The 44,969-nt window shown below is 57.3% G+C and carries 50 protein-coding genes; 23 read left to right on the forward strand and 27 right to left on the reverse strand.

What is annotated here, in order from left to right:
• The 5 genes from E1297_RS49260 to E1297_RS31280 all read right to left on the reverse strand — a co-directional run.
• A partial coding sequence (locus E1297_RS49260; RefSeq protein WP_209016106.1) for a hypothetical protein occupies positions 1–472 on the reverse strand: 472 nt, incomplete at its 3' end.
• Positions 473–549: 77 nt separating this feature from the next.
• Positions 550–3,228 (reverse strand): ATP-binding protein, encoded by a 2,679-nt coding sequence (locus E1297_RS31265; protein WP_155144915.1) that lies wholly within the window; start codon positions 3,226–3,228, stop codon positions 550–552.
• The gene (locus E1297_RS50860; protein ID WP_256372793.1) at positions 3,216–3,350 is read right to left on the reverse strand and encodes a hypothetical protein; all 135 of its coding nucleotides are present in this window, start codon (positions 3,348–3,350) and stop codon (positions 3,216–3,218) included. The genes E1297_RS31265 and E1297_RS50860 overlap by 13 nt, the downstream gene beginning before the upstream one ends.
• A gap of 173 nt (positions 3,351–3,523) precedes the next feature.
• Positions 3,524–3,904 carry a response regulator transcription factor gene (locus E1297_RS31275; protein WP_155144919.1) on the reverse strand — a complete coding sequence of 127 codons (381 nt, stop codon included), beginning with the start codon at positions 3,902–3,904 and terminating at the stop codon, positions 3,524–3,526.
• A 78-nt stretch (positions 3,905–3,982) separates the two neighbouring features.
• Positions 3,983–5,278 carry a helix-turn-helix domain-containing protein gene (locus E1297_RS31280; RefSeq protein ID WP_155144921.1) on the reverse strand — a complete coding sequence of 432 codons (1,296 nt, stop codon included), beginning with the start codon at positions 5,276–5,278 and terminating at the stop codon, positions 3,983–3,985.
• A gap of 221 nt (positions 5,279–5,499) precedes the next feature.
• On the opposite strand from E1297_RS31280, the gene E1297_RS31285 reads away from it, so the two are divergent.
• The 4 genes from E1297_RS31285 to aat all read left to right on the forward strand — a co-directional run bounded on the left by E1297_RS31285 (position 5,500) and on the right by aat (position 8,727).
• A complete protein-coding gene (locus E1297_RS31285; RefSeq protein ID WP_155144923.1) occupies positions 5,500–6,036 on the forward strand; it encodes a LuxR C-terminal-related transcriptional regulator in 537 nt (178 codons plus the stop codon).
• A 150-nt stretch (positions 6,037–6,186) separates the two neighbouring features.
• Positions 6,187–6,687, forward strand: coding sequence for an acetyl-CoA carboxylase biotin carboxyl carrier protein (gene accB / locus E1297_RS31290; RefSeq protein ID WP_155144926.1), 501 nt, complete (start codon positions 6,187–6,189; stop codon positions 6,685–6,687).
• 9 nt (positions 6,688–6,696) lie between these two features.
• Positions 6,697–8,046, forward strand: coding sequence for an acetyl-CoA carboxylase biotin carboxylase subunit (accC, locus tag E1297_RS31295; protein WP_155144928.1), 1,350 nt, complete (start codon positions 6,697–6,699; stop codon positions 8,044–8,046).
• 48 nt (positions 8,047–8,094) lie between these two features.
• Positions 8,095–8,727: a leucyl/phenylalanyl-tRNA--protein transferase gene (aat, locus tag E1297_RS31300; RefSeq protein WP_155144929.1), complete on the forward strand. Its 633-nt coding sequence runs from the start codon at positions 8,095–8,097 to the stop codon at positions 8,725–8,727.
• On the opposite strand, the gene E1297_RS31305 is transcribed toward aat, so the two are convergent.
• The 6 genes from E1297_RS31305 to E1297_RS31330 form a co-directional block, all read right to left on the reverse strand.
• The gene (locus E1297_RS31305; RefSeq protein ID WP_155144931.1) at positions 8,682–9,050 is read right to left on the reverse strand and encodes a DUF2155 domain-containing protein; all 369 of its coding nucleotides are present in this window, start codon (positions 9,048–9,050) and stop codon (positions 8,682–8,684) included. The two genes, aat and E1297_RS31305, sit on opposite strands and share 46 nt — an antisense overlap.
• Positions 9,047–9,499 carry an outer membrane lipid asymmetry maintenance protein MlaD gene (gene mlaD / locus E1297_RS31310; protein ID WP_155144933.1) on the reverse strand — a complete coding sequence of 151 codons (453 nt, stop codon included), beginning with the start codon at positions 9,497–9,499 and terminating at the stop codon, positions 9,047–9,049. The genes E1297_RS31305 and mlaD overlap by 4 nt, the downstream gene beginning before the upstream one ends.
• Positions 9,500–9,511: 12 nt before the next feature.
• On the reverse strand, positions 9,512–9,895 hold the full coding sequence (locus tag E1297_RS31315; protein WP_155144935.1) for an NADH:ubiquinone oxidoreductase subunit NDUFA12: 384 nt from the start codon (positions 9,893–9,895) through the stop codon (positions 9,512–9,514).
• 78 nt (positions 9,896–9,973) lie between these two features.
• Entirely contained in the window at positions 9,974–10,336 is a 363-nt protein-coding gene (locus E1297_RS31320) for a RidA family protein (RefSeq protein ID WP_155144937.1), read from the reverse strand.
• A gap of 64 nt (positions 10,337–10,400) precedes the next feature.
• Complete coding sequence (gene clpX, locus E1297_RS31325) at positions 10,401–11,669, reverse strand: ATP-dependent Clp protease ATP-binding subunit ClpX (protein WP_155144939.1); 1,269 nt, start codon at positions 11,667–11,669, stop codon at positions 10,401–10,403.
• 131 nt (positions 11,670–11,800) lie between these two features.
• Positions 11,801–12,433 carry an ATP-dependent Clp protease proteolytic subunit gene (locus E1297_RS31330; protein ID WP_155144941.1) on the reverse strand — a complete coding sequence of 211 codons (633 nt, stop codon included), beginning with the start codon at positions 12,431–12,433 and terminating at the stop codon, positions 11,801–11,803.
• Positions 12,434–12,806: 373 nt separating this feature from the next.
• Here E1297_RS31330 and E1297_RS31335 point away from each other — a divergent pair, with 373 nt between their 5' ends.
• The 3 genes from E1297_RS31335 to E1297_RS31345 all read left to right on the forward strand — a co-directional run bounded on the left by E1297_RS31335 (position 12,807) and on the right by E1297_RS31345 (position 14,866).
• Positions 12,807–13,148, forward strand: coding sequence for a helix-turn-helix transcriptional regulator (locus E1297_RS31335; protein WP_155144943.1), 342 nt, complete (start codon positions 12,807–12,809; stop codon positions 13,146–13,148).
• Positions 13,149–13,477: 329 nt separating this feature from the next.
• Positions 13,478–13,615, forward strand: coding sequence for an entericidin A/B family lipoprotein (locus E1297_RS31340; protein WP_155144945.1), 138 nt, complete (start codon positions 13,478–13,480; stop codon positions 13,613–13,615).
• 834 nt (positions 13,616–14,449) lie between these two features.
• Entirely contained in the window at positions 14,450–14,866 is a 417-nt protein-coding gene (locus E1297_RS31345; protein WP_170331337.1) for a type II toxin-antitoxin system Phd/YefM family antitoxin, read from the forward strand.
• Between the two features lie 100 nt (positions 14,867–14,966).
• Here the strand turns inward: E1297_RS31345 and E1297_RS31350 are convergent, their stop codons facing one another.
• From E1297_RS31350 to lepA, 4 genes are all read right to left on the reverse strand, one after another.
• Positions 14,967–15,416 (reverse strand): hypothetical protein, encoded by a 450-nt coding sequence (locus E1297_RS31350; protein ID WP_155144949.1) that lies wholly within the window; start codon positions 15,414–15,416, stop codon positions 14,967–14,969.
• A 171-nt stretch (positions 15,417–15,587) separates the two neighbouring features.
• Complete coding sequence (locus E1297_RS31355; RefSeq protein WP_155144951.1) at positions 15,588–15,809, reverse strand: hypothetical protein; 222 nt, start codon at positions 15,807–15,809, stop codon at positions 15,588–15,590.
• A gap of 392 nt (positions 15,810–16,201) precedes the next feature.
• A complete protein-coding gene (locus tag E1297_RS31360; RefSeq protein WP_155144952.1) occupies positions 16,202–17,101 on the reverse strand; it encodes a DUF2971 domain-containing protein in 900 nt (299 codons plus the stop codon).
• Positions 17,094–18,893 carry a translation elongation factor 4 gene (lepA, locus tag E1297_RS31365; RefSeq protein ID WP_155144955.1) on the reverse strand — a complete coding sequence of 600 codons (1,800 nt, stop codon included), beginning with the start codon at positions 18,891–18,893 and terminating at the stop codon, positions 17,094–17,096. The genes E1297_RS31360 and lepA overlap by 8 nt, the downstream gene beginning before the upstream one ends.
• A gap of 76 nt (positions 18,894–18,969) precedes the next feature.
• Here lepA and E1297_RS31370 point away from each other — a divergent pair, with 76 nt between their 5' ends.
• From E1297_RS31370 to E1297_RS31380, 3 genes are all read left to right on the forward strand, one after another.
• Positions 18,970–20,274, forward strand: coding sequence for a hypothetical protein (locus tag E1297_RS31370; RefSeq protein WP_155144957.1), 1,305 nt, complete (start codon positions 18,970–18,972; stop codon positions 20,272–20,274).
• A gap of 138 nt (positions 20,275–20,412) precedes the next feature.
• Positions 20,413–20,724, forward strand: coding sequence for a hypothetical protein (locus E1297_RS31375; RefSeq protein WP_155144959.1), 312 nt, complete (start codon positions 20,413–20,415; stop codon positions 20,722–20,724).
• A 73-nt stretch (positions 20,725–20,797) separates the two neighbouring features.
• Positions 20,798–21,751 (forward strand): LysR family transcriptional regulator, encoded by a 954-nt coding sequence (locus E1297_RS31380; protein WP_155144961.1) that lies wholly within the window; start codon positions 20,798–20,800, stop codon positions 21,749–21,751.
• Here E1297_RS31380 and E1297_RS31385 read toward each other — a convergent pair.
• The gene (locus tag E1297_RS31385) at positions 21,748–22,191 is read right to left on the reverse strand and encodes a low molecular weight protein-tyrosine-phosphatase (RefSeq protein WP_155144963.1); all 444 of its coding nucleotides are present in this window, start codon (positions 22,189–22,191) and stop codon (positions 21,748–21,750) included. The genes E1297_RS31380 and E1297_RS31385 overlap by 4 nt on opposite strands.
• A 27-nt stretch (positions 22,192–22,218) precedes the next feature.
• On the opposite strand from E1297_RS31385, the gene E1297_RS31390 reads away from it, so the two are divergent.
• Positions 22,219–22,914 carry an NAD-dependent deacylase gene (locus tag E1297_RS31390; protein WP_155144965.1) on the forward strand — a complete coding sequence of 232 codons (696 nt, stop codon included), beginning with the start codon at positions 22,219–22,221 and terminating at the stop codon, positions 22,912–22,914.
• Positions 22,915–22,993: 79 nt separating this feature from the next.
• Complete coding sequence (locus E1297_RS31395) at positions 22,994–23,602, forward strand: HdeD family acid-resistance protein (RefSeq protein ID WP_155144967.1); 609 nt, start codon at positions 22,994–22,996, stop codon at positions 23,600–23,602.
• 105 nt (positions 23,603–23,707) lie between these two features.
• Here the strand turns inward: E1297_RS31395 and E1297_RS31400 are convergent, their stop codons facing one another.
• Both E1297_RS31400 and E1297_RS31405 read right to left on the reverse strand, forming a co-directional pair.
• A complete protein-coding gene (locus E1297_RS31400; protein WP_155144969.1) occupies positions 23,708–24,181 on the reverse strand; it encodes a copper chaperone PCu(A)C in 474 nt (157 codons plus the stop codon).
• 41 nt (positions 24,182–24,222) lie between these two features.
• Positions 24,223–24,564, reverse strand: coding sequence for a hypothetical protein (locus tag E1297_RS31405; protein WP_209016108.1), 342 nt, complete (start codon positions 24,562–24,564; stop codon positions 24,223–24,225).
• Positions 24,565–25,091: 527 nt separating this feature from the next.
• Between E1297_RS31405 and E1297_RS31410 the strand changes: the two genes are divergently transcribed.
• A complete protein-coding gene (locus E1297_RS31410; protein WP_209016109.1) occupies positions 25,092–25,511 on the forward strand; it encodes a hypothetical protein in 420 nt (139 codons plus the stop codon).
• 72 nt (positions 25,512–25,583) lie between these two features.
• On the opposite strand, the gene rpmB is transcribed toward E1297_RS31410, so the two are convergent.
• The 3 genes from rpmB to meaB all read right to left on the reverse strand — a co-directional run bounded on the left by rpmB (position 25,584) and on the right by meaB (position 28,361).
• Positions 25,584–25,871, reverse strand: a complete 288-nt coding sequence (gene rpmB / locus E1297_RS31415) for a 50S ribosomal protein L28 (RefSeq protein ID WP_008756960.1) — start codon at positions 25,869–25,871, stop codon at positions 25,584–25,586.
• Between the two features lie 230 nt (positions 25,872–26,101).
• Positions 26,102–27,238: a Hint domain-containing protein gene (locus E1297_RS31420; protein WP_155144974.1), complete on the reverse strand. Its 1,137-nt coding sequence runs from the start codon at positions 27,236–27,238 to the stop codon at positions 26,102–26,104.
• 145 nt (positions 27,239–27,383) lie between these two features.
• The gene (gene meaB / locus E1297_RS31425) at positions 27,384–28,361 is read right to left on the reverse strand and encodes a methylmalonyl Co-A mutase-associated GTPase MeaB (protein WP_155144975.1); all 978 of its coding nucleotides are present in this window, start codon (positions 28,359–28,361) and stop codon (positions 27,384–27,386) included.
• 83 nt (positions 28,362–28,444) lie between these two features.
• Here meaB and E1297_RS31430 point away from each other — a divergent pair, with 83 nt between their 5' ends.
• The 4 genes from E1297_RS31430 to E1297_RS31445 all read left to right on the forward strand — a co-directional run bounded on the left by E1297_RS31430 (position 28,445) and on the right by E1297_RS31445 (position 33,860).
• Positions 28,445–29,158 carry a DUF3108 domain-containing protein gene (locus tag E1297_RS31430; protein ID WP_155144977.1) on the forward strand — a complete coding sequence of 238 codons (714 nt, stop codon included), beginning with the start codon at positions 28,445–28,447 and terminating at the stop codon, positions 29,156–29,158.
• Between the two features lie 21 nt (positions 29,159–29,179).
• Positions 29,180–31,654 carry an ATP-dependent helicase HrpB gene (gene hrpB, locus E1297_RS31435; protein WP_368669755.1) on the forward strand — a complete coding sequence of 825 codons (2,475 nt, stop codon included), beginning with the start codon at positions 29,180–29,182 and terminating at the stop codon, positions 31,652–31,654.
• Positions 31,655–31,832: 178 nt separating this feature from the next.
• Entirely contained in the window at positions 31,833–32,291 is a 459-nt protein-coding gene (locus E1297_RS31440; protein ID WP_155144979.1) for an NUDIX hydrolase, read from the forward strand.
• Positions 32,292–32,381: 90 nt separating this feature from the next.
• Entirely contained in the window at positions 32,382–33,860 is a 1,479-nt protein-coding gene (locus E1297_RS31445) for an inorganic phosphate transporter (protein WP_155144981.1), read from the forward strand.
• 14 nt (positions 33,861–33,874) lie between these two features.
• Here E1297_RS31445 and E1297_RS31450 read toward each other — a convergent pair whose 3' ends face one another.
• Together E1297_RS31450 and E1297_RS31455 are read right to left on the reverse strand one after the other, a co-directional pair.
• Complete coding sequence (locus E1297_RS31450; RefSeq protein WP_155144983.1) at positions 33,875–34,861, reverse strand: 2-dehydropantoate 2-reductase; 987 nt, start codon at positions 34,859–34,861, stop codon at positions 33,875–33,877.
• A 78-nt stretch (positions 34,862–34,939) separates the two neighbouring features.
• On the reverse strand, positions 34,940–35,881 hold the full coding sequence (locus E1297_RS31455) for a pirin family protein (protein WP_155144985.1): 942 nt from the start codon (positions 35,879–35,881) through the stop codon (positions 34,940–34,942).
• A 272-nt stretch (positions 35,882–36,153) separates the two neighbouring features.
• Here E1297_RS31455 and E1297_RS31460 point away from each other — a divergent pair, with 272 nt between their 5' ends.
• On the forward strand, positions 36,154–36,933 hold the full coding sequence (locus tag E1297_RS31460) for a DUF4239 domain-containing protein (RefSeq protein WP_155144987.1): 780 nt from the start codon (positions 36,154–36,156) through the stop codon (positions 36,931–36,933).
• 34 nt (positions 36,934–36,967) lie between these two features.
• Here the strand turns inward: E1297_RS31460 and E1297_RS31465 are convergent, their stop codons facing one another.
• The 3 genes from E1297_RS31465 to E1297_RS31475 all read right to left on the reverse strand — a co-directional run bounded on the left by E1297_RS31465 (position 36,968) and on the right by E1297_RS31475 (position 39,554).
• Positions 36,968–37,312, reverse strand: coding sequence for a 5-carboxymethyl-2-hydroxymuconate Delta-isomerase (locus E1297_RS31465; protein WP_155144990.1), 345 nt, complete (start codon positions 37,310–37,312; stop codon positions 36,968–36,970).
• A 52-nt stretch (positions 37,313–37,364) separates the two neighbouring features.
• Complete coding sequence (gene argF / locus E1297_RS31470; protein WP_155144992.1) at positions 37,365–38,291, reverse strand: ornithine carbamoyltransferase; 927 nt, start codon at positions 38,289–38,291, stop codon at positions 37,365–37,367.
• 75 nt (positions 38,292–38,366) lie between these two features.
• Positions 38,367–39,554: an aspartate aminotransferase family protein gene (locus E1297_RS31475; RefSeq protein ID WP_155144994.1), complete on the reverse strand. Its 1,188-nt coding sequence runs from the start codon at positions 39,552–39,554 to the stop codon at positions 38,367–38,369.
• Between the two features lie 291 nt (positions 39,555–39,845).
• Between E1297_RS31475 and E1297_RS31480 the strand changes: the two genes are divergently transcribed.
• Together E1297_RS31480 and E1297_RS31485 are read left to right on the forward strand one after the other, a co-directional pair.
• Complete coding sequence (locus E1297_RS31480; protein ID WP_155144996.1) at positions 39,846–40,730, forward strand: DMT family transporter; 885 nt, start codon at positions 39,846–39,848, stop codon at positions 40,728–40,730.
• A 107-nt stretch (positions 40,731–40,837) separates the two neighbouring features.
• On the forward strand, positions 40,838–42,073 hold the full coding sequence (locus E1297_RS31485) for an MFS transporter (RefSeq protein WP_155144998.1): 1,236 nt from the start codon (positions 40,838–40,840) through the stop codon (positions 42,071–42,073).
• Here E1297_RS31485 and E1297_RS31490 read toward each other — a convergent pair.
• Positions 42,070–42,873: an ABC transporter permease gene (locus tag E1297_RS31490; RefSeq protein ID WP_155145000.1), complete on the reverse strand. Its 804-nt coding sequence runs from the start codon at positions 42,871–42,873 to the stop codon at positions 42,070–42,072. The two genes, E1297_RS31485 and E1297_RS31490, sit on opposite strands and share 4 nt — an antisense overlap.
• Positions 42,874–43,000: 127 nt before the next feature.
• Here E1297_RS31490 and E1297_RS31495 point away from each other — a divergent pair, with 127 nt between their 5' ends.
• From E1297_RS31495 to E1297_RS49265, 3 genes are all read left to right on the forward strand, one after another.
• Complete coding sequence (locus tag E1297_RS31495) at positions 43,001–43,576, forward strand: GcrA family cell cycle regulator (RefSeq protein ID WP_155145002.1); 576 nt, start codon at positions 43,001–43,003, stop codon at positions 43,574–43,576.
• A gap of 26 nt (positions 43,577–43,602) precedes the next feature.
• Positions 43,603–44,226: an NUDIX hydrolase gene (locus E1297_RS31500; RefSeq protein ID WP_155145005.1), complete on the forward strand. Its 624-nt coding sequence runs from the start codon at positions 43,603–43,605 to the stop codon at positions 44,224–44,226.
• Between the two features lie 7 nt (positions 44,227–44,233).
• Positions 44,234–44,969, forward strand: a 736-nt coding sequence (locus E1297_RS49265; RefSeq protein WP_196223449.1) for a hypothetical protein, incomplete at its 3' end; no start/stop codon positions are given.

The following is a 44,969-nucleotide window of genomic DNA, read 5'->3' on the forward strand; positions in this document are numbered from 1 at the left end:
CATCTTCAGCTCGGGACAAGAATTCGTATCCGACGAAGCAGTCACTATCGGCCGGAGCGCCAATTAGATCCGGAACCCGGGTCAACACACTTTCAATGAGTGGCGCAACCATGGCCGCATCCGTATCGGTGAATACACGATCCGGGGGCGAGCCTGACAGTATTTCACCTATGGTCTGCATTTGCAGGATTGCTGAAACACAGCTGGCATCCAGACAGACCGCAGCTGTCCGCCCTTCTTTGTTGGTAAACGCGAGCAGCAACCAAGCATCGGTCAGAGTCTGGCTTAGCGCGTCCGAGGGTTTGATGGTCTGTTTGGCCCCGATGACGGACAGTGGTAGCTGAATGGTTTCATCTGCCGCCCGGGCCAATGCCAACCGCAGCGCTCGCAGGATGGGGCGGGGTTTATCCTCGGCATCAGCTTGCCCAACCACAAGTTTACGCGCCAAAGCTGCGCTGACATCATTTGCCATGGCACCGAACCGCTTTCTGTTTATCGCCTGATACCCGGTCTAACCCGGCGACGGTTACCAATACCTTTAAATCGCGATCACTGCGCGGCTTGCTTGTGCGCCAGTGGCAGGCTGACACGGAACGCGGCCCCCGCCTGCCCCGGCAAATAGCTGATTTCGCCGCCGAGGCGCTGCATGATCTCACGACAGATGGCCAAGCCCAGACCCGCGCCCCCGGCTTTGTCGAAGCCTACACGCGCGAATTTCTCGAACACCATCGATTGCGCCTCGGGTGGAATTCCACTGCCATTGTCGATGAAGTCGATCACGACCTGCCCCCCAACATCGTGCGCCGAAATGGTCAGGACAGGATCGGGCGCATCACAGTACTTCTGCGCGTTCGAAATCAGATTGATGAAGACCTGACCAAGGCGATCCAGATCAGTTTGCAGCGGTATGCGTTCAGAGGTCAGGCTGCGCCGTATCTCGAGCTTTCGATCTGTTCCGGCAAGCGCGGTAGAAATGGCGCGATCCAGAACAGACCGCAACGTACTGTCGCCCAAGTTCAAACTGACCTGCCCGCTTTCCAGAACACTGAGGTCCAGCAGATCATCCAGCAATCGGGTCAGACGCAAAGCCTCGTCATGGATGATCGCTGCATAACGCGTCTTTTCCTCGGCACTCAGCTCTTCGGTATCGCGCATGATTTCCGAAAATGCCCGGATTGAGGTCATCGGAGTGCGCAATTCGTGGCTCACCTGACCAAGAAAGGCATCCTTTTGCATCGAGATTTGCGTGAGTTTTTCGTTCGCCTCACGCAACTGACGTGCCGTGCGGCTAAGTTCGGCAGACTTTGCCTCCATCTGACCTGAATATTCCAGCAGCTGCGCCGATTCATCAGCCACCGCCAGCAGATCTTCGACCGAAACCGACGATCCCCCTACGATCTGCCCGACCATAGCATGAGCGGTAGCCGCTCCGACAGAACCGCTCAACTCACGTTCAAGACGCACCAGAAAACCCGGCGTAGGTTCGGGCAATCGCCCCCGACCGCCCTGTTTCAACGCCTCGGCCTGAAAGAACACCTGCGCGGGAATCGTGCCAAGAATTCGCTGTGTCATGATCATCAGATCTTCGCTTTGGCCAATGGACCCGGTCCATCCCTGAGGGGCAACCGAATGGTCAAAGACATTCACGAATTGAGCGCCTTGCAACCGCTCCAGCGGGCTGGGAAAGCTCAGCAGGGATGCCACGCAAAAGGCGATGGTGTTCAGGGACAGCGACCACATGATCGTATGTACCATCGGGTCAATCCCATCGATCCCGAACAGCGCTTGCGGTCTGAGCCATCCCCAGCCAAATGGACCGTTTTCAAGGACCGAGGCAGGCATCACCCCCCCGCCCATTCCGGGCAACAGCAGCGTATAAATCCAGAGGAAGAACCCGACACTTAATCCAATCAGAGCACCGGTTCGCGTCGCCCCACGCCAGAACAAACCACCTACAAGTGCTGGCAGAATCTGGGAAATCCCTGCAAATGCGACAAGCCCGATGGAGGCCAGCGCCGCACCCCCACCGGACAAATGGAAATAGAAGTAGCCCAATCCCATGATGACAGCGATCGATACCCGGCGCGCCATCAGAACGATGTTGCGAACGTCACCTGAAACCGAACCCGATCCTTCCTGAGTACTCAGCCAGATCGGCATGACAACATGGTTGGAGACCATGGTTGAAAGCGCCATAGCCGTCACAATGACCATCGATGTAGCCGATGAAAAACCCCCGATGAACGAGAGCATGGCGAGCCATTCATTGCCCTGAGACAGCGGCACCGTCAGAACAAACAGGTCCGGATTTGATCCTTCGGGCATCAGGTCCAGCCCGATGACAGCAATAGGTACAACAAACAGGCTCATCAGCAGCAGATACAGCGGAAAGGCCCAGGCCGCCGTTCTCAGGTGCCCCTCATCATCGTTTTCTACGACCATCACCTGAAACATGCGCGGCAGGCAGACAAAGGCCGCGGCAGACAGGAAGGTAATTGTGGTCCAGCGGCCCGCATCAACGTTCCACTGACCGATTTCAGAGGCATCAATACGGTCCATCATCGGACCAACGCCGCCTGCGATTCCCCAGACGACAAATATGCCGACTGCCAGCAACGCAAACAGCTTGACCACAGATTCCAGAGCAATGGCCGTCACAACGCCGTGGTGACGCTCATTTACGTCCAGATTTCGTGTACCGAACAGAATGGCAAAGACCGCCAGACCGGCAGCCACCCAGAAAACACTCGATCCTTCTCTATAGAGACCAGACGAATCCGCTTCGGCAAATATCGAGAAAGAGAGCGTAATCGATTGCAATTGCAGCGCGATGTAAGGCGTGCCGCCCAACACAGCCAGAATGGTCACACAAATCGCCAGAGTGTTCGACTTACCATAACGGGACGAAATCAGGTCGGCGATCGAAGTCACGCGTTGGCTGCGCCCTACGCGAACAAGTTTACGTAGCCCCCACCACCAGCTGATCATAACCAGCGTCGGTCCCAGATAGATGGTGACGAACTCCAGTCCCGAACGGGCGGCGTTGCCAACCGCGCCGTAAAATGTCCAAGCTGTGCAATAGATCGACAGGGACAGAGTGTAGATCAATGGCGATCGCAGCCATTTCCCACGTCCAGCAACCGCCATCCGGTCGGCGGCAAAGGCCACGCCGAACAACAGTACAACGTAGCCAAGGCAGACGAGTATCAGGACGTTTAATGTCGCCATTCGTCCGTCTCCGTATCCTCACGTGCTGCAAAACGCTTGGCCACGAAGCCGAAGAACATACTGATCAGGATGAGGGCACCCCAACAACCAAAGATGTACAGGATGGCGGAGGAAAGCGGCACTGCGTCCTCTCCTGCGCTGCCATCCGGCCAGAGCAAGGGGAGTCCGATCAGAGCGGCACCCAGAAATGGCAGCAATCTCGCCGCATCAGACAATCTGCGTCGACGATAACTCTGACGTTCTAGGAAGAGCGACGGTCTTGTCGCCGTTTTTTGACGTGCATTATCCTCCGACGTCATGACCGCGAGGCTTGTGCGTGCAGATCGCGCACAGCAGTCAGAACTTCGGTATTGGAAAATGGTTTGGTCATGAACCGGCTGACACCAGCCTGCTCCGCCATTTCCCGATCTCGGGATTGCCCCCTTGCCGTAAGCATCAACACAGGCAGGCCCTTCATCCCCTCAAGTTCCCGAAGGTCACGCAGGATGTCCATGCCACTCTTACCCGGCAGCATAACGTCGAGAATAACAAGGTCCGGATTTTCAGCCACAATCACCTGAACAGCATCCACGCCTTCGGCATGGGTCTCGACCTGCCAACCCTCACGAGTCAGCAGAAATCGGATCGCCTCGGTAATGTTTGGCTCGTCCTCGATCAACAGAACCTTACGGCTCATATTTGCAGTTCCTCCCCATGGCCGATCAAACGCGCGGCCATCCATCGCTGTCAGATTAATCGTTCTGTCAGGAAACTGTCAAAAAACTTCGCTAAGAATCGACGGCTCGCGCCGTGATTCACATGCGTTTCTTGGGCAGATGCGACAGCTGGCCCCAACCTGAGCCTTCGCATCGACATCTGGTGACGGATCTTCGACCGACAGCACCAGCATTGCCGAGTGATAAACGGGGTCCTGATCAAATGACTGTACAGGCTGAGGCCAAGCAATCGCATAGCAATCGAACTCAGCCGCGGTCCGGCCCAGCTGAACGATCCTTTTCCGGACCGGGACCAGCGGCCGATTGAGAGCTGTAAACAACGGCCATAGCGGACAGCCTACTCCGTGCCGGGGTAGCGCAAATCCAGGCACAGGCTTGTAAAACAGGATACTGCCGGACGCATCACAAATTGCCAGACCCGCCGCTCGTGGCAAAAAGCTTTTCGGAACAAATGCCAACCGACGCAGCACTATCGCCAAGTCCACCGAAAATCGCGCCGCAAGCCCCATCGGATCCGGCTCAGCACCGCCCAACTCTTCCCGAAGCCTCTCCAGCGGAATTGCACGCGCGTCAGCAGCATAGGTTGCCAACAGGCTCTGCGCCACGGATTTTGCAGCGGATGTGTCCAGACCATCCAACGGAAACGAATCGGCTTCCGCACCTTCTTCGATTTCCGGGAAATGGTACTCTCGCTCGGCAAAGAACGCCTCGACCTCTTCCAGCGGCATCCCACGGCGGTCAGGCTCATCTTCGCTTTCATCCAGATAGGCAACCAGAGCCTTGGAACTTTCGGCCAGACGTTCAGCGTCTTGGTGAATGTTGCGGTGGAAGCGATCCCGCCATTCCGCATCAATCTCTTCGGGCTCGGCCAGAATCGCAGCGGTCGATCTGATCGCGGCCGCCGTCGAAAGCACCTCGTGCATCGAGGCCGCCAGATGCGGGTCATGGGTCAATCGATCTGACAGTGTCTCAACCGTGCGCTCCAAAGACACGACACGGCGATGCATCTGCGACAAGACACCTGCCCAGCCTGGGAAACGCCCCGCAAACTCATCCAGCGCATCCAGTTCGGCCGTTTGTCCAACCGCATCTGCAGCCGCCTCACGCAGCGCCGCGATCAAGGTGGCCTCGATCCCCTGTGTCAGCAACGAAGGCTCGACCGACAACGACGACGCGATATCGACCAGCAGCTTACCCCCGATCCGCCGACGATTATGTTCGATCAGGTTCAGATATGACGCCGAAATACCAACCCGGCGCGCGAGTTCCGCCTGACGCAGACCGGAAATCTGTCGTCTTTCCCGTATTCGGCTTCCTGTCAGTGTGTCGCGCAAAGGCACAACTTTCCCTAAGGTGGCGTCGCCCGCTTTTCGGCCGGGCACACGATTTTTCAGAATAGTTGTTTAATTGTTATTGGTTGGAGGCCTATTTTCAAAGCATATTTACAGGATTTACTACTTTTCCGATTTAATATCACTCAAGAGCCCATCATTCAGCCAAGTGATTGAGAGTTTCGCCCCTTCAATTCTGCCCCAATACGCGTCACCATAGGTATATGAGCGATCCAGCCTTTGAATACGCCCCGATCGGGCTCGTCGAGCTTGAAAACCGGATCATCCGGCGCTGCAATTTGCAGTTTGCCCGCACCTTTGGCGGCAGTGAGGAAGAGTATCGCAATATGCCATTGTTGCACCTCTATCCGTCAGTTGCGGATTGGGAACGCATCGGCGCGCGCAGCCTGCAGGTGATGCGAGACACGGGCTACTATACGGACGAACGGGTCATGCGACGCCGGAATGGCGATCTGTTCTGGTGCCGGGCACGCGGACGGTCACTGACACCGGACGATCCTTTCCGCCACGGCATCTGGAGTTTTTCCGACATCTCCGAAGAGCGCCCGTTAGTAGAGCTTACACAGCGTGAGCGAGAAGTGGCGATCATGTCGTGCAGAGGGTTGTCCGCAAAGGAAATCGGGGCTGAACTTGGCCTGAGTTATCGCACAGTCGAGGCTTATCGGGCCCGATTGCTGGAGAAGTTTGGCGCCCGGAAACTGCCCGAACTGGTGGCGAAATTGTCGGGGATGCCACTCTGATCCCGCTTGCCTCTCGCAATGTACGCAAAAACCCCCATTTGACAGGCTGAGACTGCGCTTTTCATGGCCGACTGCATGGCTTATAACGCTGCGTAATTAGACCAAGCCCGCAAAAACAGACGGGCCAAAGGGGAACCGTCGAGGACACTCATGACAGATACCAAACACGAAGCGGATGTGGCGTTCATCAAGGCCTTGGCCGAACTGCTGCGCGAAAACGACCTGACCGAACTGCAGGTCAAACGTGAATATGGCGAAGAAGACAGCCTGAACGTTCGTGTCAGCCGGATGAACCAAGCCGTAGCTGCTCCGGTTCAGGTGGCCGTTCCAGCCGCTGCCGCACCTGCAGCCGCAGCACCCGCTGCAGCGCCCGCCCCGGCCGAAGCAACCGCAGCAGCGGAAGATCCGGCAAGTCACCCGGGGGCAGTAACCTCACCCATGGTTGGCACTGTCTACATGCAGCCCGAGCCGGGCGCACCCGCCTTTATCACCGTTGGCGCATCTGTATCCGAAGGCGACACGCTGTTGATCGTCGAAGCGATGAAGACCATGAACCATATCCACGCACCCAAATCGGGTACCATCAAGCGTATTCTGGTCAGCGATGGTGACGCCGTCGAATTCGGCACCCCTCTGGTTATAATCGAGTAAGGCGGGCCCATGTTCGACAAGATCCTGATTGCCAACCGAGGCGAGATCGCCCTGCGTGTGATCCGCGCCGCGCGCGAGATGGGTATTGCGACGGTTGCCGTGCATTCGACCGCCGACAGCGACGCGATGCATGTACGCATGGCCGACGAATCGGTCTGCATCGGCCCGGCCCCCAGCCCGCAGAGCTATCTGTCGGTACCCGCGATCATTTCAGCCTGTGAGATCACAGGTGCGCAAGCGATCCACCCCGGTTATGGCTTTTTGTCCGAAAATGCCGAATTCGTGCAGATCGTCGAAGATCACGGCATCACCTTTATCGGCCCCACCGCAGAACATATCCGCGTGATGGGCGACAAGATCACAGCCAAGGACACGATGAAGGAACTGGGTGTTCCCTGTGTCCCGGGTTCAGACGGTGGTGTTCCAGATCTGGCTGCAGCCAAGAAAATCGGTGAAGAATTCGGTTATCCCGTCATCATCAAAGCCACCGCTGGTGGCGGCGGTCGCGGCATGAAAGTCGCGCAAAGCGCTGATGAAATGGAAAGTGCGTTCATGACCGCACGCGCCGAAGGCAAAGCCGCCTTTGGCAATGACGAGGTCTATATCGAGAAGTATCTGACCACACCGCGTCATATCGAGATTCAGGTCTTCGGTGATGGCAAAGGCAAGGCGGTCCACCTGGGCGAACGCGACTGCTCGTTGCAGCGTCGTCACCAGAAGGTGTTCGAAGAGGCCCCCGGCCCCAGCATCACCCCGGAAGAGCGCGCCAAGATCGGTAAGATCTGTGCAGACGCAGTTGCCAAGATCAACTATATTGGCGCGGGTACCATCGAATTCCTGTACGAAAACGGTGAGTTTTATTTCATCGAGATGAACACGCGTCTGCAGGTGGAACACCCGGTAACCGAAGGCATCTTTGGTGTCGATCTGGTGCGCGAGCAAATTCGCGTCGCAGCGGGCGAACCGATGTCGTTCGGTCAGGACGATCTGGAAATCAATGGGCACGCCATCGAAGTTCGGATCAATGCCGAGAAACTGCCAAACTTCTCGCCCTGCCCGGGCAAGATTTCTGCCTATCACGCACCTGGCGGTCTTGGCGTACGGATGGATTCAGCACTCTATGATGGCTATTCCATTCCACCCTACTATGACTCGCTGATTGCCAAACTGATCGTGCAGGGCCGCGACCGGGATGAGGCGCTGGCACGCCTGAACCGTGCTTTGGGTGAATTGATCGTGGATGGCATCGACACGACCGTGCCTTTGTTCCACGCTCTGCTGCAGGAACCAGACATCCACAGCGGGGACTACAACATCCACTGGCTGGAGCACTGGCTTGCGGAGAACATGGCCCAATAAATCTGTAAGGTCGAAGAGCAAACGCTCTTCGACCTTCGGGTATTCTGCATGAGCCTTTCACCCGAACTCCTTCTTCATGGGTATTCCATCGGCATTTTTCCGATGGCAGAACATCGTGACGACCCTGAGCTTTTCTGGGTAGATCCAAAATTTCGTGGTGTCTTCCCGCTGGATGGATTTCACATCTCACGCAGCCTTGCGCGCAGAATTCGCAACAGCGGGTTCGAGGTGTCAATCGACCAACACTTTGCAGGTGTCGTTGATGGCTGTGCAGATCGTACAGACACATGGATCAACGCCGAGTTACGCGGCTTGTATCTTGACCTCCATCAATCCGGCCACGCGCATTCTCTCGAAGTCTGGGAGGAAAATCAGCTTGTTGGCGGCGTCTACGGCGTTGTGCTGGGGGCGGCTTTCTTTGGGGAAAGCATGTTCTCACGCCGCACAGACGCATCCAAGGTTGCACTGGCCTATCTGGTGGACCGTCTGCGTCAAACCGGTTTCCGATTGTTTGACACGCAGTTTCTGACTGCGCATCTGGCATCATTGGGCGCGATCGAAATCCCACGCAGCCAATATCGCCGAGAGCTTGAAGAAGCGATTAACGCCAGCGCAGATTTTACTGCCGTAATCCCTCAGTCGGCAGATGGCGTGATACAGCGGATCACCCAGACGTCATAACGCGCGTGATCCAGCGCATTCAGCGCGGGAGAGGTTGCAATCATCCAGCCATCGAACAGCTGCTCTGATTTACCACTTTCCCAAATTGTCAGATAGGCGAAGGCATCCCCAGTCGGGTTATCCGCAGGGTATCGACAATCTCCAAGGGCGACATCCAGCCCGAATATGGCCTCGGTCTGACCGCTCTGCAGTTCGACATCAACGGTCTGCCCGCTGACCTTATCCAGTCCACGCAGCATCGCGCCCGGGCCGGATTCCACCTTTTGCTGAGCAGCAGCGCCAGTACCGACCAACAACAATGCAAAAAAAGCAGCCCGCATCATTCGCCACTGTCCCCGGCAACAAACTTGACCAACAGCGAGATCAGGCTGACCGCGCCTTGGGTATCCTCCACCTCGTCTCCGGGCTCAAAATAGAACGGTGATCCGCCCGGCATAACCTCGACGAAGTTACCGCCCAGCAGACCTTCCGAGGAAATGACGATGGCGCTGTCATCCGGAATCTGGATACCGTCAGCGACCGAAAAGGTCGTATCAGCACGATATGTCTCGGGATTGAGCGCAACGTTCGTAACAGTCCCGATCTTCACACCTGCCAACCGCACGTCGGTGCCGATCCCGACACCTTCCAGCGAACGGAACGATGCGCCCAATTCATACCCGGCCCGGTTCTGAGACAGGCCCGTGGACTGGCTGGCATAGACGCCAAACGCAACGGCGCAAGCCAGCACGGCTCCGCCGACAAGAACTTCGGTCATGTTGTGGGTAGACATTGCTCGCCTCGCCTATTCAGGGCTCCAGGCCTCATAATCCTTGCGCTCAACCGGGTCCGGTCGGCGCAGAGATCCCGCCGGCGTATAGGCCAATGCGGTGCCGGTCAGGTTTTCCTGATGCGGCAGCTCCCAGGATTTGTGCTTTAACGGTTTTTCTGTCGGAGGTTCATCCCAGGTGCGATGCAGCCAACCATGCCAGTCCGGATCAATCCGGCTTGCCTCGGCTTCGCCATTGAAAATGACCCAGCGCTTGCTGTCATCGGCGTTGTGGTAAAACACGTTGCCCTGATCATCTTCGCCAACCTTGATACCCTTGCGCGCGGTGAAAATCTGGGTGTTCAGGGTCGCCCCGTTCCACCAGGTCACAGCTCGTAAAAGAGTGTTCAGGATTCCCATTGGCGCCTCCGGCAGTTATGCTCCTGAAGATATGGACCAAAGGCCGACCAAGGTCCAGTGTCAGCAGGGCCGCAGCCCTTATTCCGGCAAGATTGCAGTCACTTCGATTTCGATCCGGTACTTTGGATCAATCAGGCCACATTCGATCATCGTCGCCGCTGGCGGGTTCTCACCAAAGGTTTCAGCCAGAATGGGCCAGCAAGGCTCGAACTCGGCACGGTCCGGCAGCATGTAAGTGACGCGCACCACATCGGCAAAAGACGCACCAGCATCCGTCAGGGCCTTTTCTATGACAGCCAACGCTGACCGACACTGCTCGGCCGCGCCGTCACCCTGACCGACGGTACCGGCAACGTGCACCCAGCCACCCGCTACAACAGCCCGGCAATATCCGACCTTCGCCTCAAACTCACCACCTGAAGAAATACGCTTAATTGTCATTGTGCCCTCATATGAAAACGGCGCGGATGATACCGCGCCGTGTAAATTCGAAAACTCTCTGAGTTCAGCCAGCAGACGCCGATTCGGGACCGGCATCCGCATAAATGATGAGCGGTTGCGATTCCGAGGTCACCGCCTCTTCGTTCACCACCACCTCGGTCACATTCTTCAGACCCGGCAGTTCGAACATCGTATCCAGCAGGATATCTTCGAGGATCGAGCGCAACCCGCGCGCACCGGTTTTACGCTCAATGGCCTTCTTCGCGATCGCCTTCAGCGCATCATCCGTAAAGGCCAGCTCGGCATCTTCAAGCTCGAACAGACGCTGGTATTGCTTAACCAGCGCGTTCTTGGGCTTGGTCAGGATGGTAACAAGTGCGTCCTCATCCAGATCCTCCAGCGTCGCCAGAACCGGCAGACGACCAACAAATTCCGGGATCAAACCGAATTTCAGCAGATCCTCGGGCTCAAGGTCCTTGAAGATCTCACCAACACCGCGGTCATCATTGTCACGAACGTCGGCACCAAAGCCCATGGCCGAGCCTTTGCCGCGTTGTGCGATAATCTTATCCAGCCCCGCAAATGCACCGCCACAGATGAACAGGATATTCGTTGTATCAACCTGCAGGAATTCCTGCTGCGGATGCTTGCGGCCACCCTGAGGTGGAACGCTGGCAACGGTGCCTTCCATCAGTTTCAGCAGCGCCTGCTGAACACCCTCGCCCGAGACGTCGCGGGTGATCGAAGGGTTTTCGGACTTGCGTGTGATCTTGTCGACCTCGTCGATATAGACGATGCCGCGCTGCGCGCGCTCGACATTGTACTCGCTGGCCTGAAGCAGTTTGAGAATGATGTTCTCGACATCCTCGCCCACGTAACCGGCTTCGGTCAGTGTGGTCGCGTCCGCCATGGTGAACGGAACATCCAGAATGCGCGCCAGAGTCTGCGCAAGCAGCGTCTTACCGCAACCGGTCGGACCGATCAGCAGGATGTTGGACTTGGCCAACTCAATATCGCTGCCCGCTTTCTGAGCGTGATTAAGGCGCTTGTAATGGTTGTGAACCGCAACCGACAAAACCCGCTTGGCAGTGGCCTGACCGATAACATAGTCATCCAGAACTTCGCAGATGTCTTTTGGTGTCGGCACACCATCCGAAGATTTAAGGCCACTGGCCTTGGTTTCTTCGCGAATGATGTCCATGCACAATTCGACGCATTCGTCACAGATGAACACCGTCGGGCCCGCAATCAGTTTACGCACCTCATGCTGACTCTTGCCGCAGAAACTGCAGTAGAGCGTGTTCTTGCTGTCACCGCCTGAATTCGTCGCCATGATCTACCTTTCGGGCTCCATCCCTGCGCGCCGCTGCGTCGCGCTTGCGCCTGTTCATGCAGCTTAGGCCAGCACTGTGGCAGCTACAATCTCAAAATCACACCTCGCGCTACACGCGCGAGGTTTTGATCTTAGCTTTCTTCAACATCCATCTTAGCGCGGTTCTCGACGATTTCGTCGATGTGACCCCACTCTTTCGCTTCTTCCGGGCTCATGAAATTGTCACGATCCAGAGCTTTTTCAACAGCTTTTTTGGTCTGTCCGGTATGACGCACATAGATATCATACAGGCGATCCTTGAGTTTCTGCGTTTCGGCAGCATGGATCATGATATCGCTGGCCTGACCCTGATACCCACCACTGGGCTGGTGAACCATGATACGGCTGTTGGGCAGTGAAAAGCGCATGCCCTTCTCGCCACCGGCCAGCAGAACCGATCCCATCGATGCCGCCTGACCGATCACCAACGTCGAACATTTCGGCTTGATGTACTGCATTGTGTCGTAAATCGACAAACCGCTGGTCACCACGCCGCCGGGCGAGTTGATGTAGATCGAGATTTCCTTGTTCGGGTTTTCCGCCTCAAGATGGAGCAACTGGGCAACAACCAGATGGCTCATTCCGTCGTGGATCGGGCCATTGATGAAGATGATCCGCTCCTTCAACAGGCGCGAGAAAATGTCGTAAGCCCGTTCACCCCGGCTGGTCTGCTCGACGACCATGGGAACGAGCGTATTCATATAGGTGTCAACTGGATCGAACATTCGGAACCTGCCTGCTTTGCAATGGATCGGGACACTACCCGAAGAATAGTTACATGAGTCTTAGTATCGGCACCGGGGGGCCGCAAGGGGTGCAGCAGACATCGCTTCGCTAATGTAGGATTCGTGGCGAATGGGGAGCACGGACTGCTGAACTACTGAGCGTTACTTCGACCGCTAAAATCCGCCAGCCGAATGCCGCATAGACGCACTAGGGAGTCATATTCCGGCATTTTCCCCGTTATCCATCACGCTATTTTGATCCATACATATAGAAATACATGTTCGAAACATGTACTGAAATGGCTCGCCTTCAGCGAAACTTACGTAAGGGAACAATAGCCCGCATGCCGGGCCCGAAAGGAAAACAATCTAGATGGCACTTCCCCAGCTGTCCCAGGACATGACTTCAGAAGACCTCGACCGAATGGTCGACAATGCGACGCGCGCATCGAATTTCCTCAAAGCGATCAGTCATGAAGGTCGTTTAATGATCCTGTGTCATTTGGTTTCGGGTGAGAAATCCGTAACCGAGCTGGAAGAGCTTCTGTCTGCCCGCCAGGCTGCAGTTTCCCAACAATTGTCCCGCCTCCGCCTTGAAGGGCTCGTGACACCGCGCCGCGAAGGCAAGGCTATCTACTATCGTCTGACCGATGATCGCCCCCGCCGCATGCTCGAAGTGGTTTACGAGCTGTTTTGCAGCGACGACAAATCCTGACGAGGACTGGTAGTGATTGGCGTTGTTAAGAACGCTGCAAACCGCTCTAGCTAAGCACGACCCTGAGGGCTGTTGATCAAACCAGCTGGCAGAGCCGTTCCGGATTGGCGTTCAGCAAGCAAAGAGATCACTTGAAAACTCCCTGCATTCACACCTTTGGGTGCGGTATCGATGAGGAGCGTGTCAGTTTGCAGCGCAATGACACGTCTATTCGGTTCGAGATTCCAACACCTTCTCAAGATACCAAGGGATCAAAAACGCTCAAAACGCTGGCCCGGGCCTCAGAAAGGTGCTACCGACAAAATGACTGAGTAGCCAAGGAGATACCTATGATCCGCACACTTCTGATTGGTCTGAGCCTGTTTGCCCTCACCGCTTGCGAAACCGCAAAAGGCGCTGGCAAAGATATCGAGAAAGCAGGCGATGCCATCCAGGGCGCAGCGACTGACGTTCAGGAAAATCTCTGACCACTTTCTGCATATTGTGAGAATGCCGCGCACAACCCCAATATATGGTTGATGCAAGGTCTGAGCCGAGCTACAATCAAAAGTACAGGTGCATAGACGCGGCATTGCATCATCTGACGCTACTACGGGGTTCTTTTGCGCAAGCGAAAGAACCCCGTTCCCTTTTTCAGGGTGGTGAGTGGTAGCCTGTATGAAACCGGGGTCCGGCAAAAGGAAAAGGCGTCAGGTGCGCAGACGCGGTCTTTGCATGCACCCATACGGATGCCCCTGACGCCTTGCCGGGTCGACACGCCCGAGGGACGTCCCGATCCAGTTGCTCCGATCCCGGGAGGACCGCAGCCGCCACGTTGTACGCGAGGGTACTTCGCAGCACGCATTGACCTTTTGAGAAGTTGATCACCCGGCATGGGTACGAGACCCGAAATCGGCTGATCACCCACCGGTAAGCCCTTGCAGTAAAACACAAATCCGTAGGACCTGCCCTCCCTGCTCTGGCCCCCTGGCCTTTGCGTCCCACCGTGGTTCCTAAGAACCTTGGCAGTGATCAGACTGTTGCACCCGCACCCCCGATCCGACAAGAAAATAGCACTGCAGCATGAAAATTAGACGGGGATAACCTGTTGGTATCCACAGGGAAAGCCATGTGGATAACTCCAGAACATGCGAAACTTCGCAGGGTTGACGGCGGAAAAGTCCGGAGATGAAGGGTCGAGCGGATTTCGGACGCTTTCTGCGCCTGCAAAGGCCCCCGCACGGTCGTTTAGGCAGAAATTGCAGGATTTGTACAAAGCTCAGACCCCAGATCTTTCGAATCGTACAAACGGAGATTCGCCGATGCGCTGCACAATTTCCCACGCCCGCGCCCATCTGGGAGAGCTGGTCACCCGCGCACAGGACCCGCGTCAGGTGATCATTCTGACCCGACATGGCAAACCAATGGCCGCGCTGGTCTCGGTAACCGAGGTCGAGCGGATCTGGCATCTGCAGGACGACGATGAGATCGGTTGGAAACATCCCCTGAGCGGCATACGCGGAATGTGGTCGCGGGGACGAAACATTCCGGGAATGGAACCGGGGCCGGACGGCAGCTATGTCACCGCGCGCGAAGCCGCGCTGAAGGTCCGCGAGATCCAGATGACCCGTGCCGAGGAACGCCGCATATTAGCACGTGGCGGTCTGGATCCTGTCGCGGGCGGCGAACTGGCCGCCCGGCCCGTCTCCTCCCTGTGGAGACGATGGTTCCGTTTTTGAGAAGCGTTCCGACCCGCGCGTGGCAACCTACTAACCTCCGCTGCATTCACAATCGCAGCAGCGGTACTTACCCCCTACAATCGCCCGGGCCGGAAACGCTTCAGTTCACCTGACGTTCCAGAACGGTGCTGTAGGTCGTTCCGTTACGCAGGCTACGGAAATCGGCAAAAATCTTGCCATCTTCGTACCGTGCATCGATCAACGCATTCGCGCCGATCACCAGCGGTGAGGTTTCAATGATGCCGATCGAACCCGAGCCATCGAGGCTGATGGTTCCGGTGGCCTCATATTCATTCCATTCGGTATCGCCATCCCGACGCCACTTGCTGGGCCCCCAGAAGACATTGTCTTCCTGCATCTGGACGTCGAGCATCCATTCGGCCTGATTGAAACGGGGCTGATCGCCCTTGTAGTAATGGCTGGGCTGGACGGTCGTGTAAGACCCGACCCATGTGCCGCGCAGATCCGGCGTGGTATCGGCCAGTGCTGCGGTTCCGAGGGCGAGGGACGTGGCCAGAGCGGCTGCTCCGGCAGTCATGTATCTGGTCATGGGGATCTCCTCCTGAATGCGACCCTTTGAGATTCGAAAGCGAACATCTCTGCTGTGGCCTACAGATTGGGAGGAGGTTGGATGCTTACAAGTTACCTAAGGGAAACTTCATAAAGTGTTTAAGTTGGGCTTAGACCGGGGACAGGGAAAAATGGCTGAAAACCGCAGTAACTAGCGAAACTCGCCAACCAGGTAGCGAACCATATGAAGCATGCTGTAGATTCCCCAGAAACCCAAAATCACCACAAACAACCAGCCGGGGTTTGTCTCATACTCTTGAAATGCAAGAAACGTGCGATGAGCCAAATCCTGCAAAAGAAAATATGAAAGAAACGTCAGCGCGATTGTTCGGATTGGCCAGCGCGCTAGTACAGCTCGGTAATTCATCGTCATGGCAACAGCCTAGTGATGATCTGCCTATCTGGCCAGACAGCTCACAGACAAGCCGCACTCCAATTGTCTCCGGCTCTCTGAAAACCTCATTCGTTAAGCTCAGCATGGCGACCGGCCCGTGTGAGGCCCGACTCAGAAACGGTCCAGTGGACCGTTTCAGGGTCAAACGGGCAGAGCCCGGGGCGCAAACGCGCTTGCAACGGTTGATCACCAGAACTTAGGGCAGCGCCTGCCCGAGAGGAGGCGCAAACGCGCCGCCCGTTTTGCCGGAGGCAAAACTCTGGTTTGACGGGGTGGCTCAGCGCGACCCGGCGGTACTGCCGGGCGGAACGTCAATCACCTGCGGTTTTTGTTAATTAGCCCACTGAAGTGAGTTCATCCAAGATGGTTGGTCAAGCAAACTCAAGATCATACGAGTGTTTTGAGAGCGCTAAATTCCTGACTTCAACATCTGAGCCTATGCGAGGCATCAAAAACCCTTTGAGTCGATCGCTGGCATTGGCACCAAGCACAATGGACTTTAGTCGGTAAGGTGCAATCGAATTGTAACCTGCGGAATCACCTTGTGTATTCAAGGCCCTCCACTCGCATTCACGATCCCACTCCTTAGACTTTGACAACACCAGAGCATCATTAACTATGGTTGCTTCTTCACCTGATACGACTAGAGCTCGATGCTTTGGTGGGTTCGCTCGGCGACTACTATTGATCAACCAACGGATAGCTTGAACAGTCGTCAAGGTTGGACGGCTTTCCAAGTATTTTACTTTGGCAACGACTTTCCTAGCTGCAGCCAGATCCTCTTTTTCGCAAGAAAACTCATAACAAAAGGACTGATGAGATGCAGAATAGTAAGCCCACATCAGAGAACTAAAAGGATTGGCTGTAAAACAACAGATCGTTTGCCATTCACGCGCCGCTTCTAAATGTTTAGGAATTCCAGTTTTGAACTGCTCTGGATTGGAATATTCATCTCTAACGTCACGTATTTTCAAATTGAGGTTTCTTGCCTCATCAACGAGATTTCTTCCAGAAATCATAGCATTTCTACCGTATTCACGTTGAAATGCTTTGATTAATCTTTGAATCTCCGCCCGTTCAGAATCGACAATCACAGGCAAAGTGTCGAAAGGATCATTTTGGCTGTTCAAGGAAGAAAACCAAACACACCCATTTTGGGCGGCCTCTAACTCATCCTCTAACCGAGCACGCTTTTCTGGGTCTTCCAAATCGCGATCTGTGTAACCGCGATGCCGATATATCACATTTGGCGGATAACCAGAATTATCCATCCATCTTCAACGCAGAGATGAATGCCTCCTGCGGGATATCCACCTTCCCGAACTGACGCATCTTTTTCTTACCGGCTTTCTGCTTGTCCAACAGTTTGCGTTTCCGTGTGGCGTCGCCTCCGTAGCATTTGGCGGTCACGTCCTTGCGCAGGGCCGAGAGGGTCTCGCGGGCGATGACCTTGCCTCCGATGGCGGCCTGGATCGGGATTTTGAACATGTGGCGCGGGATCAGGTCCTTGAGCTTTTCGCACATCGCCCGGCCCCGCATCTCGGCCCGGTCACGGTGAACCATGGTGGACAGCGCATCGACCGGTTCGTCATTCACCAGCACCGACATCTTGACCAGATTATCCTCGGTATAGCCGGTCATCTGGTAGTCGAACGAGGCATAGCCCTTGGTCACCGATTTCAGGCGGTCGTAGAAGTCGAAGACGACCTCGTTCAGCGGCAGGTCATAGACGACCATGGCGCGGCTGCCTGCATAGGTCAGATCCAGCTGGATGCCGCGGCGGTCCTGGCAGAGTTTCAGCACGTCGCCCAGGTACTCGTCTGGCACCAGAATGGTCGCCTTGATCCGTGGTTCCTCAATATGGTCGACCTTGGACGGGTCGGGCATGTCAGCGGGGTTGTGTAGCTCGATCATCTCGCCGTCTTTCATGTAGACGTGATAGATCACCGACGGGGCCGTCGTGATGAGCTCGATATCGTATTCGCGTTCGATGCGGTCGCGGATGACCTCAAGGTGCAGAAGCCCGAGGAAGCCGCAGCGGAAGCCAAAGCCCAGCGCGGCCGAGGTTTCCATTTCAAAGCTGAAGCTGGCGTCGTTCAACGCCAGTTTGTCGATCGCATCCCGCAGGTCTTCGAATTCGGCCGAGTCCACAGGGAACAGGCCACAGAACACCACCGGCTGCGCGGGTTTGAAGCCGTCCAGCGCGTCTTCGGTGCCGTTGCGGTCATTGGTGATGGTGTCGCCGACACGGGTGTCGCGGACCTGTTTGATCGAGGCCGTCAGGAAGCCGATCTCACCGGGGCCAAGGCTGTCGACCATCTCCATCTCGGGGCGGAAAACGCCGACGCGGTCGACATGGTGCAGGGTGCCGTTCGACATGAACTTGACCCGCATGCCCTTTTTCAGCGTGCCGTCCATGATGCGGACCAGAACGATGACGCCGAGATAGGCGTCGTACCACGAATCCACCAGCATCGCCTTGAGCGGCGCGTCCAGATTGCCCTGCGGCGCGGGCAGTTGCTGCACGATGGCCTCGAGCGTCTCGTGAATGCCCTGCCCCGTCTTGGCGCTAACCTGAATGGCGTCGGTCGCGTCGATGCCGATCACGTCCTCGATCTGTTCGGCCACGCGGTCACAGTCGGACGCGGGCAGGTCGATCTTGTTCAGCACCGGCACGATCTCATGATCGGCGTCGATGGCCTGATAGACGTTTGCCAGCGTCTGCGCCTCGACCCCTTGGGTGGAGTCGACGACCAGCAGCGAGCCTTCGACCGCGCGCATGGACCGGCTGACCTCATAGGCAAAGTCCACGTGGCCGGGCGTGTCGATCAGGTTCAGAACGTATTGCTCGCCATTGTCGGCGGTATAGTCGATGCGAACCGTGTTGGCCTTGATGGTGATGCCGCGCTCGCGCTCGATATCCATGCTGTCGAGCAGCTGTTCCTTCATGTCGCGATCCTTGACCGTTCCGGTCTCTTGGATGAGCCGGTCAGCAAGGGTGGATTTGCCATGGTCGATATGCGCGACGATGGAGAAATTGCGGATATGAGCGAGGTCTGTCATGGGTTGGGGATATGTAGAGGAATCGTGGGTTGGTCAAGCCAAGTCATGAGGTTTGGATTAGAGCAAAAGGTAGTTTATGCGTATCAGAGACTATGCCGAATTGGAAAAGGCACTTTTGGTTCTCCCTTACAAATCAGTAAAGGCATTAAGTTGCCGTGCTGCTCTGCGCTCTCTGGTCTGCGTGAAGAGGTTTCTGGACGCACCAAAACAAGGCAGAAATGAACACTACGCGCTCGCTCCATTCAGAGATCTAAGCCGCGCAATAGTTGAATGCTGTTTTGAAACCGGGCCGTTAGGTGACTCACCATCGGCAGTGCTCAAACTTGGTCGAAGCGAGCTAAAATTGCTGTGCCAAAACGACGAAGCATTTGGTTTTGGATTTCTCAGTTCGGGGAGATGCCTAACCGACGTTCGGTCGGCACGCTTAAAAAAAAGAAATGCGATTTCTTGGACCTCACACGCCCAAGAACTCAATGCACGAACAGAGAGGGAAATCCTCTTCCAGACCCTATGGAATTCAGTGGAGATCGATATCTTCACAATCCGCGCAAACCCTGACCCAATTGAACTCTTTGGAGCTAAAGAATTGACACCTGCACGTGGCCTGCCGGGGGAACCGCGTCATTATCCGGGTGATCTCTTGATATCGCTAAAGCATGCTGGCCGAGACTGGTCATATTGGCACGATTGGTATCTTGGCTTTTTGGACGGTCGCCCGACAGATTGGAAACTGCAGCGAAGTGTCGCTGAAATTGAGGATTCGATTTGGCAAGCAGGCCCGGGAGCCGTTGCATCTGAAATTCGCAGGTTGGAGACTGGGCACTATGAAGGACTGTTCTCTGAAATCGAATTTGATGAGGCTGAAACCGAAGGCGGCACCGGAACCGAGAACACTCGAGCTATAACTCAGAACCGCGATGCTCTGGTTGTGTCTGCTGCCGGCTTGATCGAACAAATCGATGCGTTCAGAGAGATTGTCAGAGGACATAACGGACTTGCTCCAGAACTTCGCAAAGAACTTCTCGAGTTTCTCGGCCTTCTCAAAGAGGAAATCTCGTCATTGATTCAAATGCTACCAAAACCGATGGAAGCTGAAAGTGCCGAATGCTTCCAAAATATCGCCGGCTGGATGGATACATATAAGAACGATCTGACCACCAAACTGAAGCACTATGCTTCTCCTCAGAATGTAGCTGAACTTACGCTTCCCAGCAGTATCGTCTTGGCTGCCACTGGAATCGGTGCGATGCTTGGGCAGCCGTTGGCTGGGGCGGCTGTAGGCGGATTGATCACCAATCAGATGAAACCTGCTCAAGCCGCGAAAGAGTTGTTGAAACGCTCGGAGCAACAGGAGACCGACGCCAAACACGGACAGTTGTAAACTCACCGCGACATTTCAGACTCGTACAATCACTTTTTCGAACCAAGTGATTGATCCGCATCGCAACTTGCACAATACTCTGCCGCAAGCCGAGAGGGGCATCAGACCCGTCCGGGCAGGCAAACACGAGGCTTGAGCATGAAACAGTTCCTCTTAATAGCATTTTGCGCAACGTCGTTGACGGCAGTGGCTCCGGCACCAACCGAGGCTGCACAGATCAAACGGGCGTGCCTGGCATCGGACCGGTCGGCAGCGACGCGGTCTCGGTGCAGTTGCATTCAGCGCGTCGCGGACCAGGCCCTGACCCGCAGTGACCAAAGGACCGTGGCCAAGTGGTTCACCGACCCTCATCAGGCGCAAGAGCTTAAGATGTCGAAGACCGCGCGTGATGATGCGTTGTGGGATCGGTATCAGGCCTTTGGCCAGATGGCGCAGGCGATCTGCAGCTAATCCCTGCCCCGATCAGAATGCTTGACCTGATCCCGACTGCGCCTCAGAAATGGCGCAGCGAAAGGGAAATTGCATGGTTATGAAAGGGCTGACCCTGCGAGGGCTTGAGGTGTTCGAAGCCCTGGCGCGGACCGGATCGGTGGCGCAGGCCGCCGAGATCACGGGGCTCAGCCAGCCCTCGGTCAGCCAGCAATTGCGCAATCTGGAAAAGGCATTAGGCACCGATCTGGTGGATCACGGTCGGCGGCCGATGCGGCTGACGCAGGCCGGGCGCAGCTTTCTGGCCCGGGCCGAGGCGGTTCTGGGTGAGTTACAATTGGCGCAAAGCGAACTGACTGTCATGGATCTGGGCCATCTGACCACGCTGTCAATCGGCCTGATCGATGATTTCGACAATGATCTGACCCCGCGACTGGCGACTCTGCTGGCCGACAGTCTGACACGGTCGAAATTCAAGCTGATCACGCTGTCCAGTCTCGATCTGTTTCAGGCACTTGAAGAACAGCGTTTGCATCTGGCGGTTTCGGCCCATAGCGGTGAGGTGTTGGAAGGTGTGGTGGAGTATCCGCTGGTTCAGGACCCATTCATTCTGGTGACCCCCAAAACAGCGGATAACGTCGACGATGCGCTGCAGAACCTGCCATTCCTGCGCTATGCAAGGGAACAGCTGATCAGCCGACAGATCGAAAGCCATCTGGCGCGCAATCAGATGGAGTTCGAGGAACGGTTCGAGATCGGCTCGCATCTGGCCCTGATGGCGATGGTGGCGCGTGGTCTGGGCTGGGCCATCACGACACCGTTGGGATATATGCGCGCGGCGCGCTTCCATGAGGGCCTGACGGCCTACCCTGCCCCGTTTGGCGAAAGCTCTCGCATGATCTCACTCTTCACACAGTCGGACTGGTCCGATCAGGTGCCGCGCGAGGTAGCCGGGATGATGAGGCGCCTGATGCAGAGTCAGATCATCGATCCGGCAGTCGCGCAATTGCCCTGGCTGAGCGGGCAATTGAAGGTGATTGACGACTAACTCTGCAGATGGGCGTTCAGGCCCGCGACTGTCTCTTCGATCAGGTCCAGCGCCCCGTCGAAATCCCGTGTGTAGTAAGGGTCAGGCACGTGGTCGGCACCGGCCTGAGGTGCGAAATCAGTCAGCAGCCGCACAGGGGTCTCATTGCCGTACGGGCGCAGCGCCTCGATATCCGAGATATTGTTGGCGTCCATCCCGATGATCAGGTCAAACCGATCAAAGTCAGCGGCGGTGAACTGGCGGGCGCGCAAGTCCGAGATGTCCAGCCCGCGGGCCCGCGCGGCCTCTTGCATTGGGCCATAGGGTGGATCCCCAATATGCCAGCCCGAGGTTCCCGCGCTGTCAGTTTCGAATTGCGGTGCGCGGGCGCGAAAGACGCCCTCGGCAGCGGGTGAGCGGCAGATATTGCCCAGACAGACAAAGAGGATACGGTGGGTCATGGGCATGGTTTATCGCGCGGAGGTGAAATGGAAAAGATCGTCATTCTAACCGGAGCCGGAATCTCGGCGGAAAGCGGTCTGGGTACTTTCCGTGATGAGGGTGGCCTGTGGGCCCAACACCGGATCGAAGATGTCGCCACGCCCGAGGGTTTTGCGCGCGATCCGGCACTAGTGCACTCTTTTTACAACGCCCGCCGGGTACAGGCTGCGAAGGCAGAGCCAAACGCCGCTCATGTCGCGTTGGCACGCCTGCAACAGGACTGGCCGGGTGAGGTCATCATCGTCACCCAGAACGTGGATGGCCTGCACGAAGCAGGAGGAGCCAGTGATGTAATCCACATGCACGGTATTCTAGCCGGGGCGCTTTGTGCGGCGTGCGGACACCGATGGACCGCCCCTCCGGAAATGGCTGTAGGCGAGCCCTGCCCGGCTTGCGCCGCACCAACCGCCCGGCCGGACGTGGTGTGGTTTGGTGAGATGCCCTATCGCATGGACGAAATTTATGACCATCTGGCCGAAGCATCCGTCTTTGCCGCAATCGGCACATCGGGTCAGGTTTACCCTGCTGCAGCCTTTGTGCATGAGGCAATCGCATCCGGCGCGCGCACCATCGAGCTGAATCTGGAACCGTCTGCAGGTGTGTCCAGCTTTGACGAAACCCGCTTTGGTCCGGCAACCGAAACTGTTCCACAATGGGTCGCCAAGCTGCTGGGTCGCCGATAGAAGCGGCCCCTCGCGAAGGTAGAAGACATTTCACCAATTTCTCGTTTATGCTGAGAACTCAACAAGCTGGGGGAGACCCATGACTGAAAACGAAACCCAAGACGGCGAAATCGTCGATGATGGCAGCATGGCGGGCCGGGATGCGCTCAGCGAAAATCTGGCCAATCTGTGGTGGACCTTCCTGTTGCGCGGGATATTGGCGGCTCTGGTCGGGATTGCAGCGCTGTTCTGGCCCACGGGCAGCATTTCGTTGCTGTTGCGTCTGGTTGGTGCCCTTCTGGTTCTGGACGGTGCGCTTACACTGATGGGCTTTGGTCGCCGGGGGCTTGTCGGGGGTATCGGGATCGGTGCAGTTCTGATCGGACTGGTGCTGCTGATCTGGCCGGAAGGTGTTGCCAGGATCACATTTTTCCTGCTGGGCGCCTGGGCGCTTATCATCGGGATCGGCTCGCTTATCGCGATTGGACAAATGCATACCTCGGACCCGGAACGTGCGACCGTGCGGAATTCAGGCGTCGTGGCGCTTATCATCGGGCTGGTGCTGATGTTCTGGCCGGGAAGCGGGCTTGTCGCACTGGGTTGGGCGATTGCGTTCTCGGCGCTGGCCTTTGCTGCGGTCATGTTCTTCATGGCTGCGCGCTTCAAGTCAGCTGGAGACCGTGTTGGGATGCGCGTCATCAATCGCTAGACAGCCGCGATCTGACACCTACGCATCAAAACGAAAACAGGCCGGGCATTGCCCGGCCTGACGCATGAATGAGGGCCGCATCGCGGCCTGAAGACAGGCGTTGCCTCAGTTCGAATGCCCGCCGTGGGCACCGCTGTCCTGACGCTCGAGATCGACGGGGATCTCAACCTCGATTTCACCAGCGTTTTCAAAGACCAGAGTCACCGGAACCATCGCACCCTGTTCAAAAGGCTGCGACAGCCCCATGAACATGACGTGGTCACCGCCACGCTGCAGCATGTGCGTTTCACCTGCCGGAATGGCAAAGCCTTCTTCGACATGCATCATCTTCGCGACGCCATTGTCATCAATCATGTGTGTATGAAGCTCAACGCGACCGGCAGCATCGGACGACACACCAATCAGACGATCATCGGTGTCGCCAGTGTTTTCGATCATCATGAAAGCTGCGCCCGCCTTGGCTGTTTTCCCCGAAGACCGGGCATAGGCGTCGCCGATTTTGATCGTTTCTTCAGCAAAAGCGGCGGTGGCAAGTGTTGCAGAGGCCAGCGCGGCGAGCAGAGTGGATTTGAAGGTCATTTGCCTTCTCCTTTTGAATTGTCTGACAGATTGAGTGGAGTTCAGACAGAAAAGGGAGGTGCCCGCGCGGGCTGTGAAGGCCGCGGCGCGGCGATCAGGCTTTCAACCCGATGCGCGGGAGAGGGCAGTACACGATCCGGAGCCTCAGGTAGCCCGGGTTGTGCAACCGCAATAGCGCCCAGCAAAGTCAGAGCAAATTCAGGACAGAAATGAGGTGGTTTGGTCGGCTGGCCGTTTTCGTCCATGTAGACGACGACAGGGCCTTCACCCGTGCACAGAACCATCTGCCCGACGGCAGCATCCACACCACGTGACGCTGCAACGCTCTGCCCGGTCAGAACCAAAAGCAGAGACAATACAAAAGGCAGTGATTTCCGAAGCATCGATACCATTTCGACCAATGGTATAGGCCCAGGCCAGACGGGGCTTCAAGCGCAATCGGCGTGCTGAGACAGTTTGGCCAACTGCGCCATATTCCCCGTCTGGTTATTCAGTATCCGGCAGATTTTGTTACCGGTTATCAAGGCCCGATCTGTTGGTCGGATCTATCGTCATACTTGTATGCAGCCGATTTACCCTTCGCTGGATAACGGTGCAGGTTCTGACTGCCTCGACCAAAATTTTCGAGGGAATTGCCAGAATTTCAGTAAGTCTTACAGGCATGAATATGGCCTCCGATTCTGAATAAGCTTAGACATAATTCAAATTCAGCATATCGTATGTGAACAATATCACTGTAGCACCCCTTATTATTCACAGTTTGGAATAATTCACCCTGATCCACCACGTATGGGTATATGCCAGACTGGCTGGCAGCGACGCCGAAATCAGCTAAATCATAGTCATGAAACCTATCGATCCACACGACATTCAATTTGTGCGATTGCCTGAGATTTCCCCGGACAGAATCATGAAGCACATGTCTGATCCCCGCGTGGCGGCACATCTGCCATTGATGACATCGCCCTGGGATTCAGCTCAGGTGCAGAGCTTTGTCACAGCCAAAGAAATGTACTGGAAACGCGACGGATTGGGGCACTGGGCTATCCTTCACAGGGGGGACTATGTCGGCTGGGGCGGTTTCCAACGAGAAGGCAAAGACTGGGATTATGGGCTGGTTCTGACTGCAGATTCGTTTGGGCTGGGGAATGCCATCACACGAAAGGCACTGGAATTTGCCCGTAATGATCCGCGCATATCCTCGGTAACCTTTCTGCTGCCACCAACCCGGCGCAATCTGGGCGCCCTGCGGCGGCTTGGTGCCGTATCCGAGGGTATGGTCACATATGATGATGCCGGGTTTCAGAAATTCAGGCTGCAGACCCCCTGAAGACCGATACATACAAAGAAAAACCCCTGCTCCATCAGGAACAGGGGTTCGAAATTTCGCTGTGAAAAAGCGTTATGCCGAAGCTTGTGCTTTGGCGATTTCTTTTTTCACTTTCAGTGCGTTCGCGGACAGTTCATCATCCTTGGCTTTCGCCAGGAACGCGTCCAGACCACCACGGTGGTCAACCGAGCGCAGAGCAGCTGCCGAGATGCGCAGCTTAACGCCACGACCCAGTGTTTCCGACTGCAGTGTAACGTCGTTCAGGTTGGGCAGGAAACGACGACGAGTTCTGTTTTTGGCGTGGCTGACATTGTTGCCAGTCATCGGGCCTTTTCCGGTCAGTTCGCAACGGCGCGACATGGTTTCTTCCTTTGTTTCTGGTGGCCGGGCATAACGCCCTCGGCCAAATCACAAGGGGCGCAACCCGAAGTCGCGCCCGAAAACTGGTTGGATGCGTGTAGTGGGAATCGCACGGAGGGTCAAGACGGGCGGGGCGAAATCTTTTGCCGGGATTTCAGATTCCCTGCCGTCGGCTTAGTTCTACATAACCGAGAATACATGAAGCAAGGCTATGAGCGTACCAAATGCCCTCAGATCGCCTGCAACAGTGGCTTGTTGTTCTTCAGGTGCCGCGCGACCAGCTGCGCCTGCTGGCGGCCCTTGGGAATATAGCTGGCCGGATTGGGGGTATAGTTCATCTCGGCCAGTTCCGGGAAGATATCAAAGATCTCACGCCGCGCTTCAGAGCTCAGGGATTTGAGCGCTTCCGGCCCGGTATAAAGGCTCTCGCTTGGAGCGCCTTCGGCAAAGACGATCTCGTGACGATCGAAAAGCAGGTGGAAGTACTCAACACTTTCGACCGTCTCATCGACAAAGATTCCTGGCAGCGCAATCAGCTTGATCGCCGGGATCAGCACATCGGATGCTCCGAACATACGTTCGGCAATCTTGGACTGCACCAGCATCCTGTGCTGGCGCGACACCAGCAAGTCACGTTCTGGCAAACCACCGCCCAGCGCCCCGGCAAGGATACGAACCGGGCGGCGCTTGGCATTATCTTCAAGCGAACCGGTGTCAAAGCGGCGGCGACCGATCCAGCGGAGTGGTTGCATCCCATGACCTTTGGTCGGGATCATATCGCCGGTGCGCAGATCCTGCACGCGAACCGGACCGCGTTCTGATAAGATCAGAGTATCACGGGTAAAGCAGACAAAGCCGGTACCTGTTTCAAAGGTGCTGTAAGTAACGGTGATCCCTGATGGCAGAGTAAAGGTGCCCCCGGAAAGGGAATAGCTGGTTCCGGCGACAACCGTGAAGGTGCCAAATGTGCTGTCATTGACTACCGTGCCTTCGGGCAGGTTAAGCGCATCGGTTCCATTGCCACCCCGAACATCTCCGGAGACGTTTGTGCTGCTGAAATTGAGAGTATCGTTGCCACGTCCCAACCGGATGTTGCCGATACTTGAGCCTTGAACATTGACGGTATCGTCATCCCGCCCGGCATTGAGTTGCCCACCGATCGAACTGTCGGAAACAGTTATGTCATCATTTCCGGCATTGCCACGAACGCTGCCTGAAATGGTGCTGTTGGTCACATTGATCTGGTCTGCCCCGCCACGGGCCCGAATGTCATCAATCGGCGTCCCCTGCGGGGTACCGTTCAGTGTCCCGTTGTTATCGGTGACATCAATATTGTCAGCGCCATTTGTCCCGGTGATGTTGGGCATTGTCGGCAGTTTCCGTTAGCATCGGCTGCGATCAAACTACCCGAGCAAACGCACTTAGCCGGGCAATCTGAGCAACCAAAGATTGAACACGCATACAGAATACATGTTTCTGAGCGAACGAACTACCTCTGACAGTCGTGCGAATTCAATCTGTTGCGAGGATGCTCAGCATGTGATCCGCAGCAGCAGACGGGCTGAGACTGCCTGAACCAACCTCAGTGCCAAGGCGATCCATCTCGGCACGGGCAACTGGTGTTTCCAGTCTGGCCAGCAGGGCATGGCGCACCTCCTGATCAAACCAGAACCGAGCCTGAGTGGCGCGATTTGCATCCCAATGACCATTGCTGCGGCGCCACTCGGTCAAGGCCTGCATCTCTTCCCACGCCTGTTCCAGCCCATGTTCCTCAACCGCTGAAACGGTCATGGCCTTGGGAAAACTCTCAGGATCCTGTGGCCGTTTGCGCAACAGGCGCAGTGCCCCGGCATAGTCGGCGCAGGTGCGGGTCGCCGTGGCCTTCAGATCACCGTCGGCCTTGTTCACAAGGATCATGTCGGCCATTTCCATGATGCCGCGCTTGACCCCTTGCAGCTCATCCCCGCCTGCGGGTGCCAGTAGCAACAGGAACAGGTCGGACATTTCGGACACAACGGTCTCAGACTGCCCCACGCCCACAGTTTCGATCAGCACCACGTCAAATCCCGCGGCCTCGCACAGCGCGATGGCCTCGCGCGTGCGGCGGGCGACGCCGCCCAGATGGCTTTGACTGGGGGATGGGCGGATAAAGGCGTTCTTCTCGCGGCTCAGACGCTCCATCCGGGTTTTGTCACCGAGGATCGAGCCGCCCGAGCGGGCCGAACTGGGATCGACAGCCAGAACCGCGACGCGCAGCCCCTGCCCTGTCAGCATCATGCCAAAGCTCTCGATAAACGTGGATTTACCCACGCCTGGGGTTCCTGAAAGACCAATCCGCAGCGACTGGCGGCCACTGCCCGCCAATTGGTCAAGTAACTGCGCAGCCTGTTCGCGGTGATCAGCGCGTTTACTTTCGACCAGCGTGATCGCTCGGGCCAGTGCCCGCCGATCCCCGTTCAAAATCCTGTCACCTAGGCTGTCTATGTGCATACTGCCCCCAATCTTAACGGCATGACTACTTGCCGCCCCCGGAACCGATTTGTCCAGCCCGGACCGACGAGGAATTTCATCCAATGTCATTTGTTTTTATACGTGTGTTTCCGTTGATACTCGCCATGCTGCCGGTTACCGGTCTTGCAGAGGTCAATCAGAGCCAATTTGCGTTGCGCGCCCTTGGGGTCAAGGTGGGCGAAATGGCGTTGAGTTCCGATATCAACCAGACGCGTTACGCCGTGACAGGCCGGTTGGGAACAACGGGGCTTGCGGGCACAATCAAGCGGGTGCGCTTTATTCTGGAGGTCACCGGCCGACGCAAAGGCGCGCAGTTTCAGCCCAAAAGATATGTCGAGGACATGGACACCGGTCAGCGGGAATCGCGGGTACGACTGGACTATTCCCGGGGGATTGCGCGCGCGAGTGGGCCGAAAGTTGGCGAAGTCAGCGATCATTCCGTGACCGATGCACAGCAACGCGGGGCTGTCGATCCTCTGACGGCGATCTTCATGGTTTTGCGTGATCAGCGCGAGGCCGAACTGTGCACATTGCGTCAGAAGATCTTTGACGGCGAACGGCTCACTGAAATCGCCCTGACACGGCGCAGCAATTCCGGTGATATGGTGCAGTGCAGCGGGCACTTCACACGGCTGGCCGGATATCCACCCGGTGATCTGCGGCAGGGCAGCCGCTTTCCGGTTCTGGTAACCTACGCGCGTTCAGGTGACATCATGCGGGCAATGCGGGTCGAGGCGAAGACGATCTATGGCCCGGCCGTTGTCGTGCGTAAGTAGCCTTCGCTGGACGCCACAGGCGTGATCACCGATAAGGACCGGATGACGACACGCCTGCCCATTGATGACGCCATTCCCGAACTACTAGACGCCCTGCGCAGCCATGGCCGCGCGGTGCTGCAGGCCCCGCCGGGCGCGGGCAAAACCACGCGGGTTCCCCTGGAAATGCTGCAGGCCGGTCTGTGCGAGGGCAAGATCGTGATGCTGGAACCGCGCAGACTGGCAGCGCGCGCGGCGGCCGAACGGATGGCCGAAACCTTGGGAGAGCGCGCGGGCGAGACAGTCGGTTATCGCGTGAGGGGTGAGGCCAAGGTTTCCAAGGCCACGCGTATCGAGGTGGTGACCGAGGGCATTCTGACCCGAATGCTACAATCGGATCCGGACCTGCCGGGCGTCGGCGCAGTGATCTTTGATGAATTCCACGAACGATCGCTGAACGCGGATCTGGGACTGGCCTTGTGCCTTGAGGTGGCCGGTGCGCTGCGGGACGATCTGATCCTGCTGGCGATGTCGGCCACACTGGATGCCGAACCGGTGGGGAAGATGATGAACGCCCCTCTGGTGACCTCGGAAGGACGCAGCTATCCGGTTGAGACGCGCTGGCTTGACCGACCGCTGGGCATACAGGCGCGGCGGCTGGATGCGCTGGTTGATCTGGTGGTACAGGCCGAGCGCGAGACGCGTAACATTGGCGGGGGCATGTTGGTGTTTCTGCCCGGAGAGGGTGAGATACGGCGGGCCGAGACGGCCTTGACCGGACGATTGCCCGATCGATGCGCGGTGCGCCCGCTATTTGGCGCCCTGCCCTTTGCCGCCCAGCGCGCAGCGATAGCGCCTGTCAAAGATGGGCGCAAGGTGGTGCTGGCGACTTCGATTGCCGAAACCTCGCTGACAATTCCCGATATTCGGGTGGTTGTGGATATGGGACAGGCCCGGCGCGCCAGGTTCGATCCGGGGTCCGGCATGTCGCGGCTGGTGACTGAACGGGTGACAAGGGCCGAAGCAACCCAGCGTGCCGGACGCGCCGGGCGTGTGGCCGAGGGGCTGAGCTATCGGCTGTGGTCCAAGGGTGAGGAAGGCGCGCAGGCGGCGTTTCCTCCGGCCGAGATCGAAGCTGCTGACCTGACCGGGCTGGCGCTGGAGTTGGCTCTGTGGGGTGCCGGTGCGGGTGATCTGGCCTTTCTGACCACCCCGCCCGAAGGCTCGATGGCCGAGGCGCGATCGCTGCTGGGCATGCTTGGGGCGCTGGATAGCAAAGGTCGAATTACGGATCATGGGCGGGCATTGGCTGCGCTGCCCTTGCACCCACGACTGGGCCATATGCTGGTTACAGCTGGCACGGATGCAGCGCAGCTGGCTGCCCTGATGGCCGATCGGGATCCGCTAAAGGGCGCGCCTGTGGATCTGAACCTGAGGCTGGAAGCGGTTCGGGACATGCGCGCCTTTCGAAAGAACCGGCCATGGCAGACAAACCCCGCGGTTGTGGATCGGATCAAGCAGGAATCCAAGCGACTGAAAGCACAAGCCGGACAGGTAAGGAACGATTTCAGCCCGGCCTCCATGGCCGCGCTGGCTTATCCGGATCGCATTGGTCAGCGCCGCAAGGGGGATGTTCCGCGTTACGTGTTGTCCGGTGGAAAAGGTGTTGTAATGGACAGCGGTGACACGTTGGCCGGAGCGCCCTATCTGGTGGCGCTCGACACCGATGGCAATCCGCGAGAGGCGAGATTGCGGATGGCCGTACAAATCTCGGAAAGTGAAATTCGTGACCTGTTCGCCGATCAGATCGAATGGGTCGAAAGCTGTGAATGGTCCAAACGCGAACGCAGGGTGATCGCGCGCAGGCAACAGCGGTTCGGAGCGATCACGCTGGATGATCGCATCTGGAAAGACGTGCCGGATGAAGCGATAGCGCGGGCCATGCTGGATGGTGTACGGGATTTGGGCCTGAGGCTGGACGGCGCTGCTGCGCGTCTGGCCGCGCGGGTCGAAATGGTGCGTGCCGATGGCGTGGAACTGCCCGATTTTTCAATCGAAGGCTTGCTATCAGAGCTGGAGGACTGGCTGCTGCCGATGCTGTCAGGTGTCCGCAATGCAGAGGACTGGAAACGGTTCGACCTGTTGCCAGCATTGCAGACTCGCTTGAGCTGGGAGCAGATGCAGGAGCTGGATCGTCGGGCTCCGGCCTCTTTCGTGACCCCGCTGGGGCGCAAGCTGCCGATTGATTACGGCAAGGCCGTGCCCGAAATCTCGGTTCGGTTGCAGGAGCTGTTTGGTGTGTCCAAACACCCTGTGGTCGGCGGTGAGCCTCTTAAAATCACCTTGCTTTCACCAGCGCAGCGGCCCATTCAGATAACCCGCGACCTGCCCGGTTTCTGGGCAGGTTCTTACGCGGATGTGCGCAAGGATATGCGGGCGCAGTACCCCAAACACCCCTGGCCCGAAGACCCAACTCAGGCAGACCCGACATTGCGGGCCAAACGCAGACGCGACTGACGCGGGCCAAAAAGCCCACCCACAACACACCTTGTGCGTGGGATTTTCCCACATATTTGAATATATGTAACAAAATTCGGGCGAAAAACTGCGATTTCCAACACGAAACTTGAGAAATACGTTGTTCATTGTTATGTGACATGAACTTTGGAACATACGCGTGAACTGACGACAAATTATGGCGAAAAAGCTGCGTAAAATATGGGATGAGGTCGCAAGACCGCTATTCCTGCGCCCCCGGCGGGTGCAGTTTGCAGCTTTGTGCACACGAAAAGCCGGGGATCGTGACGATGTTCTGCTGATCACCAGCCGGGACACCGGGCGCTGGATCATCCCCAAAGGCTGGCCAATTGACGGTCTGGATGGATCGGAAACAGCCCTGCAAGAGGCCTGGGAAGAGGCCGGTGTTCGGGTTGCCGATGCGGAAAAAGAGCCGATGGGTCACTACACCTATGACAAGGTGCTCAAGGATGGGACGGCTGAACCTGTTCTGACCAGTGTCTATCACGTTCGTGTCGCCGAGTTGTCCGACAAGTATCCCGAGGCGCATCAGCGCGAGCGGGTCTGGGTTTCTCCTGACGTAGCGGCCGAACGGGTTCAGGAGCCGGAGCTGCGTGATCTGCTGCTTCAGATGTAACAGCATCACTACAATTTTATGACATCGCACTTGCTCCCGGCCGCATAACCATATAGCGCGCTGGCGCCGAAACAACTGACCCGCAGACCGATGTCCGATACACAATCCAAATCCCGCTGGCAGGCTCTGGACCGCGATCTTCAGCGCATCACAAGCGTTGAACGCGCTAACGCCTATGTGGCACGTCCGATGCTGGCGCCTGGTATTGCGCTGGCCTTTATTGCTCTGGCCGGGTTGTCGGCCGCTGTGCTGTTCGGGCATGCCGACGGCAGCATGATCGTTATCGCCGCCGCTGCGTTCGGCGCCTATATGGCGATCAATATCGGCGCCAATGATGTGGCCAACAACATGGGCCCGGCGGTGGGGGCGAATGCGCTGACCATGGCCGGAGCGATCGCGATTGCCGCCGTTGCGGAAAGCGCGGGCGCGTTGCTAGCAGGCGGAGACGTGGTTTCGACCATCTCAAAGGGCATTATCGACCCGATGTCGGTTCAGAACAGCGAAGTCTTCATCTGGGCGATGATGGCGGCACTGATCTCTTCTGCGATGTGGGTCAATCTGGCGACTTGGATCGGTGCACCGGTATCGACAACCCATTCGGTCGTCGGTGGTGTCATGGGCGCGGGTATCGCAGCGGCCGGCTTTAGCGCGGTCAGCTGGGGAACCATGAGCGCGATTGCGGCCAGCTGGGTCATATCACCGGTTTTGGGCGGCGTAATCGCAGCCCTGTTTCTGGCGTTGATCAAGGCCAAAATCCAGTATCAGGACGACAAGATCGCTGCTGCACGCCGCTGGGTTCCGATCCTTGTGGCCGTTATGGCAGGGGCGTTTGCCACCTATCTGGCCGTCAAGGGCCTGAAGCGGATCGTGAAAGTTGATCTGGAAATCGCGATCCTGATCGGCTTTGCCTCGGGCGCGTTGGCCTGGGCCGTTACGGTGCCATGGGTCCGGCGCAAGTCAGAAGGGCTGGAGAACCGCACCCGGTCCCTGAAAACCCTGTTTGGCCTGCCGCTGGTGATCTCGGCCACATTCCTGAGTTTTGCGCATGGCGCCAATGATGTGGCCAACGCGGTTGGTCCGCTTGCCGCCATCGTCCATGTGGCCGAATTCGGTGATTTCGCCGCCAAGGTGGCGATCCCGACATGGGTCATGATCATCGGCGCCTTCGGCATTTCCTTTGGCCTGTTCCTGTTCGGACCCAAGCTGATCCGGATGGTCGGCAGTCAGATCACCAAGCTGAACCCGATGCGAGCCTTCTGTGTGGCTTTGTCAGCAGCTATTACCGTGATCGTTGCCAGCTGGCTGGGGCTGCCCGTTAGTTCAACCCATATCGCTGTCGGTGCGGTATTTGGCGTTGGTTTCTATCGCGAATGGCACGCCGATCAGCGTTGGAAAAAGTCGAACCGTCAGCGCCCGGCTGACCTGCGACTGGCCCGCGAAGAACACCAGAGGCGCAAGTTGGTACGGCGGTCTCACTTCATGACTATTGTCGCGGCCTGGGTGATCACAGTTCCGGCAGCGGCAGTCATGTCAGCTGCGATCTTCTGGTTGCTGACGGCATTCACCTAAACAATCGGTCAGCCTCAGCTGGCGACCTCCGACAGAATCTGATCGGGGGTCAGCGGCTGCTGAGGCGTCTCTTTGATCAATTCCGAAACGCGCGCGCAGCTCGGGGTCGGCACATTCACATCAGCGCCGATCCGGATGATTTCACCTTGCAGACTGTCGATTTCGGTCGGACGGCCTGCCATCAGGTCATAGGCCATCGACAAACGCGCATTGGGATCAATGGTCAGCATCCTGGCAGCGATACGACTAAACAGGAGCGTAGGCAGACGCAGGATATGTGGCGTCATCCATGCAGGCAACGGCGTGGTTGAGGCGACAGGATGCCCTGCAGCCTTGAGAACCCCCAAAGCTTCGGTCATCTGATCCGCCATGAGACGACGCCAGTTGCGGTCCATAAGTTGTTCGCGCAAGGTCAGACCGGACAGTGCATTGAGCGCATTGTTAAGGTTGATGACAAGCTTACCCCACTGCACCGCCTCGATATCTTTGCTTTCGGTAACTGGCAGGCTGGGGCTGTTCAGCTGATCAGCCAGCACACCCGGCCCGTTCTGGATAACGATATCGCCCGAGGTTGCGCGGTGATAAGTCGCCGCATCTGTTGGCACCACGTTGAATGGCACCATGCCTGCACGGACATCACGATCTGGTAACGACGCGCGCAATGTGCGGGCGTTCTCCATTCCATTCTGCCACGATAAGACAGGTGCCGACTTGGGCGCATGGTCAGAGATCAGCTTGGCCATCTCAGCCGTTGCGCCGGTTTTGACCGTCACGATGATAACATCGGCATCCGCCAGACAGGCGGGGTCTTCGGTCAGCACCAGACCATCGGCCGGGACCGTGGTTCTCATACCCGAGAAATCGGTTACCGTCAGACCTTGCTCACGTATTGGATCGAGTACGCGGGCGCGACCCAGCAGCGTGACCCGATGCCCTGCATCTGCGAGCAAAGCACCGCAATAGCAGCCAATGCTGCCCGCACCTGCGATGACAAGTTTCATGGTCGCCCTCCCCTTTCGGAAGAGGATTGCCGGGACTGCTCGTGCAGGCAAGCTTACCGTGACGTCGCAGAGCTGACGTCAGCGCGCCAGTCGCGGGCGGGTACGCTCAAGTTCGGCCGAGATCGGGATGAATTCCTGATCGTCACCGGGGGGCAGATGAAACGCGCCGTTGGCCCAATCGGCGGTTTTCCATTCACGGGTCGCGTTTTCGATCTTTTCCTTCGAGGAAGAGACGAAGTTCCACCAGATATACCGTTCTTCATTTAGTGTCGCGCCCCCCAGCAGCATCAGGCGCGCGCCCTCAAGGCCAGCCTTGACTGACAGATGGTCGCCGGGCCGGAAAATCATCATATGACCCGCATCAAAACTGTCGCCAGCAACCTCAACTGAACCCTGAGTGACATAGACACCACGGTCCTCATGATCGTCGGGCAATGGGAACGAGGCACCGGGTTCAAGCTGCACATCCAGATAAAAAGTCTCGGACAGCATCGAAACCGGGCTGGTTTCTCCATACGCAGACCCAAGGATCAGTCGCGCGCTGACACCTGCATCCTGAATATGTGGCAAGGCCCCCTGTTTATGATGCTCAAACTCCGGTGCCATGTCTTCGTGCGCCTCGGGCAGCGCAAGCCAGGTCTGAATGCCAAACAAGCTGTGGCGCTTGCTGCGGGTTTCGTCACTGGTGCGTTCGGAATGGGTCACGCCCCGGCCAGCCACCATCCAGTTGACCTCACCCGGATAGATCATCTGATGTGTGCCAAGGCTGTCACGATGCTCGAACTCGCCCTGATACAGATAGGTTACGGTGCCAAGGCCGATATGGGGATGCGGACGAACATCGATGCCGCCTTCGGTAATGAACTCGGCCGGCCCCATCTGATCGAAGAAGATGAAAGGACCGACAAGCTGACGCTGAAGAGAGGGCAGCGCACGTCGCACCTCGAAACCGCCGATATCGCGGGCTCGTGGGATGATTAGCGTGTCGAGGGCGCTGTTTTGACTCGGGTTCCAGCTCATGACTGATCTCTCCATCTCGATCCGGGATTTGAATTCATGAATTCACAGATAATGCGAGCCGGGATCTCATAAAGTGCGCGCACGCACAGATCGGGTGCGGATCGCGATGACCTTCGCTGTACTGTCCAGACTGACTTCAGGTGTGGCACGATGGGGTTATTGCCAGAACGTCCTGAAAATAAACATCTTATCAGAACGCAAAATCTCTTTCCCTGATTGAACCTGCTGGCTAAGGTCGCCGGAAGCAAGACAACTAACCGGACGTATTACCCTTGATCTTCAGCAGTATTCTCTTTGTCGGCGGCACATTCGCGCTGACCTTCGGCAGCTATTTTCTGATGCGCTACGTGCTTGGTGAACACCGGGTGTTGGAATCGCAGGAGCTGGCATCATCCACCGCATTTCGCATGGCTGCACTGTTGGGCCTGATGCTGGCGCTGGTGTTTTCTCAGGAGTTGTCCAACCTGAACAAGCTGAACCAGACAATCGGACGTGAGGCAAACAAGCTTGAAAGCGTGTTTCACGACCTGAAGCAGTATGGCGGCCCCGAAGCAACCGAACTGCAGCGTGATATTGCATTGTATGTACATGAGGTGATTGAGGTCGAATGGCCCTTGCTGGATGTTAACAAGCAGCTCAGCCCCAATGCGGATCAGCTCTGGGCAAAGCTTTACGATTCCATCCTGAACCTGCCCGCCCCGGATGATAGGCAGAGGTGGTTGCGCAATCGGATGCTGACACAAATTTCCGAGGTTGGGGATGAGCGCAGTACGCGTGAGATCGTGGCCCTGACCGATGTCAATCCGGCATTCTGGGTCATCACCTTTGTCGGGATTTCCGCAATTGCCGCGTCTTTTCTGGCTTTCCCGCCGGTGTTTGGCAACATGATCTTGCTGACGATCTATGCGGGCTACGTTGGCACCGTGCTGTTTTTCATCAACAGCTTTGACTACCCGTTTTCAGAGTTTGGCGGGGCCCAGCCTGTAGCCTTGCAAATCCTGTTTGATCATTACCTTCAGCCACTTGTTCCCCCGGGCAGCGCACAGGGATAACAAAAAGAACCTTGGTCGGCGGCAGAACCAGTCGTCAGCGTGACAGGCGCTTTGCGTAGGTGGTTCGATTCATTTCGACCTCTTGCACCGTGATGCTGCCGACCCCTGGCAAGGCCGAAGCCAGCGCGTCGAGGATCAGAGCGTTGAGCGCTGCGCGCGTGGTTTCGCTGCGGCCCTGCATCAACAGCAGCGTGGCGTGGACGAATGTCTGGGGATCGGTCCCGATCCGGTAGAACGCGACAGGGGTGGCCCGAATTTTCAACGCGTCGGCGTCGAACTCTTCATGTGCAGCCAAAACGGTGAAGAGGTCATTGCAGATCACCTGAAAGTCATGAATCAGTTCAAGGCCTTCGGAAAATTCAAGGGTCACGTGAGGCATGGATTGCTCCGGAATGTGGGGGCGGGCCGCGGGGACCCGCCCGATGACAGCTTTACACGCCCAGACACCAGCGCATAACCGCCTTTTGGGCGTGCAGCCGGTTTTCGGCCTCATCAAAGATGACCGAGTTTGGACCGTCCATGACTTCTGACGTAGCCTCCTCCTCGCGGTGCGCAGGCAGGCAGTGCATGAACAGCGCGTCAGGTTTGGCGTGAGACATCAGTTCGGCATTCACCTGATACGGACGCAGCAGGTTATGGCGGCGTTCCTTGGCCGACTGGGAATCGTGCATCGAGACCCAGGTATCGGCAACCACCAGATCAGCGCCTTCTACGGCTTTGTACGGGTCACGCTCGACCACGATTTTCGAACCTTTCTGCCGCGCCAGCCCCATGAACTCTTCTTCGGGGTCGAACTGGGCCGGACCGGTGAAGGTCAGGTCAAAACCGAACTGGCCCGCCGCATGCAGGAATGAGGCGCAGACATTGTTGCCATCGCCGGTCCAGACTACCTTTTTGCCCGCAATCGGACCGCGATGTTCTTCATAAGTCTGAACATCTGCCATGATCTGGCAGGGGTGGGTGCGATCAGTCAGGCCGTTGATGACGGGAACATCGGAGTATTCCGACATCTCGGTCAGGATGGTTTCGTCAAAGGTTCGGATCATGATCATGTCGACATAGCGCGACAGGACGCGCGCGGTATCCGCGATGGTCTCGCCATGGCCCAGCTGCATATCCTTGCCGGACAGAACCATGGTCTGACCGCCCATCTGACGTACGCCCACGTCAAAAGACACGCGAGTCCGGGTGGATGGTTTTTCAAAGATCAGGGCGACCATGCGACCTGCCAGCGGCTGTTCGTCATCAGGGGCTGCCTTGGGGCGACCAAGGCGCGCCTGCTTCATCGCCGCGGCCTGATCGATCATGCCCCGCAGATCGGCTGCATCAGTTTTGTGTATATCGAGGAAGTGGTTCATTTCACTGTCACTTTTAGCTATCGAGAGTCGGGGACGCTGCCCCCGGCCCCCCGGAGTATTTTGGAAAGACTAGGATCAGGCGGTGGCGAGGCTGGCCTCGACCTGTTTGGCCGCTTTTTCGAGGCGGATCATCGCCTGCGCGATGTCGTCTTCGGTCAGCGTGAGCGGAGGCAGCAGGCGGATCACGTTATCAGCGGCAGGAACGGTTATGACCTCGTTATCATAACCGGCATTTACGACGTCGATATTGGTGGCCTTGCACTTGATGCCCAGCATCAGGCCCGAGCCGCGAACCTCTTCGAACACTTCGGGATGATCGGCAACCAGTCCCTCGAGTTTCTGACGCAACAAGCCAGCCTTGCGGTTCACACCCTCAAGGAAGGCAGGGGTTGCCACCTGATCCAGCACGGCGCACCCCACCGCGCAGCCCAGCGGGTTGCCGCCATAGGTGGAGCCATGCGTGCCAGCTGTCATGCCAGAAGCTGCATCTTCGGTTGCCAGAACAGCGCCAAGCGGGAAGCCACCACCGATGCCTTTGGCGACCATCATGATGTCGGGTGTGATACCTGCCCACTCATATGCAAACAGCTTGCCGGTCCGGCCGACACCACATTGTACTTCGTCCAGGATCAGCAACAGGCCGTTGTCATCACAGATCTGACGCAGCGCCTTGAGTTCCGCATCGGGCACCGGGCGAATACCGCCCTCACCCTGAATGGGTTCGATCATGATGGCGGCAGTCTTGTCGGTGATCGCATTGGTCACGCCGTCCAGATCACCAAACATCACATGCACGAAGCCGGGCAACAGTGGACCGAAGCCCTTGGTCATCTTCTCGGACCCGGCCGCTGCAATACCAGCAGAGGACCGGCCGTGGAACGAACCGTCGAAGGTGATGATTTCAACACGCTCGGGCTGACCTTTGTCATAGAAATACTTGCGGGCCATTTTTACGGCCAGCTCGCAAGCTTCGGTACCCGAGTTGGTAAAGAACACGGTGTCAGCAAACGTATGTTCGACCAGCTTGTCGGCCAGCGCCTGTTGCTGCGGAATCTGGTAGAGGTTCGAGACATGCCACAGCGCATGCGCCTGTTCGGTCAGCGCGTTGACCAGTGCCGGATGTGCATGACCCAGCGCGTTCACGGCGATGCCCGCCCCCAGATCGAGGAAACGTCGTCCGTCCGCCTCGGTCAGCCAGGCGCCTTCGCCCTTCACAAAGCTGAGGGGCGCACGATTATAGGTCGGCAAAACGGACGGGATCATCGGATCATCCTTTTCGATAGGTTGAGCCCAGTGACTGATACACTGAGGCCGGGTTCGTCAACTGATTTGGTGGGATTTGCGCTGATTTGGACAGCACAAAAGGATCAAACGGGCCGGTTACGCGAAAAAGCGTCGGCGTCGGAGGCGCAAGATATGTGCATGTTTGATCATGGGACGCCGTATAGCGACAGGAATGCGATCTGAAAACCCAAAATCCTGTAGTATCGGAATTCTGATGCGGTTTTGCATTTCCGGCTTGCCATTTGGCATCGGCTGCCGCACCGCTAACGCATGTTCGTTCCCAAGAGCCATAATCCGGCGCTGGCCGCCATTCTGATCTTTGCGGCAAGCGCATTGATTGCAGGCACCACGCTGCTGGCCAAAGCGCTGGGCACGGATACGCTGGGTCCGGCGCTGCATCCGATGCAGATCAGCCATGGCCGGTTCATGTTTGCCTTTCTGGTCATCATCAGCGCCGTAGCCATCCTGCGCCCGCCCCTGCGGCGACCGCATTGGGGCTTGCACATCGGCCGGACGACCTTTGGCTGGACCGGGATCACGCTGATGTTTGCCTCGGTCGCCTATATCCCTATCGCGGATGCGACCGCGATTTCGTTCCTGAACCCGGTGTTTGCCATGGTTTTGGCGATCCCGCTGCTGAAGGAAGGTGTTGGTCCGTGGCGCTGGCTGGCGGCGGCCGTTGCCCTGACCGGTGCCCTGATCCTGTTGCGTCCAACGCCTGACAGCTTTCAGCCCGCAGCGCTGCTGGCGCTGTCCGCTGCTGCGGTGATCGGGATGGAGCTGATCTTTATCAAAAAGCTTTCGGGCAAGGAGATCCCCATCCAGATTCTGCTGGTCAACAACTCGATGGGGCTAGCGATAGCCACTGTCGCGGTGGTGACCGTCTGGGAACCTCCGACGCCCGAACAATGGGCCGCATTGGCGGGGATCGGTGTCCTGATGGCCTGTGCGCAGGCCTGTTTTGTCAATGGCATGGCGCGGGCAGATGCTTCGTTTGTGGCACCGATCAGCTATGCCACGCTGATCTTCGCGGCATTCTATGACTTTGCAGTGTTCGAGGTTGTGCCCGATATCGTGAGCGTCATTGGATCAAGCATCATCCTGACCGGCGCGTTGATCCTAGTCTGGCGCGAGGCACGCGCGAGAGCCAGCTAACAAAAATTTCCTGCGGAATGTCTGCGGGCGACCCCCATGTCGCAATCCCTCATGAATCAAAAATCGAATGGCGCAATTTGGGCGCAGTTGATTAGAGAGATTGCGCCATGCATGAACGTCGTATCCCCGAATGGGTTCGCCATGCCCCAGCCCCGTCTGTTCGTGATTTCGGTATCCTTGCCGGATTCGAAGCCATTGTTCGCGGCATCCTGATATCCGTCTTTCCGCTGGTCATGTACCGGGCACTAGGTGATGCCTCATCCGTCTCATTCCTGTATTTTCTGGTTGGGATCGTTTCGCTGGCCGCCGGGCTGATGGTGCCTTTTCTAATCCGTTTCGTACCGCGCAGATGGGCCTATTCCGCCGGCTGCGTCATGTTCATAGCCGGTGCCCTGTTGGCGATCGAAGGCAGCCCCGAGGCGGTCGTCGGCGCGCTTGCGCTGAACACCGTGGCTGCGGTTGTGACGTTCATCTGCTTTAACGCTTATGTACTGGACTACATCAGCAAAATCGAACTGGGCCGCTGCGAAACCAGCCGCATGTTCTACAGTGCCTTAGGTTGGACCGCAGGCCCGATGGCCGGTGTATTGCTGATGGAGGTCTGGGCCCCCGCCCCCTTTGTCATTAGCGCCGTTGCAGCAACAGCCATGCTGATCATGTTCTGGGCGATGCGGTTGGGCAACGGAAAGCTGATCACCAAGGCACGCGGGCAAGCCAAGAACCCGCTGGCGTTTCTGCCCCGTTTCTTTGCTCAGCCCCGGCTGGTTGCCGGTTACCTGTTTGCGATGATCCGGTCCTGCGGTTGGTGGATCTACGTGGTGTACCTGCCGATCTTTGCCATTGAGAACGGTCTGGGGGAACAGCTGGGCGGCATTTTGCTGTCGGTCACCAACGCGATGCTGTTCGTGGCCCCGCTGATCTTGCGGTGGGTGCAGGGGCGTTCGCTGCGTTCGGCTGTACGGGTCGGGTTTGCGGCCTGTGCCGCGTGCTTCCTTGCCGCTGGTTTCATTTCCGGCTGGCCTGTGGCCTCGGTTGCGGCGCTGGTCTTTGGATCGGTCTGGTTGATCGTATTGGATATCTGCGCGGGTCTGCCCTTCCTGATGGCGGTCAAACCGTCGGAACGGACTGAAATGTCAGCCATCTATTCCAGCTACCGCGATGTCTCGGGCATTCTGACCCCGGGAGTTGCCTCGCTGGTCTTGTTGGTCACTCCGGTTGCTGGTGTCTTTGCTGCGGGTGGGTTTGCCCTGTTTGGCGCATGGGCCGTTGCAGCGCGACTGCACCCCCGTCTGGGTCGACCCCGGGTGCCGCTGCAGCCGGGATCACTGGCAGAACCAGCCTAGGCCTTGAGGCGGTATCCGGTCCGCAACATCTGCCAGTTCAGTGCGCAGATCAGCAGGGTCGCTGCCGAGCAGACGGCAAGGCCCAGATAGGGCGAGCTGTCGGATACGTCGATCATACCATACCGCAGCCCGTCGATCAGGTAGAACACCGGATTGACGTGGCTGATCCGGTTCAACAGCGGAGGCAAAGCGTCAACCGAGTAGAAAGTGCCGGACAGGAAAGCCAGCGGCGTGACGATGAAGTTGGTGATCGCTGCCATCTGATCGAACTTGTTGGCAAAGATTCCGGCGAACAGGCCCAGCGCACCCATAAACGCCCCGCCAAGGATGACGAAGAGCAGGGCAATCAGCGGATTTACAGGCACCAGCCCAAGAACCAGGGCCAGCGCCGCAGCGACGACAAACGCGATGAGCACTCCGCGAGCGACACCCCCCGCCAGATAGCCCAGCAGAATCTCCAGCGGCGACAACGGCGGCATCAACGTATCCACGATATTGCCCTGCACCTTGGCAATCACCATCGAGGAAGAGGTGTTGGCAAAAGCGTTCTGGATCACCGTCATCATCATGATCCCGGGCGCCAGGAAGGTCAGAAAAGGCACGCCCATTACATCCGGTCTGCCCGGACCAACGGCGATATTGAAGATCAGCAGGAACAATCCGGCGGTCACAAGCGGCGCCAAAAGCGTCTGAGTCCACACAGTCAGAAACCGCAGAGTTTCTCGTTGCGCAAGCGTATACAGCCCCATCCAGTTGACCACACCAAAACGGCGCGTGTCCTGATCTGTAAGATTCTGCATGCTCTGCCCCCAACTGATTCGAAGATAGCTTGTAACTCGGGCTGCAGTGATTAGAATAGGGGGCTGAGACGAATTCCGAAGGCGGCCCGAATCCGGGGCCGCTTTCCCGCTTTTTGAAAGGCTGACGATGTCCTGGACTGACGAGCGCGTAGAACTGCTAAAGAAAATGTGGGGCGAAGGCCAGTCGGCAAGCCAGATCGCCAAGGAACTGGGCGGTGTGACCCGCAACGCGGTGATCGGCAAGGTGCACCGTCTGGGCCTGTCGAACCGCGCAACCGGCGCAAGCCCGGCCAAGGCGGAACCCAAGGAAAAACCGGCCCCCGCACCAAAGGCTGAGGCCAAGCCCAAACCCACGCCAAAGACCGAACCGGCCCGCCCGGCCCCGGCACCGGCTGCCGAGGCGAAACCGGCGACACCGCCACGCCGCCAGATTATTCCGGCCGGTCAGCCCCTGCCGCCGCAGCCTTCGGCTAATGAAATCAGCCCCGAGGCGCTGGCCAAGGTGAATGAGGTCGAAAAGAAAGCCAAGAAGCTGACCTTGATGGAACTGACCGAGAAAACATGCAAATGGCCCGTGGGTGACCCCGCGACAGAGGATTTCTGGTTCTGCGGCCTGCCCGTTGAACAGGGCAAGCCCTATTGCGAAGCGCATGTGGGCGTGGCTTTCCAGCCCATGAGCTCGCGCCGCGACCGGCGGCGGTAAGACCTGTGCGCCAGGATCCGACAGCGATGGAGGATACCTGGCTTGCCCGGGCGAAACGATTGCTGGCGCTGGCCGAAACCGGCCAGCACTTTACCAAAGACCCGTTTGATCGCGAACGATACGACGAGATCGCGGATATGGCCCGCGCCATGCTGGCTGATCTGGGGCAAGTTCCGCTATCGCGTATCGACGGTCTGATTTCCAAACACGCGGCAGGATATGCCACGCCCAGCATCGATATTCGCGGTGCGATTATCCGTAATGAGCGGATCCTGCTGGTGCGCGAGCGCAGTGACGGGAAATGGGCAATGCCCGGTGGCTTTGCGGATATCGGCAGTTCTCCGGCAGAAAACATCGAGCGTGAAGTTCTGGAGGAGGCCGGGTTGCGTGTGCGGGCGCGGCATCTCTATGCACTTCGCCACAAAGCGCGGCATCCCTACCCGGCAGACGCGCGGGATTTCTATAAGCTGTTTTTTCTGTGTGATGAGACCGGGTCTGACGAACCGGTGGCTGGAGAGGAAACCAGCGAAGCGGCATTCTTTGACTTAACCGAATTGCCTGAGTTGTCCCTGACCCGAAATCTGTCTTCGGATATTGATGCTGCATTTGAGAGGTATCGCTCGAATGCACTCGGGACTAAGTTCGACTGAACGCAATATGAAGTTCAAAGTTCTTGTATGTATCTATGCCGCTCTGATTTTTGCGGCCTACATGCAACCTCTGAACCACCAGTTGGTCGCCCCAAACAATGAGACTCAACTCCCGCTTTTTGTGTTGGTCATGTATTTGTCCGCGTGGTTAACCCCCATGCTACCAGCGTTGATTGCCTGCTTTGCCCTTTTGGGAATGAAGCGGTTTCCGCGCCTTGTAGCAAATTTACTTGCAGTAATTTCGATTATGGCCGGATTGATCCTTACTTTGGCTTCCAGTGTGTTTTCGCTGTTCTCTAACACGCAGGTTTTACATGGGGTTACGCTGACAATCGCAGTGGCGACCAGCTTTCTCATCTGGTCCAGCACTGGCGACAGAGAGTTTCCTTCTCGGTGGGTCAAAATAGGGCTGTCAGTGTCAACCGCCGCGGCGCTCTGGTCGGTGCTAACTGTTCCCATGATCCTGTTTCAGGCACGATGGATCGCTGACGGATCTCCTTATTGCATCGCACATCACGGGCGAGGTTCCGAAATCAGTGGTTTCTCGGACCTACGTGGATTCTCGTTTTACACTGAAAAAACTGGTTACAAATCTACATCTGAATGGTTTTTCCACGGACTGATGATCGTCAATTTCCCAGATGGTGAGGCAGTTTACAACTGGTCACCGCGGGGGTGGCGGTTCGATCAAATAGCTGACCCGGGTGTCTTTATTGAGCCCGTCGGAAACGCCTGCGTCCCCC

The organism is Roseibium sp. RKSG952, from assembly GCF_009711355.1.

Bases quoted from the DNA above. Each gene is read 5' to 3' on its own strand.
- E1297_RS31265 (WP_155144915.1), bottom strand. From the start codon at position 3,228: ATGGCGACATTAAACGTCCTGATACTCGTCTGCCTTGGCTACGTTGTA.
- E1297_RS31275 (WP_155144919.1), bottom strand. From the start codon at position 3,904: ATGAGCCGTAAGGTTCTGTTGATCGAGGACGAGCCAAACATTACCGAG.
- E1297_RS31285 (WP_155144923.1), top strand. From the start codon at position 5,500: ATGAGCGATCCAGCCTTTGAATACGCCCCGATCGGGCTCGTCGAGCTT.
- accB (WP_155144926.1), top strand. From the start codon at position 6,187: ATGACAGATACCAAACACGAAGCGGATGTGGCGTTCATCAAGGCCTTG.
- accC (WP_155144928.1), top strand. From the start codon at position 6,697: ATGTTCGACAAGATCCTGATTGCCAACCGAGGCGAGATCGCCCTGCGT.
- aat (WP_155144929.1), top strand. From the start codon at position 8,095: ATGAGCCTTTCACCCGAACTCCTTCTTCATGGGTATTCCATCGGCATT.
- E1297_RS31305 (WP_155144931.1), bottom strand. From the start codon at position 9,050: ATGATGCGGGCTGCTTTTTTTGCATTGTTGTTGGTCGGTACTGGCGCT.
- mlaD (WP_155144933.1), bottom strand. From the start codon at position 9,499: ATGTCTACCCACAACATGACCGAAGTTCTTGTCGGCGGAGCCGTGCTG.
- E1297_RS31315 (WP_155144935.1), bottom strand. From the start codon at position 9,895: ATGGGAATCCTGAACACTCTTTTACGAGCTGTGACCTGGTGGAACGGG.
- E1297_RS31320 (WP_155144937.1), bottom strand. From the start codon at position 10,336: ATGACAATTAAGCGTATTTCTTCAGGTGGTGAGTTTGAGGCGAAGGTC.
- clpX (WP_155144939.1), bottom strand. From the start codon at position 11,669: ATGGCGACGAATTCAGGCGGTGACAGCAAGAACACGCTCTACTGCAGT.
- E1297_RS31330 (WP_155144941.1), bottom strand. From the start codon at position 12,433: ATGTTCGATCCAGTTGACACCTATATGAATACGCTCGTTCCCATGGTC.
- E1297_RS31335 (WP_155144943.1), top strand. From the start codon at position 12,807: ATGGCACTTCCCCAGCTGTCCCAGGACATGACTTCAGAAGACCTCGAC.
- E1297_RS31340 (WP_155144945.1), top strand. From the start codon at position 13,478: ATGATCCGCACACTTCTGATTGGTCTGAGCCTGTTTGCCCTCACCGCT.
- E1297_RS31345 (WP_170331337.1), top strand. From the start codon at position 14,450: ATGCGCTGCACAATTTCCCACGCCCGCGCCCATCTGGGAGAGCTGGTC.
- E1297_RS31350 (WP_155144949.1), bottom strand. From the start codon at position 15,416: ATGACCAGATACATGACTGCCGGAGCAGCCGCTCTGGCCACGTCCCTC.
- E1297_RS31355 (WP_155144951.1), bottom strand. From the start codon at position 15,809: ATGACGATGAATTACCGAGCTGTACTAGCGCGCTGGCCAATCCGAACA.
- E1297_RS31360 (WP_155144952.1), bottom strand. From the start codon at position 17,101: ATGGATAATTCTGGTTATCCGCCAAATGTGATATATCGGCATCGCGGT.
- lepA (WP_155144955.1), bottom strand. From the start codon at position 18,893: ATGACAGACCTCGCTCATATCCGCAATTTCTCCATCGTCGCGCATATC.
- E1297_RS31370 (WP_155144957.1), top strand. From the start codon at position 18,970: ATGCGTATCAGAGACTATGCCGAATTGGAAAAGGCACTTTTGGTTCTC.
- E1297_RS31375 (WP_155144959.1), top strand. From the start codon at position 20,413: ATGAAACAGTTCCTCTTAATAGCATTTTGCGCAACGTCGTTGACGGCA.
- E1297_RS31380 (WP_155144961.1), top strand. From the start codon at position 20,798: ATGGTTATGAAAGGGCTGACCCTGCGAGGGCTTGAGGTGTTCGAAGCC.
- E1297_RS31385 (WP_155144963.1), bottom strand. From the start codon at position 22,191: ATGACCCACCGTATCCTCTTTGTCTGTCTGGGCAATATCTGCCGCTCA.
- E1297_RS31390 (WP_155144965.1), top strand. From the start codon at position 22,219: ATGGAAAAGATCGTCATTCTAACCGGAGCCGGAATCTCGGCGGAAAGC.
- E1297_RS31395 (WP_155144967.1), top strand. From the start codon at position 22,994: ATGACTGAAAACGAAACCCAAGACGGCGAAATCGTCGATGATGGCAGC.
- E1297_RS31400 (WP_155144969.1), bottom strand. From the start codon at position 24,181: ATGACCTTCAAATCCACTCTGCTCGCCGCGCTGGCCTCTGCAACACTT.
- E1297_RS31405 (WP_209016108.1), bottom strand. From the start codon at position 24,564: ATGCTTCGGAAATCACTGCCTTTTGTATTGTCTCTGCTTTTGGTTCTG.
- E1297_RS31410 (WP_209016109.1), top strand. From the start codon at position 25,092: ATGAAGCACATGTCTGATCCCCGCGTGGCGGCACATCTGCCATTGATG.
- rpmB (WP_008756960.1), bottom strand. From the start codon at position 25,871: ATGTCGCGCCGTTGCGAACTGACCGGAAAAGGCCCGATGACTGGCAAC.
- E1297_RS31420 (WP_155144974.1), bottom strand. From the start codon at position 27,238: ATGCCCAACATCACCGGGACAAATGGCGCTGACAATATTGATGTCACC.
- meaB (WP_155144975.1), bottom strand. From the start codon at position 28,361: ATGCACATAGACAGCCTAGGTGACAGGATTTTGAACGGGGATCGGCGG.
- E1297_RS31430 (WP_155144977.1), top strand. From the start codon at position 28,445: ATGTCATTTGTTTTTATACGTGTGTTTCCGTTGATACTCGCCATGCTG.
- E1297_RS31440 (WP_155144979.1), top strand. From the start codon at position 31,833: ATGGCGAAAAAGCTGCGTAAAATATGGGATGAGGTCGCAAGACCGCTA.
- E1297_RS31445 (WP_155144981.1), top strand. From the start codon at position 32,382: ATGTCCGATACACAATCCAAATCCCGCTGGCAGGCTCTGGACCGCGAT.
- E1297_RS31450 (WP_155144983.1), bottom strand. From the start codon at position 34,861: ATGAAACTTGTCATCGCAGGTGCGGGCAGCATTGGCTGCTATTGCGGT.
- E1297_RS31455 (WP_155144985.1), bottom strand. From the start codon at position 35,881: ATGAGCTGGAACCCGAGTCAAAACAGCGCCCTCGACACGCTAATCATC.
- E1297_RS31465 (WP_155144990.1), bottom strand. From the start codon at position 37,312: ATGCCTCACGTGACCCTTGAATTTTCCGAAGGCCTTGAACTGATTCAT.
- argF (WP_155144992.1), bottom strand. From the start codon at position 38,291: ATGAACCACTTCCTCGATATACACAAAACTGATGCAGCCGATCTGCGG.
- E1297_RS31475 (WP_155144994.1), bottom strand. From the start codon at position 39,554: ATGATCCCGTCCGTTTTGCCGACCTATAATCGTGCGCCCCTCAGCTTT.
- E1297_RS31480 (WP_155144996.1), top strand. From the start codon at position 39,846: ATGTTCGTTCCCAAGAGCCATAATCCGGCGCTGGCCGCCATTCTGATC.
- E1297_RS31485 (WP_155144998.1), top strand. From the start codon at position 40,838: ATGCATGAACGTCGTATCCCCGAATGGGTTCGCCATGCCCCAGCCCCG.
- E1297_RS31490 (WP_155145000.1), bottom strand. From the start codon at position 42,873: ATGCAGAATCTTACAGATCAGGACACGCGCCGTTTTGGTGTGGTCAAC.
- E1297_RS31495 (WP_155145002.1), top strand. From the start codon at position 43,001: ATGTCCTGGACTGACGAGCGCGTAGAACTGCTAAAGAAAATGTGGGGC.
- E1297_RS31500 (WP_155145005.1), top strand. From the start codon at position 43,603: ATGGAGGATACCTGGCTTGCCCGGGCGAAACGATTGCTGGCGCTGGCC.